43 protein-coding genes, 1 tRNA gene and 1 other RNA gene (2 of these 45 running past the window's edge) are annotated in these 57,671 nt (G+C 60.2%); 12 read left to right on the plus strand and 33 right to left on the minus strand.

Features of this window, described 5'->3' with window-relative positions:
• Nucleotides 1-126, plus strand: the 3' end of a protein-coding gene (locus DXA43_RS10400) for a MurT ligase domain-containing protein (RefSeq protein WP_233539980.1). The gene continues 2,052 nt to the left of window position 1, outside the view; the window shows 126 of its 2,178 coding nt (coding positions 2,053-2,178); the start codon falls outside the window, past its left edge; the stop codon is at nucleotides 124-126.
• Between the two features lie 101 nt (nucleotides 127-227).
• Nucleotides 228-304 (plus strand) — tRNA-Glu (locus DXA43_RS00525).
• Between the two features lie 448 nt (nucleotides 305-752).
• Here the strand turns inward: DXA43_RS00525 and DXA43_RS00530 are convergent.
• Nucleotides 753-2,840: a glutamine synthetase III gene (locus DXA43_RS00530; RefSeq protein ID WP_117757412.1), complete on the minus strand. Its 2,088-nt coding sequence runs from the start codon at nucleotides 2,838-2,840 to the stop codon at nucleotides 753-755.
• A gap of 423 nt (nucleotides 2,841-3,263) precedes the next feature.
• Here DXA43_RS00530 and DXA43_RS00535 point away from each other — a divergent pair, with 423 nt between their 5' ends.
• The 6 genes from DXA43_RS00535 (at nucleotide 3,264) to DXA43_RS00565 (ending at nucleotide 10,632) form a co-directional block, all read left to right on the plus strand.
• A complete protein-coding gene (locus DXA43_RS00535) occupies nucleotides 3,264-4,136 on the plus strand; it encodes a methylenetetrahydrofolate reductase (RefSeq protein WP_117805959.1) in 873 nt (290 codons plus the stop codon).
• Nucleotides 4,136-4,924: a hypothetical protein gene (locus DXA43_RS00540; RefSeq protein WP_117805960.1), complete on the plus strand. Its 789-nt coding sequence runs from the start codon at nucleotides 4,136-4,138 to the stop codon at nucleotides 4,922-4,924. Before DXA43_RS00535 ends, DXA43_RS00540 begins: the two co-directional genes overlap by 1 nt.
• Nucleotides 4,925-4,933: 9 nt before the next feature.
• Nucleotides 4,934-7,492: a homocysteine S-methyltransferase family protein gene (locus tag DXA43_RS00545; protein WP_199580499.1), complete on the plus strand. Its 2,559-nt coding sequence runs from the start codon at nucleotides 4,934-4,936 to the stop codon at nucleotides 7,490-7,492.
• A 108-nt stretch (nucleotides 7,493-7,600) separates the two neighbouring features.
• On the plus strand, nucleotides 7,601-8,965 hold the full coding sequence (locus tag DXA43_RS00550; protein WP_035136908.1) for a PFL family protein: 1,365 nt from the start codon (nucleotides 7,601-7,603) through the stop codon (nucleotides 8,963-8,965).
• Between the two features lie 321 nt (nucleotides 8,966-9,286).
• Nucleotides 9,287-10,174 carry a methyltransferase domain-containing protein gene (locus DXA43_RS00560; protein ID WP_233539981.1) on the plus strand — a complete coding sequence of 296 codons (888 nt, stop codon included), beginning with the start codon at nucleotides 9,287-9,289 and terminating at the stop codon, nucleotides 10,172-10,174.
• Nucleotides 10,175-10,332: 158 nt separating this feature from the next.
• A complete protein-coding gene (locus DXA43_RS00565) occupies nucleotides 10,333-10,632 on the plus strand; it encodes a YhbY family RNA-binding protein (RefSeq protein WP_117805962.1) in 300 nt (99 codons plus the stop codon).
• 69 nt (nucleotides 10,633-10,701) lie between these two features.
• Here the strand turns inward: DXA43_RS00565 and DXA43_RS00570 are convergent, their stop codons facing one another.
• The 8 genes from DXA43_RS00570 to ssrA form a co-directional block, all read right to left on the minus strand.
• Nucleotides 10,702-13,701, minus strand: coding sequence for a BTAD domain-containing putative transcriptional regulator (locus DXA43_RS00570; protein WP_117805963.1), 3,000 nt, complete (start codon nucleotides 13,699-13,701; stop codon nucleotides 10,702-10,704).
• A 448-nt stretch (nucleotides 13,702-14,149) separates the two neighbouring features.
• Nucleotides 14,150-14,878: a glucosamine-6-phosphate deaminase gene (nagB, locus tag DXA43_RS00575; RefSeq protein ID WP_055251013.1), complete on the minus strand. Its 729-nt coding sequence runs from the start codon at nucleotides 14,876-14,878 to the stop codon at nucleotides 14,150-14,152.
• Nucleotides 14,879-15,150: 272 nt separating this feature from the next.
• A complete protein-coding gene (locus tag DXA43_RS00580) occupies nucleotides 15,151-15,648 on the minus strand; it encodes a PTS glucose transporter subunit IIA (protein ID WP_117805964.1) in 498 nt (165 codons plus the stop codon).
• Between the two features lie 71 nt (nucleotides 15,649-15,719).
• Nucleotides 15,720-17,057: a phosphoglucosamine mutase gene (gene glmM, locus DXA43_RS00585; protein ID WP_117805965.1), complete on the minus strand. Its 1,338-nt coding sequence runs from the start codon at nucleotides 17,055-17,057 to the stop codon at nucleotides 15,720-15,722.
• A 123-nt stretch (nucleotides 17,058-17,180) separates the two neighbouring features.
• Nucleotides 17,181-17,576: a 30S ribosomal protein S9 gene (gene rpsI / locus DXA43_RS00590; RefSeq protein ID WP_022094634.1), complete on the minus strand. Its 396-nt coding sequence runs from the start codon at nucleotides 17,574-17,576 to the stop codon at nucleotides 17,181-17,183.
• Nucleotides 17,577-17,578: 2 nt separating this feature from the next.
• A complete protein-coding gene (gene rplM / locus DXA43_RS00595; protein WP_022094635.1) occupies nucleotides 17,579-18,022 on the minus strand; it encodes a 50S ribosomal protein L13 in 444 nt (147 codons plus the stop codon).
• Nucleotides 18,023-18,216: 194 nt separating this feature from the next.
• Nucleotides 18,217-19,095, minus strand: coding sequence for a patatin family protein (locus tag DXA43_RS00600; RefSeq protein WP_117805966.1), 879 nt, complete (start codon nucleotides 19,093-19,095; stop codon nucleotides 18,217-18,219).
• 678 nt (nucleotides 19,096-19,773) lie between these two features.
• Nucleotides 19,774-20,137: a transfer-messenger RNA gene (gene ssrA, locus DXA43_RS00605) on the minus strand.
• A gap of 237 nt (nucleotides 20,138-20,374) precedes the next feature.
• Between ssrA and DXA43_RS00610 the strand changes: the two genes are divergently transcribed.
• Nucleotides 20,375-20,809, plus strand: a complete 435-nt coding sequence (locus DXA43_RS00610; RefSeq protein WP_117805967.1) for a hypothetical protein — start codon at nucleotides 20,375-20,377, stop codon at nucleotides 20,807-20,809.
• Between the two features lie 58 nt (nucleotides 20,810-20,867).
• Here DXA43_RS00610 and DXA43_RS00615 read toward each other — a convergent pair whose 3' ends face one another.
• From DXA43_RS00615 to DXA43_RS00635, 6 genes are all read right to left on the minus strand, one after another.
• Complete coding sequence (locus DXA43_RS00615) at nucleotides 20,868-21,383, minus strand: PIN domain-containing protein (RefSeq protein ID WP_158564912.1); 516 nt, start codon at nucleotides 21,381-21,383, stop codon at nucleotides 20,868-20,870.
• Complete coding sequence (locus DXA43_RS10235; RefSeq protein WP_158559646.1) at nucleotides 21,380-21,733, minus strand: hypothetical protein; 354 nt, start codon at nucleotides 21,731-21,733, stop codon at nucleotides 21,380-21,382. Before DXA43_RS10235 ends, DXA43_RS00615 begins: the two co-directional genes overlap by 4 nt.
• Nucleotides 21,734-21,876: 143 nt before the next feature.
• Nucleotides 21,877-23,892 (minus strand): heavy metal translocating P-type ATPase, encoded by a 2,016-nt coding sequence (locus tag DXA43_RS00620; protein ID WP_233539982.1) that lies wholly within the window; start codon nucleotides 23,890-23,892, stop codon nucleotides 21,877-21,879.
• Between the two features lie 78 nt (nucleotides 23,893-23,970).
• Nucleotides 23,971-24,216, minus strand: a complete 246-nt coding sequence (locus tag DXA43_RS00625) for a DUF6110 family protein (RefSeq protein WP_055250999.1) — start codon at nucleotides 24,214-24,216, stop codon at nucleotides 23,971-23,973.
• A 195-nt stretch (nucleotides 24,217-24,411) separates the two neighbouring features.
• Nucleotides 24,412-26,169, minus strand: a complete 1,758-nt coding sequence (locus DXA43_RS00630; protein ID WP_117637898.1) for an ABC transporter ATP-binding protein — start codon at nucleotides 26,167-26,169, stop codon at nucleotides 24,412-24,414.
• Nucleotides 26,170-27,993 carry an ABC transporter ATP-binding protein gene (locus tag DXA43_RS00635; protein WP_199580500.1) on the minus strand — a complete coding sequence of 608 codons (1,824 nt, stop codon included), beginning with the start codon at nucleotides 27,991-27,993 and terminating at the stop codon, nucleotides 26,170-26,172.
• A gap of 120 nt (nucleotides 27,994-28,113) precedes the next feature.
• Here DXA43_RS00635 and DXA43_RS00640 point away from each other — a divergent pair, with 120 nt between their 5' ends.
• Nucleotides 28,114-29,112, plus strand: a complete 999-nt coding sequence (locus tag DXA43_RS00640) for an AraC family transcriptional regulator (protein WP_233539990.1) — start codon at nucleotides 28,114-28,116, stop codon at nucleotides 29,110-29,112.
• Nucleotides 29,113-29,335: 223 nt separating this feature from the next.
• Here the strand turns inward: DXA43_RS00640 and gatB are convergent, their stop codons facing one another.
• The 17 genes from gatB to DXA43_RS00725 all read right to left on the minus strand — a co-directional run bounded on the left by gatB (nucleotide 29,336) and on the right by DXA43_RS00725 (nucleotide 54,625).
• The gene (gene gatB, locus DXA43_RS00645) at nucleotides 29,336-31,012 is read right to left on the minus strand and encodes an Asp-tRNA(Asn)/Glu-tRNA(Gln) amidotransferase subunit GatB (RefSeq protein WP_089573180.1); all 1,677 of its coding nucleotides are present in this window, start codon (nucleotides 31,010-31,012) and stop codon (nucleotides 29,336-29,338) included.
• A complete protein-coding gene (gatA, locus tag DXA43_RS00650; protein WP_117805971.1) occupies nucleotides 31,012-32,526 on the minus strand; it encodes an Asp-tRNA(Asn)/Glu-tRNA(Gln) amidotransferase subunit GatA in 1,515 nt (504 codons plus the stop codon). The genes gatB and gatA overlap by 1 nt, the downstream gene beginning before the upstream one ends.
• A complete protein-coding gene (gene gatC, locus DXA43_RS00655; protein WP_117805972.1) occupies nucleotides 32,526-32,837 on the minus strand; it encodes an Asp-tRNA(Asn)/Glu-tRNA(Gln) amidotransferase subunit GatC in 312 nt (103 codons plus the stop codon). The genes gatA and gatC overlap by 1 nt, the downstream gene beginning before the upstream one ends.
• 270 nt (nucleotides 32,838-33,107) lie before the next feature.
• The gene (locus DXA43_RS00660; RefSeq protein ID WP_158564914.1) at nucleotides 33,108-34,025 is read right to left on the minus strand and encodes a class C sortase; all 918 of its coding nucleotides are present in this window, start codon (nucleotides 34,023-34,025) and stop codon (nucleotides 33,108-33,110) included.
• Nucleotides 34,026-34,156: 131 nt separating this feature from the next.
• Nucleotides 34,157-34,930: a hypothetical protein gene (locus DXA43_RS00665; RefSeq protein WP_117805974.1), complete on the minus strand. Its 774-nt coding sequence runs from the start codon at nucleotides 34,928-34,930 to the stop codon at nucleotides 34,157-34,159.
• Complete coding sequence (locus tag DXA43_RS00670) at nucleotides 34,912-35,880, minus strand: MarR family transcriptional regulator (RefSeq protein ID WP_117805975.1); 969 nt, start codon at nucleotides 35,878-35,880, stop codon at nucleotides 34,912-34,914. The genes DXA43_RS00665 and DXA43_RS00670 overlap by 19 nt, the downstream gene beginning before the upstream one ends.
• A gap of 230 nt (nucleotides 35,881-36,110) precedes the next feature.
• Entirely contained in the window at nucleotides 36,111-36,260 is a 150-nt protein-coding gene (locus tag DXA43_RS10340) for a hypothetical protein (RefSeq protein ID WP_199580501.1), read from the minus strand.
• Between the two features lie 611 nt (nucleotides 36,261-36,871).
• Nucleotides 36,872-38,698: an isopeptide-forming domain-containing fimbrial protein gene (locus DXA43_RS00675; RefSeq protein ID WP_158564915.1), complete on the minus strand. Its 1,827-nt coding sequence runs from the start codon at nucleotides 38,696-38,698 to the stop codon at nucleotides 36,872-36,874.
• A gap of 114 nt (nucleotides 38,699-38,812) precedes the next feature.
• Nucleotides 38,813-40,483: an isopeptide-forming domain-containing fimbrial protein gene (locus DXA43_RS00680; RefSeq protein WP_117805977.1), complete on the minus strand. Its 1,671-nt coding sequence runs from the start codon at nucleotides 40,481-40,483 to the stop codon at nucleotides 38,813-38,815.
• Complete coding sequence (locus DXA43_RS00685) at nucleotides 40,476-43,898, minus strand: Spy0128 family protein (RefSeq protein WP_147344705.1); 3,423 nt, start codon at nucleotides 43,896-43,898, stop codon at nucleotides 40,476-40,478. Before DXA43_RS00685 ends, DXA43_RS00680 begins: the two co-directional genes overlap by 8 nt.
• Before the next feature lie 573 nt (nucleotides 43,899-44,471).
• The gene (locus tag DXA43_RS00695; protein WP_117758193.1) at nucleotides 44,472-45,293 is read right to left on the minus strand and encodes an HAD family hydrolase; all 822 of its coding nucleotides are present in this window, start codon (nucleotides 45,291-45,293) and stop codon (nucleotides 44,472-44,474) included.
• 211 nt (nucleotides 45,294-45,504) lie between these two features.
• The gene (locus tag DXA43_RS00700) at nucleotides 45,505-46,785 is read right to left on the minus strand and encodes an MFS transporter (RefSeq protein WP_158564916.1); all 1,281 of its coding nucleotides are present in this window, start codon (nucleotides 46,783-46,785) and stop codon (nucleotides 45,505-45,507) included.
• Between the two features lie 265 nt (nucleotides 46,786-47,050).
• Nucleotides 47,051-48,355, minus strand: a complete 1,305-nt coding sequence (gene mobB, locus DXA43_RS10565) for a molybdopterin-guanine dinucleotide biosynthesis protein B (RefSeq protein ID WP_117758195.1) — start codon at nucleotides 48,353-48,355, stop codon at nucleotides 47,051-47,053.
• 4 nt (nucleotides 48,356-48,359) lie between these two features.
• A complete protein-coding gene (gene moaA / locus DXA43_RS00710) occupies nucleotides 48,360-49,415 on the minus strand; it encodes a GTP 3',8-cyclase MoaA (protein ID WP_233508830.1) in 1,056 nt (351 codons plus the stop codon).
• 235 nt (nucleotides 49,416-49,650) lie between these two features.
• Nucleotides 49,651-50,688, minus strand: a complete 1,038-nt coding sequence (locus DXA43_RS00715) for a hypothetical protein (protein ID WP_117758196.1) — start codon at nucleotides 50,686-50,688, stop codon at nucleotides 49,651-49,653.
• A 216-nt stretch (nucleotides 50,689-50,904) separates the two neighbouring features.
• Entirely contained in the window at nucleotides 50,905-52,803 is a 1,899-nt protein-coding gene (locus tag DXA43_RS00720; protein WP_117758197.1) for an ABC transporter ATP-binding protein, read from the minus strand.
• Nucleotides 52,796-54,625, minus strand: coding sequence for an ABC transporter ATP-binding protein (locus tag DXA43_RS00725; RefSeq protein ID WP_117758198.1), 1,830 nt, complete (start codon nucleotides 54,623-54,625; stop codon nucleotides 52,796-52,798). The genes DXA43_RS00720 and DXA43_RS00725 overlap by 8 nt, the downstream gene beginning before the upstream one ends.
• A gap of 260 nt (nucleotides 54,626-54,885) precedes the next feature.
• Here DXA43_RS00725 and DXA43_RS00730 point away from each other — a divergent pair, with 260 nt between their 5' ends.
• Together DXA43_RS00730 and DXA43_RS00735 are read left to right on the plus strand one after the other, a co-directional pair.
• Nucleotides 54,886-56,232, plus strand: a complete 1,347-nt coding sequence (locus DXA43_RS00730) for an MATE family efflux transporter (protein WP_117805981.1) — start codon at nucleotides 54,886-54,888, stop codon at nucleotides 56,230-56,232.
• A gap of 64 nt (nucleotides 56,233-56,296) precedes the next feature.
• Nucleotides 56,297-57,133 (plus strand): MerR family transcriptional regulator, encoded by an 837-nt coding sequence (locus tag DXA43_RS00735; protein WP_233539991.1) that lies wholly within the window; start codon nucleotides 56,297-56,299, stop codon nucleotides 57,131-57,133.
• Nucleotides 57,134-57,303: 170 nt separating this feature from the next.
• Here the strand turns inward: DXA43_RS00735 and ligA are convergent, their stop codons facing one another.
• On the minus strand, nucleotides 57,304-57,671 hold the 3' portion of the coding sequence (ligA, locus tag DXA43_RS00740; RefSeq protein ID WP_117805983.1) for an NAD-dependent DNA ligase LigA. It continues 1,861 nt past the right edge of the window; 368 of the gene's 2,229 nt are visible here — the last part of the coding sequence; the start codon falls outside the window, past its right edge — the gene reads right to left on this strand; its stop codon occupies nucleotides 57,304-57,306.

A 57,671-nucleotide genomic window follows, 5' to 3' on the forward strand; every position in this document is an offset into this window, starting at 1 on the left:
TGGCTGATCGCGCACGCCCTCGAGCGCCGCGGCGATGCGCAGGCCACAGCCCTGCTGCCGCTCAAACCCCTCGACGACACCTACGAGTACGCCGCCCACGACGCCGCCATGAAGCTCCTCCCCTAACGCCCCAACCACCAAAAAGGGGACAGGCACCTTTGTGGTGGTTTTTCAGTTTGCCAACGATATGTGAACGGCTAAAAAAGTCTGCTATACTCTTTCCCGCTGTCCCCATCGTCTAGCGGCCAAGGACGCCACCCTTTCAAGGTGGATATCGCGGGTTCGAATCCCGCTGGGGGCACCACTGAATCTGAGAAGCCCGTTGCCCTCGCGGCGGCGGGCTTTTTGCTACCCATGCGCCGGGATTCGAACCCCGAAGGCATAAAATCACACTGTCATCCAAGGGCCCGTGGACAAAAAATAGCAAATATGAGTACTGTTACCAATTTAGTAACAGCGATTTCATGCCATCAGAAGGCGATTTGGACACAAGGCGTCCTACGGCGGAGGAATTGCAGGCGTTTATCAGCTAAGTACTTGGACATATGTTGCGTAACACTGCATATTTTGCAAAAAGATAATGCTACAGGGCTTGTGACAGTACTCATATTTGACGTTTTTTGCCCACGGCCCCTTATTGCGTGGGCGAATCAGTTGCAAAGCGGGATCCAAAGCGTCCTTCGCAAACAAAAAGCCGGGGCCCACGCGATGCGGACCCCGGCTCAATACCGTGACGATATGTCGGTTACGTTCTACACGTAGAACAGAATGTCGTCGTAGGTCGGGACCGGCCAGTAGTCGGCGGCCACGATCTCCTCCATGGCGTCCACGGCAGCACGCAGCGTATCCATAGCGGGAACGACCTCGTGCGCGTACACGTTGGCCTGCTCCTGGCCATCGAGAGCCTCGGCCTTCTGATGCACGGCGTCGAGCGCCTTGATGGAGTCGTTGATGGCGGTGATACCGTTGCAGAGCTTGTTGAGCGTGTTCTGCTCGCACTGCATGGCAGCCTCAGCACCGGCGGCACGAATAGTCTCAAGGCCCTTAGCGACCTTGGTGGCATAGGCGGTAATGACCGGGCGATAGGTACGACGCGCCTCGCGAACCATCGTGGTGGCCTCGATGTTCATGAGCTTGTTGTACTTCTCGAGCTTGCAGTCATAGCGGCACTGGGCCTCGGCCTTGGTCAGGACGCCCGTCTCCTCAAAGAGCGCAATGGCCTTATCGGAAACAAAGGCGGGAAGAGCGTCGGCCGTGGTCTTGTTGTTGGCAAGGCCGCGCTTCTCGGCCTCGATGGGCCACTCGTCGGAGTAACCGTCGCCGGAGAACAGGATGCGCTGGTGATCGGTCAGCACCTTCTTGCAGTACTCGAGCGCGGCGTCCTGGAACTTATCCTCGGGCGTACCCTCGAGTGCGTCGGCGAAGGACTTGAGCGACTTGGCCACGGCGGCATCGAGCACCAGGTTGGAGTCGGAGACGTTCTGCTCGGAGCCGCAGGCACGGAACTCGAACTTGTTGCCGGTGAAGGCGAACGGGGAGGTGCGGTTGCGGTCGGTGTTGTCCTGCATCAGTTTGGGCAGGGTATCGGCGCCCAAGTCGAGCACGCCGCGCGTGGCATGGACGGAAGCCTTGCCATCGATGATCTTCTCGACAACCTCAGTGAGCTGGTCGCCCAGGAAGATGGACATAATCGCCGGAGGAGCCTCGTTGGCGCCCAGACGATGATCGTTGCCCGCCGAGGCAACGGAGGCACGCAGGAGCTCCTGGTAGTTATCGACGGCCTCGATCACCGCGGTGAGGAAGACGATGAACTGCAGGTTGTCGAGCGGGGTGTCGCCCGGGTCGAGCAGGTTCTCGGACTCGGTGCCAAGCGACCAGTTATTGTGCTTGCCCGAACCGTTGATGCCCTCGAAGGGCTTCTCGTGCAGCAGGCAGACCAAGTCGTGGCGGGAGGCGATGAGCTTCATCTTCTCCATCATGACCAGATTCTGGTCGATGGCCTCGTTGACCTCGCCGTAGACAGGGGCGAGCTCATGCTGGCAGGGAGCGACCTCGTTGTGCTTGGTCTTGGCAGGAATGCCAAGCGCCCACAGTTCATCGTCCAGGTCCTTCATATAGGACGAGACGGTGGGGCGGATAGCGCCAAAGTAGTGCTCCTCGAGCTCCTGGCCCTTGCAGGGAGCAGCGCCAAAGAGGGTGCGACCGGTGATGACCAGGTCCCTGCGCTTGCGGTAAGCGTCCTTCTTGATCAGGAAGTACTCCTGCTCATCGCCCACGGAAGGAACGACCTTCTTGGGGGTCTTACCAAACAGCGCCAAAACGCGCTTGGACTCACGCGAGAGCGCGGTCATGGAACGCAGCAGCGGGGTCTTCTTGTCCAGGGCCTCGCCCGTGTAGGAGCAGAAAGCTGTGGGGATGCACAGGACATCGTCCTTGATAAAGGCGGGGCTGGTGGGATCCCAAGCGGTGTAGCCACGGGCCTCGAAGGTGGCACGCAGGCCGCCGTTGGGGAAGCTGGAGGCGTCCGGCTCGCCCTGGATGAGGTTCTTGCCCGTAAACTTGGTAATGGCGGTGCCGTCGTGGTTGGGCTCGAGGAAGCTATCGTGCTTCTCGGAAGTAATGCCCGAAAGCGGCTGGAACCAGTGCGCGTAGTGCGTAGCACCCTTGGAGATGGCCCAAACCTTCATGGCGTGAGCGACGGCGTTGGCCACATCCAGGTCGAGCGGCTCACCCTCCTCGAGGGTTGCGGCAAGGCGCTTCCAAATGTCCTTGGGGAGGTAGTCCTTCATGACTTCCTCAGAGAACACCATGGTCCCGAAGCGGTCAGTAAGATCGGCCATACGGAACTCCCTTCGTATCGGCACCGCGTGAGAAGCGGTGTTGATTACTAACGAACGAGTCATAGCTTAGGCTCGCCGTGTTTCCGCGACATTACCGTTGTGTTGCTGTCGCGAAACCAATCAATGAGGTTACCGCATCGCGGCAGTATTGCCACCCTTAACAGCCAATGAACTGTATAAATTGCAGACCTCCCCGCATGGTTTAAGGGTAGTCAATTTAGGACGGGGCTAAATTGACTGGTATTTCGCATCAGATACCAGTCTTTATAACCCCGCACCCAATGAGCTGCGTTGTTATAGGGAATGCCGATAGCAAGGCATCTTTGATTGGTATCCCTAAATAGCGAGTAAAACTCCACCGTGACACAGTGGTGCTGTAGAATCCTTACAATACATCGCACTAAATATCTAAAGGAGCACGATATGCGCGTCGACGAGGTTTTTAAGCAGGCAGCATCCCAGGGCACTGCACCCGTTTCGTTTGAGATGTTCCCGCCCAAGGGCGAGCTTACCCTCGACACGGCTCGCGAAGTGGCAGGCAATCTGTGCAAGCTTTCGCCGAGCTTTGTCTCGGTCACCTGCTCGGCTGGCGGCTCGGGCAACGGCGCCACCACCGCCCCCATCGCGCATATGATTACGAGCGAATTCGATACGCCCTCGGTGGCGCACCTCACCTGTGTGGGCCGTACCCACGCCGATATCGCCGCCAAGATCGATGAGTACCGCACCGCCGGCGTGGAAAACATCCTGGCCCTGCGTGGCGATCTCCCTGCCGGCGCGACCGAGGACGACAAGCCCGCCTCCGACTACGCCTACGCCCGCGACCTCATCCCCGAGCTCGTCGACGCCGGCTTTTGCGTGGGTGCCGCAGCCTACCCCGAGGGCCACATTGCCTGCGAGGATCTCAACCTCTCGGTCGAACACCTCAAGCAAAAACAGGACGCCGGCGCGAGCTTCTTTGTGACGCAGCTCTTCTTTGATAACGAGTGCTTCTATCGTTTTCGCGAGCTTGCCGACAAGGCCGGCATCACCGTGCCCATTACCGCAGGTATCATGCCGTTTATGGGCAAGTCGCAGATCAGCCGCATGGTCTTTATGTGCGGCGCGTCACTGCCCTCCCCCGTCATCAAGATTCTCGCCAAGTACGAGAACGACCCCGAGAGCCTGCAGGCAGCCGGTGTAGATTATGCCGCCCGTCAGCTTTGCGACCTTAAGGAGCACGGTGCCGCCGGTCTGCACCTGTACACTATGAACCGTCCTGCAATCGCCGCGACCATTATGGAGCGCTTGGGGTAATGGAAAAACCGCACATCGATACAACCGCTGTCGAAGTGCCGGCCGACCTTGCGTCGCCGGCGCTTTATCGTATCGATGATGCCCACCATCCCCGCGTCGATCGTGCCGAGATGCTGCGCTATCTGGGCTACGGCGGTCAGCAGATTGAGCCCGAGCTGTCGCAGCGTATTGAGCTTGTCGTTGAGCGTCTGGAACTGGACATTGAGCCCCGTGGCGTGCGCCGCGCATTTGCCATCGATGCCATGGGCGTGGACGAGCAGGGAGAGCCTTGCATTCGCTTGGTCGGCACCAACGTTGAGCTGCGCGGTCGCGACATCTATCGACATCTCAAAGACGCCCGCTTTGCCGCGCTCATGGCATGCACACTCGGCATGGACGCCGAGCGTCGTCTGCGCACCACGGGAGCCCAGCAGCCCCTGGAGGGAGCCGTGCTCGACGCCGCATGCTCTGCCTATGTAGAAGCCGCCGTCGAGCAGATGGACCAGCAGGTCAAGGCTGCGGCCGCCGCACACGGACTCGCCGGTAACTGGCGCTTCAGTCCCGGCTATGGCGACTGCCCGCTTACGGCCCAGCGCTCAATCGTGAATGCGCTCAACGCCACGCGGCTCATCGGGCTTACCGTCACGCCGACCAGCCTGCTCATGCCCACCAAGAGCGTGACCGCGGTGATTGGTCTGTTTGACGGCGAAGTCCACGACGCCCAGAGCCGCCCCACCTGCAATATCTGCCGCATGCGTGAGCACTGCCGCTTCCGCGCCGCCCACACCACCTGCTATTCCAGCCATTAGGAGCCATCGATGTTTACTCCGCTTATCACTCATGATCTGGACGGTGCCGCGCTGGCGGCGCCTGTTGATGCTGCGCGCCGCAACGGGGCTGCATACAAGACGCGCACGATCGACGACCTTCGCATTAAGGACGATCGTCTGCGCGCCGCCATCAAGGGCACCGGGCACCTGCTGTTTGACGGCGGCATGGGCACCATGTTGCAGGCCGCTGGCATGAAGGCGGGCGCCCTGCCCGAGCTGCTCAACTTTGAGGAGCCCCAGGTCATTACCGACATTCAGCGACAGTACGTCGAGGCCGGCTGCGACGTGATCACCGCCAACACCTTTGGTGCCAACGCCCACAAGCTCGACGGTACCGCCACCGTGGCAGATGTCTTTGCCGCCGCTGTCGCCTGCGCCCGCGCAGCCGGTGCCCACTACGTCGCCGGCGATATCGGCCCCATCGGCGCGCTGCTGCGCCCCCTGGGTACCCTGAGCTTCGACGAGGCCTACGACCTCTTTGCCGAGGAAGTGCGCGCCGGCGTCGCCGCGGGTGTGGACCTCTTTATTATCGAGACCATGACCGACCTTGCCGAGATCAAGGCGGCCGTCCTCGCCTGCCGCGAGAACTCCGACCTGTCCGTCTTTGCCACCATGACCTTTGAGGAAGACGGTCGCACGTTCCTGGGCACGAGTCCCGAGGTGGCCGCCATCACGCTCGACGCCATCGGCGCCGACGTTTTGGGCATCAACTGCAGCCAGGGACCGGCCGAGCTCCGAGGGCTCGCCGCACGTATGCTCACCGTTACGGACAAACCCGTTATGGTGCAGGCCAATGCGGGACTGCCCCACGTGGACGACGACGGTAATACCGTCTTTGACATCCAGGCCCCCGAATACGCCAAAGCCGTCGCCGGCATGATTGAGGACGGCGTGAGCGTCGTGGGCGGCTGCTGCGGCACCACGCCGGCGCACATGGCCGCCTTGCGCACGCTTATCGATAACCACACGCCCAGTCCGCGCCACCGCAAGCCCAGCATGTCGGTCACAAGTGCCCAGACTGTGGTGGACCTTCCCTGCGACGGCCACAAGATTGCCGTCATCGGCGAGCGCATCAATCCCACCGGCAAAAAGCGCCTGCAGCAGGCCCTGCGCGACGGCGACCTGGACTACGTCGTGAGCCAGGGCATCAGCCAGCAAGAACAGGGCGCCGACATCCTGGACGTCAACGTGGGCCTGCCCGAGATCGACGAGGTCAAGGTCATCCAGCAAGCGACCGAGCAGCTCCAAGGCTCCACGCTGCTGCCGCTGCAGATCGACTCCACCGACCCCGCCGCCGTCGAGGCCGCCGTACGCCGCTACGCCGGCAAGCCCATCATCAACTCGGTCAATGGCAAGCAGCAGATCATGGATGAGATCTTTCCGCTGGTCGCCCACTATGGAACCAACGTCGTCGGCCTTACGCTCGACGAAGGCGGCATCCCCGATACCGCCGAGGCCCGCTTTGCCATCGCCGAACGCATCGTGGCCGAGGCCGCCCGCTACGGCATCGGCCCGGACCGTATCCTCATCGACTGCCTGGTCATGACCGCCTCGACCAATCAACGCCAGGCCGAGCAGATCCTACGCGCCATGTCCCTGTGCAAGGAGCGTCTGGGCGTCAAATGCGCGCTCGGCGTGTCGAACATCAGCTTTGGCCTGCCTGCCCGCCCGCTGCTGGGCTCGGTCTTTTTGGCCGCCGCTTTTGGCGCGGGCCTGGACGCCCCCATCATGAACCCGGGCTCCAAGCGCTTTATGGATACCGTCTACAGCTATCGCGTCCTGAGCGTTGAGGACGAGGGCTCGACCGGATACATCGAGCGCTATGCCGGTTGGACCGATCCGTATAAGATCGCCGCCAACCCGGCAGCAGCTCAGGCCGCATCGAGTGATGCCGCGCCCGCTGCTGGCACCGCCGGCACCGACGGCAACGACGACCCGATTCGTCGCATGGTCGTCTCGGGCCGCAAAGGCGAGATCGCTGCCGAGACCGAGCGTCTGCTGGCAGACCACGACGCCATGGACCTCATCAACAATCACTTTATCCCCGCCCTCGACGAAGTTGGCGTCCTCTTTGACCAGGGCAAGTTCTTCTTGCCGCAGCTTATGGCCTCGGCCGAAGCCGCGCGTGTGGGCTTCGACACCATCAAGCGCCTGATGCCCGCCGGCGAGATTGCCGACAAGGGCAAGATCTGCGTGGCCACCGTTAAGGGCGATATCCACGACATCGGTAAGAACATCGTCAAGATGCTGCTCGACAACTACGGCTACACCGTCTTTGATCTGGGTCGCGACGTCGATCCGCAGGAGGTGCTCAAGACCGTCAAGGAGCGTGACATTAAGCTCGTCGGCCTCTCGGCGCTTATGACTACCACGGTCGTCGCCATGGAAGAGACCATCAAGCTGCTTCATGCCGAGGTGCCGGGCGTCAAGATCATCGTGGGCGGCGCCGTGCTCACCCCCGAATACGCCAAGCAGATCGGCGCGGACTACTACGCCAAGGATGCCGCCGAAAGCGCGCGCATCGCCGAAGAGGTCTTTGGGCAGTAACACAACGGAAACAACCGAGCACCAAAACGTGCCGCATGCGCCACTTGGCACGTGCGGCACGTTAGAATAGATAAGATTATGCTCGTTTTGGCAGATAGGAGCGCAAGGATGGCGATCACGCCCGCAGAAATCGCGGAAACCCGCGGCATGGTTGAGGAGCAGAACCTCGACATCAGGACCATCACCATGGGTGTTTCGCTCATGGGTTGCGGCGACGAGAACCTCGACCGCATGTGCACGAAGATCTACGACCACGTGACGCACACGGCTGAGCATCTGGTCGAGACCGCCGAGAACCTCGAGCGCGAGTACGGTATCCCCATCGTCAACAAGCGCGTTTCCGTCACCCCGGTGGCGCAGATCGCCGCGTGCTGCAAGGATGAGGACCTCACCCCCATCGCGCACGCCCTCGACCGCGCGGCCGAGACACTCGGCATCGATTACCTGGGCGGCTTCTCCGCACTCGTCCAGAAGGGCATCGGCGACGCCGATCGCCGCGTTATCCAGTCCATCCCCCAGGCACTCGCCACCACGAGCCGCGTCTGCTCCAGCGTCAACGTCGCCAGCCTGCGCGCCGGTATCAACATGGATGCCGTGCTCATGGCCGCCCAGACCATCATCGATGCCGCTAAACTCACGGCCGACCAGGATTCCGTCGGCGCTTCCAAGTTTGTCTGCTTTGCCAACATGGTCGAGGACTCCCCGTTTATGGCGGGCGCCGTCCACGGCGGTGGCGAGGCCGACGCCGTCATCAACGTAGGCGTCTCGGGTCCCGGCGTTATGGCCGCAGCCCTGGAGACGCTGCCCGATTCCGCCTCGATGATGGAAGTCGCCGAAAAGATTAAGCAGACCGCCTTTAAGATCACCCGTGCCGGCGAGCTCATGAGCCGCGAGGCCGCCCATCGTCTGGGTGTCGAGAAGGGCATTGTCGACCTGTCGCTGGCTCCCACGCCTGCCATCGGCGACTCCGTCGCGCGCATCCTCGAGATCATCGGCGTGGGCACCTGCGGTGGCCCGGGCACGACCTGCGCGCTCGCCATGCTCAACGATGCCGTCAAGAAGGGCGGCGTCATGGCCAGCTCCAGCGTGGGCGGTCTTTCCGGCGCCTTTATCCCCGTGTCCGAGGACGCCGGCATGATCGCCGCCGTCGAAGCCGGTGCGCTTTCGCTCGAGAAGCTCGAGGCCATGACCTGCGTGTGCTCCGTTGGCCTGGACATGATCGCCATCCCCGGCGACACCCCGGTCGAGACCATCGCCGGCATCATCGCCGACGAGATGGCCATCGGCGTCATCAACAACAAGACCACGGCCGTCCGCGTGATTCCTGCCATCGGCAAGGGCGTGGGTGACTGCGTCGAGTACGGCGGCCTGTTCGGCCGTGCGCCCATCATGCCGGTGAACCCCAACGCCGGCACCGTGCTTGCCCATCGCGGTGGACGCTTCCCGGCACCGCTGAACTCGCTCAAGAACTAGCTGAGGGGTGCTGGCGAGGAGCCCCGGGGAGGGCAAATATATAAGGTCGCCTGCTCGGACAGTCCTGACTCGCACGGAGAGCACATTAAGTGCTCTCCGGCTCGTGCGGAACTCGCGATCGACCTTATATATTTGTCCTCCCCGGGGCTCCCGCACAACGGGACCTCAGTTGGGTTCTATCCCGGTTGCAGTTGCTTCGCTCCTGCACCACTTGGCTGGTGCGGCGTTTTGGCGTTGGAACGGTTCTTTTTCTGATATATGCTTGTTGCGGCTCTTCTTTTGGGAGGGGCCGCTTTTTTTGTTGTGTGAGGAGGTTGGCCCGTGGTTGATGGGGAGATTCGTTCTGATCTGCTTTCTGCGGATTGGAATGGCGAATGGATGCGTCTGCAAGCTGATCGGCGGCGGGCTGATGATTCTTTTGAATGGGATAAGCGGGCTCGGCATTTTCGGCCGTTGGAGACTGCCCCGTATGCCCGGGACTTTATGAAGCTGTTGGCGTTAAAGCCTGGTGAATCGGTGCTTGATATGGGGTGTGGGGCTGGGTCGATTGCTATTCCGCTTGCTCAGGCTGGGCATCCTGTGATTGCAGCCGACTTCTCCCCCGCTATGTTGGGCACCCTTGATGCCGGCATTGAGTATTACGGGCTCGAGGGGCGCATAACGCCGCTTGAGCTTGCTTGGGATGATGATTGGGATTTGGTTGGACCGGTCGCGAAAGCGGTGGATGTTGCCTTTGCCAGTCGGTCGGTTACGACGACCAATCTAAAAGATGCGCTTGCCAAGCTTAATCGAACGGCTCGTCGGCGTTGTGCTGTCACGATGGTCGCCAACTCCAGCCCGCGCTATGATCTGCACTTGATGAACGCCATCGGCGCCTCGGTTACCTGCAGCAATGGCTTTGTGTACGCCTTTAACATTCTCATTCAGATGGGTGCCCTGCCGCAGGTCACGTACTTTGAATCGCCTCGTCGCGATACCTTCGATAGCCTTGAGGCAGGCGTGGCGGACTTTTCCCGCATGCTTGAGCATGGCAACGAGGATAAGGTCGACCGTCTGCGCGACTACATCGCCCAACACATGATCGAGAATCCCCACGCCGGTGAGCCGGGCTCCAAGGGCGTGCCGCAGGGGTGCTATATGCTCGACCATATCCGTAAGGTTCGCTGGGCGTTTATTGCATGGGAACCGGTCTCTGAATCCCGCTCGTAGCCCGTTCACAGCCCGAGCTGCCCATCACCTCGGCATCCGCATTCTTTGCGAACTGGGCAAACGCGCCCCACACCGCGCCGTTCCTGCGCTATCGTGGGACAGCTCACGTAGATTAAGGCCCCGTCGCGGGGCGCCCCATACATAGAAAGCGAGAACCCATGGCACTGACAGGAGCCCAGGTCAAGCAGCTTCGCAGCATGGCCCATCACCTCAACCCCGCCATCATCATCGGTAAGTCCGATGTCAACGAGGGCACCATCGAGCAGACGGTCGCCTACCTGGAGAAGCACGAGCTCGTTAAGTGCTCCGTGCTCGATGGCTCCAGTCTTTCCGCCCGCGAGGCCGCCGAAGAGCTCGCTGAGCGCTGCCACGCCGAGGTCGTCCAGGTCATCGGCCGCAAGTTCTCGCTGTATCGCGAGTCCTCGCGCAAGGACATCGAGAAGATCAAGCTCGTCTAAGAGCCAATGATCCGGCGAGCCAACACATAGCAAGCTTACGGGTGCCCAAGTACTTCGGGCGCCCGTTTTTTATCGCTCGACCAGCACGCGATTGAGCCGTCCCTCCACCAAGCGCTCGTATAGACGCCGCGTCTCGGGCTCGGGCACGCCATTGACCTGCTCCCTCAGATGGTGCATATGCCCGCTGTACAGCTCGACGATATCGCGCCGCCGCCCCGCCGCACTGTAGACGCGCATGGCGCAGCGCACCATATCCTCACGCGCCGTTTCCTGCCGAAGCCCCGACTCCGCCAGCCAAATCGCCGACTGCAGGTCGTTTTCTTCTAGAGCGGCATTTGCCCCCTTAATCATGCAATCGATGTACTTTGACTGCATAATGCGCCGCATGCGCAAAAAGTAGGTTGGATTACAGCCATTGGGAACATACAGCGGTCCGGCATAAAGCTGCTCAATCTTAAGGCACAGCTCAACTAAATGGGGCCCGCGCGCACCCGTGCGATTTCCCAAAACCTCGCGGCTTATCTGGTCAAACAGCCGTACATCGGTCTTGACGTAGTCGCCGTTGAGTCCGATGCATTCATTTTGGATGAGCACACACGACTTGCCATCCGGCGTCGGTCCCAAAGCCGACCGCAAGCGCGATATCGTCGAGTACAGGTTGTTGCGGGCGCTATTGAACTCGGCATGGGGCCACAACTCCATTGCCAGCGTCTCGCGGTCGACGAGCGCATCCATGCCCAGTGCAAGCCGCTCGGCAAGCGTCGCCGCCTTCTTGCGGCGCCACATTTTGTCCGTGATGGGAAACCCGTCGCGCTCGGCGCGGAACGCACCAAACATGCGAATCTCGATATGGTCGATGGTATCAACGGCTTCAACCTCGCCAGCCTGGAACAGGCGCTCGCCCTCCCCTTCCAAATCGTCGCGCAGCGAGTACCGCGACAGCTCGCGCACGGGAAGCTTCTTGCGAATCCTGGTCGCCGGCTCGCCCAGACAATGCATGGCAAGGCGCGCAAAGAGCCGATACGATGGTTCCAGAATCCCCGCGCGATTCATGGACATCCAGGCCGCAAGATCGCTATCTCGCCCCGCGCAAGCCAAATGCAGCGCCACCATCCAGGCTTCTGCACCACCAACCTGCGTCTGGCTTATATCGAGCAACTCCGCTTCCTCGCGTACCGAAACCATCGAGGTGTTACGCAGATACGCCGCGCGCTCCAGCAGCAATGCGTTATCGCGCATGTACGCAATCGACTCCTCGGCAAGTTTGAGCACTTGGACCGCACGGAACTTTGCATTAACCGGCCGTCCCTCTGCCAGCGACTGCCAGCCTTCTAGCAACAGGCCAAACAGCTGAATCTGGTTGTCGCGCATGCGCACGGCAAAACGATCGAGCTCGTTGAACGCCGCGTCGTCGGTTACCGGCAGGCCGGAAAGGAGCCGCCGTGCCGCCAACACCATGCGCACCCAGATAGCCATCGCCTTAAGCCCACGCACGTCGAGCGCCTCCCGCACCACCGTCATCTCGTCGTCGCGCTCGTCGGTTCCCGTAAACGACCCGTCAAAGAGCTCCACCAGCATGCTATCGGCCCGTATAACAATCCCCGCGATGTCGAGCTCACAGTCGTAGGCCTTGCTCGTTTTGAGCTGCTGTAGAACGCCGCCGTCATCTCCCCGTTCGGTCAGGCATCGCTTGACCTCGATATGCGCGGACAGCATGTCGAGTGCGGTGTGGGACGTCTCTATTTCTGGCACGGCCAGGTTCGTAGGAAGCCCAAGCCCGTTGTCCCCATAGCAAACAGCCGTCAGTGTCTGGGCCACCCTCCATGAAACAGGGTCTATTTCGCAGGCCGCCCGTTCGCCCCCGCGCTCGATGACCGATGCCATATAGCGAGCGAGCTTTGTATTGGACACGCTGACCGCCGCCAGATATACGCCGAGCGCCTCAGCAGGCGTTGGCTCTGGAGCCGGATCGTCGGCATCGATCGTGCCCAGCGCTGCCCGGCAGATATCGGCCCCGTGCCCCGTCAGAGCCAGATCGACCCCATACTGCCCAGCAAGTTCAAGGACCGCTTCACGGTCCAAAAAGGCGTCCGCCAGGCCCATCGCCGCATCGCATCTACCCGCCTTAAGCAAAATCCGGGCCGCCCTCGGAACAAGCTCGGGGCGAACCTCGGCCACCAACTTGCGCAAGCGCAAGCGTCCGTTATCCTCCGTGCCCAGACACGTAAAACTCCGCTCGGCGGGATCCAAGCCAAAGATCGGGTAGTCGCGTACAAAGTAGGACTGGTCGACCATCGACAACCTCACCCCACAAGCCTCGAGTTCTGCGATATTGCCCTCGCCCATCAAAACCATGAGACATGCCACGCAAAACAGCGCATTATTGTCGAGCGAAGCCAGATCGACAAGTGCCGCGCCATATACGTTGACAATCTCGTTTTCGAGCAGACCGGCTACGTCGCCTTGGCCATACAGACCCGTCTGCAATGCCGAGACGAGCTCGGGCACGCCCTGCGTAAGCTGATAAAAGTCGAGCGATGTGCTGATCGAAAACGCCGATGCCCACGCCGAATACTCATAGGCATGCACCTTGAGCATCTGCGCATTGATCTTAACCGAATCGCCCAGCCCATGAATCAGCTGACGATTTGAAGGACGGCAGGAGATAAAGACCCCTATCCCCATAGCGCGCAGGCCGCGAATCCTGTCGATGAGGTCTTCGGTATCGTGCTGATCGAGGTTTGGCACATTATCAATCGCGATAAGGGAGTGCGGTTTGTCTTTGAGTTCTTCGGTAACCACCTCGAGCTGCATAAACACCTCGCGCCCAATGGCGCGATCGGCCTCGATAATCCGCACGGGGCCTCGCGTCGGGTCGCATTTAACCTCATGGGTGTACTGCAGCAGCACCGAGGTCTTCCCAAACCCGTCGGGCGCATAAAGAACCACGATGCCGGCTTTTCGGCCCTTGGCGATAAGCTCATTCATCAAGCGTTCGCGTCGCACCATATAGCCTCCGCCCAGCGGCATCAGCTCGAGGTCGTCTATACCGCTCAAATCGTTTACCATGCCCGCTCCTCAACTCGACCGTATGGACACTGTAACCGCAAGACCATACAAGCCGCGCTATGAATAGAGCGACCTTGCGTTTTAGGTTGTCTTTTGGTACGCAAGCGGCAAGTTTTTGTACAGCGAGGGCCGATTGTTATTAATCCCCCGACTAATCGGTCTTTAAGCAGGTAAATGAGCTTGTCAGCTTGTCCCATCTAAGCGGCAGTGTAACGCAAATGAACAAGGTTCAGCTATGTCATTCAACTCGCCTAGCACCCGCTACCGTCTACGACCTTTTGGTGGCATTTTTGCATAGAATCTGGTATGGAATGAATCAAACTGTTGGGCATCCGGCATTCGTCAAGCTTGCGGCAAGATTTTGGTCAAGCGGGCGGAGAGGGATAACAAAAAGGCCCCCGCAAAGCGGAGGCCTTAGGCAAGGCTATGTCGAGATGCAGGATTCGCGCTACTCGCAGAGCGAAAGGGCGGCCTCGTCGGCAACGACAACGCAGTTGGTGTGCAGCTGCAGGATCGAAGCCGGGCACGCGGGCGTAACCGGACCATAGCACATGTCATGCACGGCCTGAGCCTTGGCCTCGCCGTTGGCGACGACTAGGATCATGCGGGCATACATGATGGTCTGGGTACCCATGGTGTAGGCCTGACGGGGAACATCGTCGATGCTGTCGAACAGGCGGCTGTTGGCCTGAATGGTGCTCTCGGTGAGGTCGACGCAGTGCGTGCCCTTGGAAAAGTGGTCATCGGGCTCGTTGAAACCGATGTGGCCGTTGTTGCCAATGCCGAGCAGCTGCAGATCCGGGTAACCGGCGGCGGCGACGATCTTGTCGTACTCAGAGCAGGCAGCGGCGGCGTCGGGGTTGGAACCGTCGGGCACATGCGTGTTGTTCAGGTCGATGTTGATGTGATCGAAGAAGTTCTCACGCATGAAGTAGTGATAGCTCTGGGGATCGTCGTGCGAAAGGCCGCGATACTCGTCCAGGTTGTAGGTGCTGACCTCGGCAAAGTCGACGTCGCCCTTCTCGTACCAAGCAGCGAGCTGCTTGTAGGCACCGATCGGGGTGGAGCCGGTGGCAAGACCCAGCACGCAATCGGGCTTGAGGATAACCTGCGCCGAGATGATATTGGCGGCCTTGCGGCTCATATCCTCGTAGTCTTTAGCTTTAATGATCTTCATTACGCGTCCTTTCTCGTACAAGAGAGGCAAGGCTCCCCTTACAAGCACTTGCCCGCGGCCCGCGTCGGCCGCAACCAACGTGTGCGGCCACCAGGGCGAGGTCGCGTAATGTATGTGTCTCGTGTCTAGCCGCGTCGAGGCCCCTGCCCGTCCACGGTGACCCGAAGCCTTTTAGCTTCGGACAAATCCCATCTTGCCACGGAGGGCGTCCTCTTTCAAGGGCGCCCTCCGTAAACGTGTTTGAATTGTAGGCTAATGGCCACGTGCACTTGCTAGCGCTCGCGAGCAACGATGAGCTGGTCCATCTCTTCGACATGCGCACCAACGGAGCCCTTGATACTCGAGAACTCAACGGAGTTGCACACCAAGATGGGAACCGTCACATCATAGCCCTCGGCAGCAATTGCCTCACGATCGAACTCAATGAGTACATCGCCCTTGTGGACGATGTCACCCACTTGCGCATGTACGGTAAAGTGCTTGCCCTCGAGCTGAACAGTGTCCAAGCCAACGTGGATGAGCACGTCCAAGCCATCGACCGTGTTAAGCGCAACGGCGTGTCCCGTGGGAAAAATAGCCTCGACCTTGGCGTCTGCTGGCGCAATCACGCGCGTACCCGTAGGCTGAATCGCCACGCCCTGGCCCAACAGGCCGGTGGCAAATGTCTGGTCATTGACCTCGGACAACGAAATGACGTCGCCCGAGATGGGAGCATCCAGCGTAAGGACTCGACCACGCATACCAAAAGACCTTAGGACTTTAGTGAACATGCTCCCCCTCGGACATACCAATCGACCAAAATAGCCTTAACAGTTTACCACTTGGCACTCGTTTTTGACCATTAGGGAAGTTCGCGCTTGACAACCTCGACGATGTCGTCGACAACGCGCTGGGTCAGCTCGTGCGTCTCGGCCTCGGCCATAACGCGGACCAGCGGCTCGGTACCGCTCGGACGCACCAGAATGCGGCCGCGACCATTGAGCTCCTTCTCGGCGGCAGCGACGGCATCCCAGATAGGCTGGCAATCGTCCAGACCAGCCTTGTTGTCGGAATGCACGTTGACGAGTACCTGCGGGTACTTCTTCATGATGCCGGCAAGATCGGTGAGGGTACGACCGGTGCGCTTGAGCACGGCCAATAGCTGCAGTGCCGTCACCAGACCGTCGCCGGTGGTGTTGTGCTCCAGGAAGATGATGTGGCCGGACTGCTCGCCGCCGATGACGGCGCCATCCGCGAGCATACGCTCCAGAACGTAGCGGTCGCCCACGGCGGTCTGAACCATCTCGAAGCCCTGCTCCTTCATAGCGATGGAGAAGCCCAGGTTGCACATGACGGTCGAGACGATCTCGGAGTTGGCGAGCTTGCCGCGAGCGGCCAGATCGGAGCCGCAGATAGCCAGGATGTAGTCGCCGTCGATCTCGTTGCCCTCACTGTCCACGAACAGTACGCGGTCGGCGTCGCCGTCGTGGGCCAGACCGATGTCAGCATGGGTGCGCAGCACGAGCTCGCGCAGAGGCTCGAGGTGCGTAGAGCCGCACTCGACATTGATGTCGGTGCCGCAGTAATCGGTGTTGATGGCATGGACCGTGGCACCCAGGCGCTGCAGCGCGGCGGGCGTAGTCTGGCAGGAAGCACCGTGACCGCAGTCGACGGCAACAACCAGGCCATCGAGCTTAAGGCCGTCGAGCGTGCTGATGGCATGATCGACATAGGCCTTGCGGGCGTCTTTCATCTTGATGATGTGACCCACACCGGCGCCGGTCGGCAGCGTGTCGGCAGCCATGGCCTCCTCGGACATGACCCAGGCGCTGATCTCTTCCTCGACAGCATCGGGAAGCTTCATGCCCTTGCGGCTAAAGAACTTGATGCCGTTGAACTCCGGCGGATTATGCGAAGCGGAGATGACGATGCCGCCGTCGAGCTCGTTTTGGACGGTGAGCAGCGCCACGGCCGGCGTAGGGATAACGCCGCAGCAATGCGGACGGCCGCCCTCTGCCATAATGCCAGCGGTCAGAGCACTCTCGAGCATGGTACCCGAAAGACGCGTGTCGCGGCCGATGCAGATGTCCGGGCCAAGGAACTTGGTCGCCGCGCGGCCCAGGCGAAACGCGAGGTCGCACGAGAGGTCGGCATTGGCGACGCCACGGACGCCGTCGGTACCGAAGATGTTCTGGGGCATAGGATCGCTCCTTCCCTAGCAGGCGATATACAACCGCCCACCCTAGTCGAAAAAGAAAAGCGGGACCCGCCGAGGAATCGGCAGGCCCCGCTTGTACATTGTATCTCGAAAGGAGATAAAACCTTAGCGCTTGGAGAACTGGGGAGCGCGGCGGGCCTTCTTGAGGCCGTACTTCTTGCGCTCGACCACGCGAGCATCGCGCGTAAGGAAACCGGCCTTCTTGAGGTCAGCACGGTAGTCGCCAGCGTTCAGAAGAGCGCGAGCGATGCCCAGACGCAGAGCGCCGGACTGACCGGAGATGCCGCCGCCATCGCACAGAGCGATAACGTCGAACTGACCGGCGGTGTCGGTCACCTTGAAGGGAGCAAGGGCGTTCTCAACGAGCTGATGACGGCCGAAATACTGCTCGGCGTCACGCTTGTTGATGGTCACCTTGCCGGTGCCGGGGACGAGACGGACGCGGGCGACGGCGTTCTTACGACGGCCGGTACCCTGGTAGACAACGGTGTTCTCAGCCATCTTTAAGCCTCCAGCTCAATCTTCGTGGGGTTCTGGGCAGCATGCGGATGCTCGGCACCAGCGTAGACCTTAAGCTTGGTCATCTGGGCACGGCCGAGGGTGGTCTTGGGCAGCATACCGCGAACGGCGCGCTCGATGACCTTCTCCGGGTGCTTCTCCATAGCCTGGCGGAAGCTCTCAGCCTTGAGGCCGCCGTTGTAGCCGCTGTGGCGATAATAGGTCTTCGTGTCGGCCTTGTTACCGGTAAGCTGGACCTTATCGGCGTTGATGACGACAACGAAGTCGCCGCAGTCGCTGTTGGGCGTGAACTGGGGCTTGTTCTTACCGCGCAGGATCATTGCGATCTGGGTGGCAAGACGGCCCAGGACAGCACCATCGGCGTCGACGAGAACCCAGTTGCGCTGGACCTCGCCCTGCTTGGCGTAGTGAGTCGATTTCGAAATCACTTAGACTCCTCCATGTACAGTACGTGTTGTTACAGAGATTCACGGGGCTCTGCAAGTAACCCGTCCATATTACCCCGCTCGCCGTACGAGTCAACAGGTATTTTGGCTCCGACCAGAGTTTCTGCACATGTCATCCACGAGCCGTGATTTTTCCAACTCTTTAGCTGTTGTCATTTTTTGAGGGTTCGCCGTCGCTAGCGCTCAACGAACTCTTGGATTTCCGCGAGCAGGCGCTTTGCCTCCTGACGGCCCTGGATATACAGGTCCAAAAGCTTTGCCGGATCGTGCTCGACATGGCCGACCTCGACCGGCTTTTGCGGAGCGACGACCAACGCACGGCCCTCGCGCTCATACTTCCACAGGTGCATGCGCTGTATGTTGTAACGGTCGTGGCGCGTCTCGATAGCCTCGAGCAGGTAGGGGTAGTCGGCATAGCGGGCGCGCGCGGCAGGCATAAACTCGTAGGGCTTTTTCTCGTACGAGCGGTCCTGCGTGACAATAACAACCGCGCGCTCGAAGCCGGCCTCCTCGAGCACATGCTCGATAGGAACCGAATCGGCCACGCCGCCGTCGACGTATTTGTGCCCGTCAATCTCGACCGGCGGCGTCACCAGCGGCAGCGAGGTCGAGGCGCGCACGGCGTCGAGATCGAGCACGGCGCTTTTGACCGGGAGGTACGTGGCGGTTCCAAAGAGCATGTCCGTCGCGACGGCGTACATCTCAATGGGGCTCGCGTCGAAGGTCTCGTTGTCAAAGGGATCCAGGCGGTCCTGGACATCGTTGAAGATAAAGTCGTAACCCACAATGGAGCCCGTGGACGCAAACGATGCGGCGCCCATGAAGCGGTTGTCGTTGCAGAAAGCCAGGTTGATGCGGTTGGCACGGCCGATCTGGTGCGACTTGTAGTTCACGCCGTTGAGGGCGCCGGCCGATACGCCATATACCGCCGGAATCTCGACGCCGGCCTCCATGAGAACGTCGAGCACGCCGGCGGTAAACTGCCCACGAAAACTGCCACCCTCCAAGACGAGCGCGACCTTGCCGGCGTTCTTTGCCTTATCTTCTGCAGTCATATTGACCTCCTGCGATTGCGTTTTGGCTTTCTTCTACCCAGTTTTGGAATGGAGGGCGCGCAGGTTTTTCGAGGCGGCAGGTGCAGCGGAAAGTGCGTCCCAGTTTGAGGCGGGATTACGGGATGCGCTTTCCGCTTGGACCGCCGTTGGGAAAGCGCGACCCGTTCTGAGCGCGGATTCCGGGATATACTTTCCGCTAGCCATTCATTTGGAAATTGCATCCCATTCCGAATGAAGATTCCGGGATGCAGTTTCCGCTTGAGGCGTCATCCGGAAACTACGTCCCAGTCTGAGCGCGGATTCCGGGATGGGCTTTCCGCCTGGGCTGCCATTGGGAAAGCGCGTCCCACTCTGCGTCACTGAGGCGTTTTCTTTACGCCCGCGCCCTGCATAGAGTTCGATTCTCCGCGGGTGGGGGAATCCGTTGGTGCTGGGCATGGCTAGCTGAAATACCATCGGCAGCACATCTGTTTTGGGTTGGGGCTTTGCGCGGAGAATCCGCGTGTTTGCTTCGCGAACACGCACCGGCTTCGGCCGCCTGCCGGCGTCCTCGCCCGCGGGCCAAAAACGCTTACGCGTTTTCTTTACGCTCGCGCCCTGCACAGAGTTCGATTCTCCGCGGTACGGGCTAGAAATGAAAAGGCAGGTAGATACGAATATCTACCTGCCTGTAACTATTGGTGGAGGCGCGGAGAATCGAACTCCGGTCCACGAAAGCCCCCTGATTGGCATCTCCAAGCTCAGTCGCTGGTTTAGTCTCGGACGCTTTGCGCGCAGCGACACGCTCGTGACGTCCTAACCGGTTCGGTCTTAGCCCACGCCATACCGATTACGTGCGCAGGAGCATTCCCCTAAGATGACGTCGCGCCGGTGTCGGGGAAATCACCGGGTTGACGCGCCGCTATAAACTAAGCAGCGAGAGCCATAGGCTCAAAAGAAGAGTTGTTGTCAATTCAATTTGACGGTACCCCTGTTTAACGAGGCGAGGAGACCTCGGCTTGCTTCCTCTCTCAGAGCTATCGTGTCGAAACCAGTCGCCCCCGAATGTCGGGAAAGTCTGGATGGCATTGGGTACGAGCACCCAACGCCCGTCGACTTTTCAAGGAACATGCGGGGCGAGCCCCGCTTGTGGAGTGTTATCTTACCACGTTCTGAAAGCGGACAGCTGTTCTATGCACGAGCTGTGAAGACCCCAATGTGCGCCGCACTTCGCACTTTTGTTACCGATCGCGTCACGTATATTTTCGCCAAGCAAAATTGACCCGTCGAAAGGACCGTTATGGATACCAAGCAGCAACTCGTCGATGCCCTCGCAGGCCTGGGCTCAACCATTACCGAAGCTATGGATGTCATCGAGGGTTTTGTCCCCTGCGGACATCCCGCCCTCACGGTATCGAACGCACTCGTCGCGCTGGACGTTGACGATGATGCAGCTCTCGCCCAGCAGCTTGAGACCGTCGAGGGCTTTATCGACCACGTGAGTGAGAACCGCGGCGTGGCCGCCTACCACGGTATCGAGGTCGAGCTCGCGGGTCCCAAGGCCGATCTGTTCGCAGCAATCCGCGAGGTAGGCGCCCTTATGCAGACCGCAGGCGTCAAGAACACCCAGGTCAACGAGTGGGTCTACCGCAGTCTGGCAGCACTCGACAGCTCCGACGAAAAGGCAGCCGAGCAGCTCGCAGAAAGTCCCGCCATCAAGGCCGAGCTTTTGTAAATAGCAGACGCGGGCCCCTTGGCGCATCGTCGTCCAAGAGGCCCGCAAACAGTTCGCGTCAACCGATTGCCGCGCCGCCGCATTCGGCCAAGGCAAGAATCGGCATCATTTGACGAGGTGTCTTTGCTGCAAGATCGGCATGTTCGAGCAGTTTTCGATCGTTGGTCACCAAGTAATCGACCTGGGCGCGTTTGCATGCGGCGAGTACCAAGTTGTCCTCGTAATCGCGATGGAGCGCTAAGTATTTGTCGGCCAGCCAAAGGTCCGACGCATCTGCACCCACGGCCGTGGCGTTTTCGGTCATGTTCCGAACAAACGCCAGCGCCGCATCGCCAATCGCGCGGGCAGAAGCCTCGCCGAGCGCTCCCCCGCCGGCAAGAACGCTGCGCTTCAGTTCGTGCTGTACAACATACAGTACGTCCTTGGCGATATGCACCGGAAAGAACAGCAATGCCCCCGCCTCCGTCGCCTGCCCAATAAACGCACGCGCGGCAAGCGACTCGGCATGGTCGACGCAAAACGAATCAACCCATACGTTGGCATCCACCATTATTTTGAGGGGAGCCCCGCTCACAGGATCATCCCCTTTTGGCGATAGCGCTCGTCCATGGCTTCGGAATAGATTGTGTCCCAATCGCGATTGTCGGATACGGGCGACGTAGCGATGCCCAGGTCCGCGTAAAGCTGATCCGCCGCCGCCCATGATGCGGCGAACGGAGTATCGTGCGCGACGGTCTGCCGCCGGTCGTCGACGGCCGCAAGCACTTCCTCGCACTGCCCGCCACCCTGCGCGACCTTGGCCACCACCTTTTTGATGAGCTCGGGCAGTGACCCGCCCGAAAGCCGCAACGCTTCCTCCGCATGGTCCTTGACCTGGCGATCCACGCGAACGTTCACCTGCGCCATGCCGCTAACAGCACCCATGTCGATCTCGCTCCCTTCAATTGCTAGCCTTGCTAGCAACACTATATAGAGAAGCTAGCAAATGTTCAAACGCAAAAGGCCTGCGCCCGGACGACACCGATGCCGTCTGGGCGCAGGCCAGATAACGTGGGCAAACACGTCTGCTAACGCAGGTACGCTTTTGAGTTGCCCAAGCTATAGGCGATTGTCGAGCCGTTGTGCAGCAGTGACGACGTCTGCGGAGTGATCATGCCGGTAATGCCCAGCGCCAACAGCGCCGAGTTGGTGAGCATCACCTTGGAATACGAACTCGTCAGACGGTCGATAAGCCCCTGGCTCATGCGACGCAGGCGCACGATTGCGGCCAGATCCGTATCGGTCAGGATGATATCGGCGACCTCCTTGGCGATATCGCTTCCGCCACCCATCGCCAGGCCCACGTCGGCCAAACCGAGCGCCGGTGAATCGTTGACGCCGTCGCCCACCATGGCAACGTGGCGCCCCTCGCGCTTAATCCGCTCCACATAAGCGTACTTGTCCTCGGGCAGCAGCTCGGCCTTAAACTCGTCGACCCCTGCCTCTCGCGCAATGCGCTCGGCCGTGCGCTCGGAATCGCCCGTGAGCATGACCACGTGCTTGACGCCCAACGCATGCAGGTCGGCGATGGCCTCACGGACCCCGGGCTTAAGCGGATCCTCGATTCCGAGCACGCCCACAACGGTGCCGTCGACCGCCAGATACAGCGGCGACAGGCCCTGCATCTGGGACTCAATGCGCTCCTTAATGTCGGAATCGAGCTGCGCGCCCTCATCCTCAAACACAAAGTGTGCCGAGCCGATAATCGCGCGACGCCCTTCGATGGAGGAAGCGATGCCGTGCGCCACGATGTACTCGACGGCGGCATGGCGCTCGCGGTGCTCGAGCCCACGCTCGCGAGCAGCGTTGACGACGGCGCGTGCCACCGGATGCGGGAAATGCTCCTCCAAGCAAGCAGAAAGGCGCAGGACCTCGTCCTCGCTCCAGCCGTCGGTGGTGAGCACGCAAGCTAGACGCGGCTGTGCCTCGGTGAGCGTGCCGGTCTTATCAAACACAATGGTGTCGGCCTTGGCAAACGACTCAAAGTACTTCGCGCCCTTGACCATGACGCCCATCTTGGCAGCATCGCTCATGGCAGTCATGACGGCGACGGAACCCGTGAGCTTGAGTGCGCACGAGTAGTCGACCATCAGCGCCGCCGAGGTCTTAATGAGGCTGCGCGTGGTAAGCGCGACAAGGCACGCGAGCAGGAAGTTCCACGGGACGATCTTGTTGGCGAGGTCTTCCATGTGCGACTGGCCCTCGGACTTGAGCGAGTCGGCCGTCTGCACGAGCGAGACGATCGAGCGCAGTTTGGTTTGCGCCGTATTGGCGCGCACGCGCACCAAGATGCTGCCGTCTTCCACGACGGTTCCGGCGAACACGTCGTCGCCCACGCTGCGTTCGACGGCCAGCGGCTCGCCGGTCAGGGTCGCCTGGTTGACCATAGCGCTCCCCTGCTCGACAACACCGTCGATGCAAATGGACATGCCAGTACGCACGGCCACCAAGTCGCCGGGCTCGAGCTCGGCGGCGGCAACGCTTACCTCGATGTCGCCGACGACCTTTTGCGCCTTATCGGGCACATCGAGCAGCGAGTTGATGAGCTCGTTTTCGCTCATGGCGCGGGTGTAGTCCTCGAGCAGCTCGCCCACGTTGAGCAGGAACATCGTCTGGCCTGCGGTGTCGACATCACGTTTGACGAACGAAATGCCGATGGCCGAAGCGTCGAGCACGGGAACGGTCAGGCGCGGCTGCGCCAGCTCATGAAGGGCAGCGCGCAAAAAGGTCATGTAACCGGCTACGACAAACACCGCACGCAGGGGCGTGGGCAAAAACCAGCGACGCGCGTAATGGGCACCGACGAGTGTCGCTAGGTCCATAACGAGTTTGTGCTTGCGCGGCTCAAGCTGCATCACGTAACCCGTCTTTGCGTCGGCAATGGCCTGAGCGTCGAGCGCACCGACGGCGGCCAGCACGCTCGCGCGGCGCGGCTCATCGTATTCGAGCGCCATCTGGCCGATGCGGCCGTAGACGCGCACCTTGTGCACGCCGTCGATGTCGCCGCCAAGCTTAAGAAGTGCATCGAGATCGCTCTCTGGCACAGGACCCGCCAATTGAAGACGGGTCCTGCCGGGGATCTCGCTAATAATCGAGAATCTCATAGTTTGTGCCTGGGAGCGTTACTCGGCTGCCTCGTCAGCAGCGGCCTCGCTCTGGGTGATGTAAGCAGCCTCGGCAACCATGTCGTCGACATTAGCCTTGGCCTGCTCGACCATGTCCTGGTAGCCGTTCTTGATGCGCATGCCGCACGCGATACCCTGCACGCAAGCATTCTTTACCGGAGCGCTGGTGAGCAGCTTGATGCCGGCCGTACCGAGCAGAAAACCGCCACCGACAAGCAGGGTGTTAAACGTCGACTTCTTCATGTTGCTTCTCCCTTTTGCCGCATTGGACGCGGCATGGTGCCTCAGCACCCGAGTAAACAAGTTTGCTCGAGCACGCTTTTGAAATATCTCAATTTTATCTAACTATCTAGGTCAGCCATGGCTAACCTTTTGAAAATTAACGATGCGGAGTAACCGATTGTCAATGTGACAAAGGGACTGTCCCTTTGCCCCTTCTTACAACTGCCAGGTAGCTGCTTCCTTTTGCAGCGCCACCATGCGGGCGAATTCTCCACCTGCCGCCTTGAGCTGCGCCGGAGTGCCCTGCTCGGCAACCACACCATCCTTGAGTACAACGATTTTGTCGGCATTTTCCACCGTACGCATACGGTGGGCAATAACGATAACTGTCTTGCCTGCGAGGAGGCGGGAGAGCGCCTGCTGCACCACGGTCTCGTTCTCCACATCCAAACTCGCCGTCGCCTCGTCCAACAGCACGATAGGCGCGTCTTTGAGCAGCGCACGGGCGATAGAGATGCGCTGGCGCTCACCGCCGGACAGCTTGGAGCCGTTCTCGCCGATCATGGTGTCATAGCCCTGCGGCATGCGGCTCACAAACTCGTCGCAGTTGGCGGCACGCGCGGCAGCAAGCACTTCCTCATCGGTGGCATCGCGACGACCAAGACGGATGTTTCCCATCACCGTGTCGTCAAAGAGCAGCACGTCTTGGAACACAATGGCGTAGTCGCGCAGCAGCACCTCGGGATCCACGCTCGCAACATCCACGCCGCCCACGGTGACCGTGCCTTCGGTGGCGTCCCAAAAGCGCGCGGCCAGGCGGCTCACCGTGGACTTACCGGAGCCCGAAGGACCGACCAGTGCCGTGACCTCGCCTTCCTTGGCGGTAAAGCTCACATCGGTAAGAACTTTCTCGCCGGCGCGGCCGTCCTCGCCCGCACCATAGCCAAATGCCACGTGATCGAACACCACATCGTGGCCTACGGGCTCAAACTGCTCGCTGCCCCGCGCCACGGGCTCTTCCATGATGGAACGCATGCGCTTGGCCGACGACTCGGCGGCAAACAGCTCGGACATCAGCATCAGCGCCTGATCAAAGGGCGCATAGATGCGGCTCACCATAAGCAGGAAGGCAAACATCATCAAAAAGTCGACCTGGCCGGAGGCGACCATCGCAGCGCCCGTGACCAACGTGGTGGCAATCCCCAGGCGCAGGATGGCAAAGGCGGAGTTGACCAAAAGCCCATTGGCGAGCTCGCCTCTGGTGGTCTCGCGCTCCTCGGCATCGATCACGGCGTTGAGCCCCTCAAGATAATGAGCCTCCTGGTTGGTGGCGCGGATCTCGCGCACGCAGTCGAGCGTCTCCTGGATCGCCTCGGTAACCTTGACCTTCTCGGCGCGCACATGGTCGAACACCGGGGTCATGGGGCCGCGTGTCAGATACAGCACGGCAAAGGCCACGGGCACGCTCCAAAACGCCGCGATCGCCAGCTGCCAGCAAAAGAACAGCGACGCCACGAACACAATGGCGCTTGCGATGATGGCACCCCAAAGCTCTCCCAGCACGTGGCTGTAGGCGTGCTCCATGGCCTGGACGTCGCCCATGATGGTCTCGGTTAAATCGGCCAGATCACGACGGCCAAAAAACGACAGCGGCAGCTTGCGCAAGCGCTCGGCAATCTCCATACGCTGCTTGCCGCACTCCTCGTAAAAGATGCAGTAGGTGTAGTAATACTGCTGCCAGTTAGAGGCAAAGAGCAACACGAAAAAGACCAGGAGGCCGCCCACAATCGGCAGGGCATCCGGCAGGTCGGCACCGGTGGCGAGATGTTCGACAAAACCGGCCATGACCAGGAACAATAAGCCCATGCCGGCCATGGTAATGAGATTGGTGAGCGCGGTCCAGAAAATGCCGCGTTTTACGCCGGCGACGCCTTTATCGGATAGGAAATACTTCTTTTGGAATGAGGCGAACATTTAGGCCTCGCCTCCCTTCGTGACGGCGGCATCCGCGGCAGCAGTGATCTTCCAGCTCGCGGCCTGTTCGTATTCGGCCCACATCTTGGCGTATAGACCGTTTTGGGACAGCAGCTCGGCATGGGCGCCAGTCTCCTGCACGCTACCTTGGTTGAACACCACGATCTTGTCGGCCCCCACCACGGTCGAAAGCCGGTGCGCGATCATAATGACTGTGCGACCCGCCGCCAGTTTGCTAAAGGCACGCTGGATGAGTGCCTCGTTCTCGGGATCCGCAAACGCCGTGGCCTCATCGAGCACCACGATAGGTGCGTCTTTAAGGATCGCGCGGGCGAGTGCCACGCGCTGTACCTCGCCGCCCGAAAGATATGCCCCTCCAGCACCGAGCATGGTGTTAATACCCTGCGGGAGCTTGGCCACAATGTCGTCGCACTGAGCTGCGGAGAGGGCCGCACGCACTTCGTCGTCAGTGGCCGTAGGCTTGGAGGCGCGCACGTTATCGGCAAGTGTTTGCCGGAACAGCTGGTTGGTCTGAAACACAAAGGCGACCTGGTCCATGAGCTCGTGCGGATCCATGTCACGAACGTCTACGCCGCCCACAAGCACGCGACCCGAGGAAACATCCCAAAAACGCGGGATCAGGCTTGCGCAGGTTGACTTACCGCCGCCCGAGGGACCAACCAACGCAAGGGTGCTACCTGCGGGAACGCTAAAGCTCACATGATCGACGGCAGGCGCTTCGGCACCCTCGTAGGTAAAGCTTACATCCTCAAAGCGCACATCGCTGCCGATAGGGTGCTTGGGCTGGGCAGGCACGGAGAGCTGCTTGGAATCCATAACGCTTCGGATGCGCGCCAGCGAATCGGCACTCATCTGAGACGCCTCGCCCACAAACATGAGCTTGGTCATGGCCGTCGGCACCACGGCCGAAAAGATCGCGTAAAACGTGAAGTTGACCATAAAGTGCGCGAAGTCCGTCTCGCCCGGCGCCAACAGCAACGCCACGGGCAAAAGAAATGCCACGAGGCCATTGAGCGCGGTAAGGTTGAGCACCTGCGGGCCTCGGCAGAACGTGCCCGCATAGCTTTGCGCCATGTCGGCGTATTCGGCGATCGCATCGTGAAACGCCTTAAAGGAGTAGACCGTCTGCTGGAAGACCTTGACCACGGGGATGCCGCGTACGTATTCGGTGCCGGTCTTGTTCATCTTGACCAGCGCGCCCATGTAAGCCTTCATAAACTCGGCGCCCTTGCCGCTCATCATGGTGGCCATGGCGCAAAACGAAACGACGACCGAGATTAGGCATGCCGCACCCAAACGCCAATCGAGGGCGAAAAGCAGCACGAGCAGGCCCACGACCATGGCGGTGGCGCCGGCGATATCGGGCAGCATGTGTGCGAGCAGCGTCTCGGTGGAGGCAGCGCATCCGTCTACGATACGGCGCAGCTCACCGGTGGCGTGCGTGTCAAAGTAGCCGAGCGGCAACTTGAGCAGATGCTCACTCGTGGTCTTGCGGATATTGGATGCGCAGCGAAACGCGGACAGGTGCGTGCACATGAGTCCCACAAAATAGACCACAATGCTCGCCAGGGCAAAGCCCACAGCCCACCAACCATACATCGCGATATTGGCGGCCTCGCTCCAGTTGGGCGCCACGGCGATAAGATCTCGCGCAACAAGCCAGATGCACACGTACGGGCCAAAGCTCAGCAGCTGCGAGAGCGCCGAGAGGGCCATGCCCAAATACGTTAGGAATTTACGTTCACCGGCATATGCAAGCAACTCGCCGATGCCGCCACCTTCCTTTTTTGATCCCTTTGCCATGAGATTCCTTTCTAACGGCTTGAGAGTTAACCGTAAGAAACTTATCATGGGCGTGTTAGCCAAGGCACACAATTGGGCCAGGCGTGGACGTTTTCGCAAATGAAGGGGACGCTTTTGAAAATGCGGCGGGCGGCAACCGATATAACCGAGCTCTACGCACCGCAGTTTGAGCAGTTTGGCTTGGAGTTCTCCGGCAAGGGCGCCGTCTTTACCGGTGAGGTGGCAAACGATCGGGCGCACGGACGCGCATGGATCATGCCCCTTTCCCCCGCCTGCATCGTCATGGAGCATTTCATTACCCCGATGCACAACATGCACCTAGCCGAATACACGCCCGAACCGTACGCGTGCGTGAGCGAGGTCAGCGCGCCCACGCTCATGTGCATGCCCGAAGCCGGCATAACGCCTGCGAACCTCAAGCCGCTGCGTGGGCCGTGGCCGAGCAGCGCAGTCTGCAGCTTTATCCAAGACAGCTGCGGCGAGGAGCTAAGCCCGCTGTTTGCAGGGCAACTCTATCACTCACGCTCGGTGCTCTTTTTGCCTGGATATTTTGACGAGTTGGAGCATCGCTATCCCGCCGAGTTCGCGGGAGTCTTTGAGGCGTTTGCCGAGTCGTGGCACGAGGAGGCAGTATCTGCCATCTGCCACACACTACGCCGAATCAACGAGGACCGCGCTCGCGCCGTAGGCGGACACGTCTATATGCAAGGCATCGTGGAGACCATGGTCGCGGAGCTCGCCTGTTCGCGCGCGGCCCACAAGCAGGCGCGGCAGGCGGCAGACACACGCGCCAGCATGACCATTGCCGAGGAAGCGACGAGCCTTGTAGAACGCTCGCTCGACAAGGGCAAACATGTGGGTATCAACGAGGTGGCCGAGAGGCTCTACACAAGCCGCTCCAAGCTATGCGCCACCTTTAAGGCCCAAACTGGCGAGTCCCTGGGCGCCTACATCCGCAGACGCCGCATGGAGCGAGCACAGGACCTTTTGGCCGATAGCTCGCTCACGATAGCGCAGGTAGCAGAGCGGCTCGATTATCCCCAACAGGCCGCCTTCGCCCAAGCCTTCAAACAATACACCGGCACCACCCCCACCGCTTGGCGCTCCCAACATATATAAAGAATGAAGGCGCCAACGGCACCCTCATTCACCAAATTCCATTCAGCCCCGCCTGACCCGAACGGCCGAGTCGTTGCAGGACCCGGGAGCCCCGGCAGGGCGGGTGCTTGCTCAAAATGAGTTCCGCACGCAAAGAAGGCCACTTAATGTGGCCTTCGTCTTGCGCAGGACTGTTTGAAATTTTGAGGAAGCACCCGCCCTGCCGGGGCTCCCGGGTTCCCGCTTACGAGAGCGACGTTCTCAGCAACTCGTTGAAGAGCTTCGGGTTGCCCTTGCCGCGGCTCGCCTTCATGCACTGGCCCACCAAAAAGCCGATAACCTTCTGGTTGCCGTCACGATACTGCTGCGCCTGATCGGCACAGTTAGCCAGCACCTCGTCCACGATCGGCTGCAACGCACCGGCATCGCTCACCTGACGCATACCACGCTCGTCGACGATCTTGTTGGGGTCGTCACCGGTCTGGGCCATGGCCTCAAAGACCTCGTGCGCCTGGTTGGAGCTGATGGCATCGGTCACCAGCAGCTTGGCCAGCGCTGCTACCTGAGCCGGCGCGATGCCGGACTCGGCGAGCGACACGCCTGCGCTCTTAAGGTAGGCGATCATCTCGTTGACCAGCAGGTTTGCGACCGTCTGGGCCTCCTTGCCAGCCATACCGGCAGCGGCAGCCTCAAAGAACTCGGCAAACTCGGGGTCGCCCGCGATCTGCTCGGCATCGGCCGCCTTAATACCAAAGTCGGTCTCAAAACGGGCGCGCTTGGCATCGGGCAGCTCGGGAATCTCGCCACGGCAGCGGTCGATGAACTCGTCGTCCAGATCGAACGGCGCCAGATCGGGATCGGGGAACAGGCGATAGTCGTCGGCCGTCTCCTTCACACGCATAACCACGGTGCGCTTACGGCTGGGCTCCCAGTGGCGGGTCTCCTGATAGATGATTCCGCCCTCCTCGAGCACCTCGGCCTGACGGCAAATCTCGTAGGCAAGGCCGTCGTGCAGGCTCTTAAACGAGTTGAGGTTCTTGAGCTCGGTCTTGGTGCCCAGCTTGGTCTCGCCGCGGCGGCGCAGCGACACGTTGCCGTCGCAGCGCATGGAACCCTTCTCCATGGAGCAGTCCGAAATGCCCAGCGTCACAAAGATGCGACGGAGCTTCTCCATAAACAGGCGCGCTTCCTCGGGCGTGCGCAGATCGGGCTCGGTGACGAGCTCAATCAGCGGCGTGCCGCAGCGGTTGTAGTCGACGAGCGACTCGGCAGCGGCGGTAATGCGACCCTCGGCACCGCCCACGTGCACCATCTTGGCGGCGTCCTCCTCCATGTGGATGCGCAGGATGCGGATGGGCACCGTGTAGGAACCGTCCTCGCGACGCTCGGGCATCTGCAGGTTGGACGCGTCATAGCTGGCCAGGTGGCCGGCGCGCTGATTGCCTTCGCGCATGGTCGACGTCATGGACGTGGACAGGCCCTCGGCATTGGCCGAGGCGCTCGCCAGGCTCTGGGCCTCGGCCTCGCCAAACGCGCAGTCGGGGCGCTCGGCGGCACCGCGACCGGTCACGTCCAGGTCCAGGTGACCGTACATGGCAAAGGCGACCGGGCCCTGCGTGGTCTGGAAGTTCTTGGCCATATCGGGATAGAAGTAGTGCTTGCGGTAGAACATCGAGTGGCGCTGGATCTCGCAGTTGGTGGCGAGACCGGCCTTGACGATGCTCTCGATGGCGCGCTTGTTGGGCACCGGCAGCGCACCGGGCAGGCCCAGGCATACCGGGCACACGTTGGCGTTGGGTTCGTCATCGTGGCTGAGCTTGCAGTTGCAGAACATCTTGGTATCGAGTGCGGTGAGCTCGGTATGGATTTCCAGGCCGATCACGGCCTCCCAATCCTGCAGGACCTCGGATAGCTCCTTCATTACAGCTCGCCTCCCTTCCCGGCAAAATCGGGCGCGACGGAAAGCGCGGGCGCGCCCGTGGCGGCATCGGCAAAGCCGCGCTCCAGGGCGCGGGCAAATGTGAGCAGCTGACGGTCCTTAAAGGCGGGCCCCACCAGCTGGGCAGAAACGGGCAGCTTGCTGTCCTCGCCCAGGCCCAGTGGCACCGAGATGCCACCGTTGCCGCAGATGTTGAGCGAAATGGTGTACAGGTCGGAGAGGTACATCTGCGTGGGGTCGCTGATCTCGCCAAACTTAAAGGCCGTGCGCGGCGAGGCGGGCATCAGGATGGTGTCCACCTTGGCATACGCGGCGTCGTAGTCCTGCGTGATGAGCGTGCGGGCCTTTTGCGCAGCATAGTAATACTTGTCGTACACGCCCGAGCTCAGCAGGTAGGCGCCGAGCATCTGACGGCGCTTGGCCTCGGCGCCAAAGCCGTGGGCGCGCGACAGCGAGCTCTGATCGGACAGGTTGGCGCAGCCCTCCTCCTGATAGCCGTAGCGAATGCCGTCGAAGCGGGCCAGGTTGGAAAACGCCTCGGCCGGGCCGATGACGTAATAGGCGGCGATGGCGGCATCCAGGTGCGGCAGGTCGACCTCGACCAGCTCGGCGCCCTGGTTCTGCAGCTCCTGGGCGGCGCGCTGAACAGCGGCCTTGACCTCGGGCGTCAGACCCTCGGCCTCCATAAATGCAGGGATAATGCCCACGCGCTTGCCCTCGATGCTGTCGTTGAGATGCTCGGTAAAGTCGACAGCGCAATCCTGGCTGGTGCAATCGTACGGATCGTGGCCCGCACCGGTAAGCGCGTTCATGGCCAACGCAACATCCTCGACCGTGCGGCCGAAGGGTCCCACCTGATCGAGCGACGAGCCAAAGGCAACCACGCCGTAACGGCTCACGGCGCCGTACGTGGGCTTAAAGCCCACCACGCCGCACAGGCTCGCCGGCTGGCGAATGGAACCGCCGGTGTCCGAGCCCAGCGAGAGCGCGACCTCGCCCGCGGCGACGGCGGCAGCGGAGCCGCCCGAGGAGCCACCGGGCACGCGCTCGGTATCCCAGGGGTTGTTAGTGCGATGGAAGGCCGAGGACTCGGTGGAGCTGCCAAAGGCAAACTCGTCCATGTTGGCCTTGCCCATGGGCAGGCAGCCGGCGTCGAGCATGCGCTGGACGCAGGTGGCGGTGTAGACGCTCTGGTATTCCTCGAGCATACGGGAAGCGCAGGTGGTGCGCGTACCCACAAGGTTCATGTTGTCCTTGATGGCCAGCGGCACGCCCGCGAGCGGGGGCAGAGCCTCGCCAGCGGCGCGGCGGGCGTCGATTTTGGCAGCAGCCTCAAGCGCGAGCTCGGGCGCCACCTGCAGAAATGCCTGGACCCCGCCCTCGCGCGCCTCGATGGCCTCGAGCGAGGCCTGCGCGACCTCGGTAGCAGAGAAATCGCCGGCGGCAACGTGCTCGGCCAGCTGCGCGGCCGTGAATCGATCGAGATTGAGCTTCATTACTCGCTCTCCCCCTCTCCCAAAATGGACGGCACGCGGAAGTAGCGGTCGCGCGCGCTGCCGGCGTTTTCGAGCGCCACGTCGAGCGGCAGGTCGCGCTCGGGCTCGCGCAGGTCATCGCCCATCACATTGGAAAGGCTTCCGATGGGATGGAACGTGGGCTCCACGTCGGGCAAGTCATATTGCAAGACGGGCTCGAGCATCTGGACGGCATCGTTCAGGTAGGACGTCATCTGGGCGAGCTCGTCATCGGTCAGTGCGATCTTTGCGTACTCGGCAATGCCGCGCACGTCTTTCTCGCTGAGTGCCATAGGCGCTCCCTTCCGCATAACAGTTAAACCGTTCCAGTATACAAGGCAAGGCCGCTTGGAGCAGGTGCTTTACCCAAATGCAGCGAAAACGTAACGAGGGCGGCGGGCACGGCCCGGCGGTTCTGCAGCAAAACCGTCCCAACATTCGGCGTTTTTCAGCAAAATCGCGATTTTCATTGAATGTTGGGACGGTTTGGATACCTCGATTGCCCAGCTGGAGCCAACCACCACAAAGGGGACAGGCACCTACGTGGTGGTTTTGGGCGAGCCTTATGCCGAGGCCTTGGCCTTGCGGCGCTTGCGGACCGCGTGGATCACGATGTCCAGCAGCAACAGCACAATGGCCACGACCACGATGAGCATGGCAAACTCGCGCTTGCCCCAGTGGCGGCCGGCCAGCGACTTTTGCTTGTCGACATCCTTCTTGCTGTACTTGGTGCGCACGCAATGCACCAGCAGGCGATGGTCGTTCACGCCGTAGGGCGTACAGGTGACGAGCGTCACCTTGTCGGCGCCGGGCTCGATGGTCAGCGACTCCATCTCCTCGGGAAGCACCACCTCGGAGTCCGCCATCTTGTAGGCGAGCGTCTTGTTCATGGTGTGCAGCAGCACCAGGTCGCCCGGCTCCAGCGAGTGGATGTCGTCGAACATGCTCAGGTTGCGCATGCCCGAGTGCGCGGTAAGCACGCAATGCGTCGAGGTACCGCCCACCGGCAGGCTCGTGCCCTCCAGGTGGCCGACGCCCGCCATAAGGACCTCCTCGCTCGTGCCGTGGTAGATGGGCATGCTCACGTCGATGGAGGGGATCTCGACCCAGCTCATCATGGGGTCGCGGTCAAAGATGAGCTGCTGGGCGTAGGGCTCGATCTGGTCGGCGGGAAGCTCGGTGGCTTCGCCCGCCAGTTGCTCGTTATAGGAGCGCGCCTGTAGCAGGATGCGCTCGCGCTCCTCTTCCGAAAGCGCGTCCACGGTGCTGGACACCGTGCTGATCTGGTTGAACACGCCCGAGGCCTCGAGCCGGTCCAGGATCCACGGCCAGGTCATGAGACCCACGCCAATAAGGATGATGACGATGGTGATGAGCCGGTCGGCCCAACGCGGCAGCCGCTTGCGGCGGCGCTTGGGCTTTGGTTGAGGTTTGGGCTGAGGGCTTGAGCCGCCGTTGTCCGCGGCGTTATTGCTCTTCATATGTTTGGCGCCCTGCACCATCGCCGGTCACTCCTTACAGCTCAGGTTGTCTAAACAAATAATAGCCGATTAGCGAGCTTCCGCGCCAGACAACGCCGCTAGACTGCACCGTTCGGGCCACGTAACCCCACTCAACCAATCAAGCCATATGTTGCTTTCATCGTCTCGAGCAACTGCGCCATCGTTACGCCCGCAACCCCGATCTGTTTCAGATTGACGTCGCCCACCTCGCAATCTTTAACAAACGCAAGCATATCGTCCTTCAGTTCTTCGCCCAGGTCTACACCTTCCGACTCGCCAAGCAACTGAGCAAGCCTCAGCGCATCGCGTTTATGCTTTTTTACCTTCTTCGAATCAACGTTCTCCCCCGCTTCCCTTCTGGCTTTTAGGTCGAGATACGCCTTCGCTTTGAACGGGACAATGTATTCCGTACCCAGGACCGAAACGCCGTCTACGGTCCGAATTCCCTGAAGGAACAAGCTGTAGTAAGCATCGTCCAACAAAATTGCCGAAAGACTGCTTATGTTTTCACCAACGTGAATTGGCGCCACATCAATCCCCTCACGACCCTTTAGAAAGTCGGGGCACTTCGCGAAGAGTTCGATCATATGGGGGTAACCCGGCCTCTTGGGCTCTGTAAACCGATAAAAACATGAGCCTTTGCCTTCGCCCCAGCCGCAGCGGTAACCGCCATCACGCACCAAAGTCCATATAGCTTCTGCCGTCTGAGGCAACCGGTCATCGGCGACGATTACCACATCAAAATCGTGAGTCATCCTAAACGGAAGTCCCGCCTCCGCGAGCAAAATGTCGCATGCCGTGCCGCCGATAAGAGCATACGATCCTGCAGCTTCTTGCATATGCTGCTGAAATTCTTGGAGACCCTCTACAGCGCTTCTTGCCATGGATATTCCTTTCCAAACATGCGATCGACTTCGAGCTGAATTCGCTCATCGTCGATTGCCGCCAAAGATAGCGCAAGCGAAATGTCGTCGACACGGGAGGAGCCGGCAAACACGGGTGCATAGCGCCACACTTGAATCATCGCCGTTTCGTTATCCGGCAACTCCCCGTCTGCGACTTCGAGGTCGCTCAGTTGACGCCATGCACTTCTTAAGACGGCCTTTTGTTCCATGCCCGGTGCAGCGAGCATCGAACGCGCGGCGAGCGCCGTCTCCCCGGCGTCAACAAGATAGTCGATCTGCGGCGTCTTCCTTGCAAAAAAGACCTTCGAGACAGGCGAGGAGAGCTCTGCCATGTGCTCGCTGAGCAAAAGATCAACGGCAACAGGGAACACGACGACACGTCGCTCGCAACGCTCGCGCCTCGCGAGTCCCCTGTCAACAAGCTCGGTTATGGCCTCACTCGCGCGGCTTGCCGAGATCCCAAGCGCACGACAAAGGTCATGGGGGCGATATGGCTCCTGGGCTGCTCCCCAGATTGCGGCAGCCTGTGCGTTGGGTGACATCTTGGTCGCGTGATTGCGAAACCGGGCACCGCCCCTCTCCGTGCAGGCCGTGCCCATAAATGGAAGAAAAGCCTGTCTGCCGGGGCAAACAAACGGAATCCCTTGTGCGACCAATGCTTTGCGCTGACGTGCATCGGCATCAGGAAACGAAACGACAACAGGAGTCTCCGCACGCAAGGCTAGCTGACTATAGACCCTCTTAGCCTCGGGAAGCCCGACGCCAGTAGGCAAACTTGCAAGCAAAAACGAAAAACCGTTTGCGTCAACAGCGCGGACTTCAATCGCCCGCAGATGCAGCGGCAAGCGTGCGGATCCAGGCCAAGTTTTGGTCTTGGCGGAGAGGCCTAGTGCTTCTTGTAAGTAGATTAACGCTTCGTTCATTTCCATTGTTTTCGTTCGATTCCAGTTTGTATTGGAATTATACATAATTTTCGGAATTAAAGAGATACCGTTCGTGCCTAAGCCTACATTTGAGTTTTCAAAATGTCCCGGATCGGCGGGGCGATTCGGGATACAATGTCAATAGGAAACGACGCACCCCGCGTAAGTGTACGAGAGCGCGGGCGACCTAGTTTTCAGTTTTTGTTAAATGCCCGGGATCCGACCCCCGGGCATTCTTATTTGCGCTTGCGGCGCAAATGCCGTCCACCGTCCGCACCGCGCGTGCGCCTACGGACCTTAAACCGAACCTCATACGAGTCAAGAAACGCGATGACGAACGAGCCCACCGCCGCGAGGGCGGCGAGCGCGTTAAGGAATTTCAGCATATGGTGACCTCCGATCGAGTCGTCGGCCGCCCGCGCACGGGATGCGTCGCAAGGATATTTTACTGCGAGTGCATGCACCCACAGCTGCTAAACGCAATAATTGCAAACATTTGTTCGATAGTTACACACACGGTTTCTCGTCCGGCGGAGCTTGGCCGCATTGTCCGGGTTTGCCCGACGTGTTTACGTTTTCAGAATAGCCCGGATCGGCGGGGCGATTCGGGATACAATAGCTACAGGAAACGACGCACCCCGCGTAAGTACTTAGGAGCGCGGGCGACCAGTTTCCGACGTTGTTAAATGCCCGGGATCCGACCCCCGGGCATTCTTATTTGCGCTTGTTGCGGCGCAAATGCCTTCTACCGTCCGCACCGCGCGTGCGCCTACGGACCTTAATCCGAACCTCATACGAGTCAAGAAACGCGATGACGAACGTACCCGCATCGGACGGTGGAGGCTGGCTGCGTTATCCCAAAAAAACGGGGCTGACTCCAGTGCGGAGTCTGCCCCGAAAAGAGAATGGCAAAGCAAGAACGTGGATGGACGAGAAAAGTGTCCGCAAGTCTCATGGCCATCACATCCCACCTGCCAAAGGGATGGGTGAGCGAGCGTTACTCCTGCTCGGACTCCTCAGCCTGCTTACGGCTGCGGATGAGGTGCGCCACACCGATGCACAGCACCGCGCCACCAGCGATCCAAGTGAAGGTCACACCGTTAAGACCGGTCAGCGGGAGGCCCACGGACTTGGTGTTGCCGATGTTGATGGTGACCTCGCCGGCAGCGGCGTTGGTGCCGGTGCCATCTTGACCATGAAGAACATTGTCGCCGGCCTTGCCGTCAAGCGTGCCGAAGGCGATGTCGGTGCGGACCTTGTCGGCCGCGGAAACCTCCGCCTTAAGATCCTTCACCTTCATGGTCGCATCGTCATACGTCGGGGTAATGGTGAAGGTGAAGGGGTTGGCCTTGGTGTAGGGGCCGTCGGGGGTCTGGACCTCAGTCACCCTGTAGGAGCCGGCATCGAGGCCGGAGACGGGGATCTTGCCGTCTTTGTCGGACGTGAACTTCACGTAGCCAGGCAGGTCGTTGTCGTCGGCAACGGTCACGAGCTGGCCCGCGACGACGCCCGCGGTGGGGTCGTCCTTCGAGGCGATATACTGGTCTTGAGTGTTCGCATCAGCGGACTGGATGGTGAAGACGGCGCCCGCAAGGCCCTTCTCGGTGCCCTGATCGACCTTGTTGAGGTTGAGCTTGAAGGCGAAGTCGGCGACGGTGTCCTCGATCGTCTCGCCTGTGTCATTGCCATACGGGTTGTTAGAGTACTCAAGCTTAACGGTGTTGGGGTTGCCACCCACGGTGTGCTCTGTGGTGTTGTTGCCGATAACAGCGTTCTTGTTAAGCTTGGCTTTGTAGAAGACAACGATCTCGGTGTTCTCATCAATGCTGAGGGTGCCAGTACCGTCAGCAATGGCAGACTTCAAACCCTTGTTACCGTTGTTGTCAACAGGAAAGTCAACGGTAAGTTTCTGATTCTGGAAGCTAACCGAATAGGAAGTCGAGCTAATCTTAGTGTAGGTGTTGTTGTTCAGGGCGTACACCTCGACTGAGTTATCGACATAATCCAGACCCGTCGAAAGATTATCGGTGAATTTGTAAGCATACGCGTCAAAGGTGGCGTAGTTGCTGGCAATCTTGCCGGTGAGCTTGTAGTTCACCTCCTGGCCGATCTGGGAGTCAGCAACGTCTTTCCATGCTTGTGAGCTCTTGATATCCGTCGCCTTCGCAGCGTCAGCATCATCGAGGATCTTCTTCTCGACCGTGGGGACGCTCTTCTTAGGCTTAATGGTTGTTGCGCTGGTGCCGTCAATCACAGCATACACAGGAGCCGTAAATGCGTCGGTAGACTTTCCGTCAGGCTCACCAGACGTATTGGTGAGGAACAGCCAGTAACCAGCAGAGAGATCAGTAAGCTGGGCACTGTTTTCCGACGTTTTCTTCCAAGTAAGCGTAGTGTTCTTTTCAAGATTGGCAGCAATCAGACTCAGTACATTATCGTTTTTGACTTGCTCGGACGTCCCCGAGACGTGGGCATTTGCACTCAGATAGTCGGCTGCATCCTGAGCGTTCGTGCTGCTGTAATCGCTTTTTATAGTTCGAATTGCATTAACAACAGCCTGCTGGATCGCTTGCTGCTCAGTCGTATCGGCGCCGGCCCACTCGATGCCGCTCACCGTCGTGGTTCCGTTAGTCGTAGTCACCTTAGCCTTGAAGATCTGAATGCCCTTGTAGGTAGACGACTTGGCGTAATCGGAATCACTGAACGTCACAGTTGAGCCGCCCTCAGCAGCAAACGCCATGGTCACCGGGGCCATGACTCCGCCGAAGCTCAGCGCTGCTGTGAGGCCGGCGGTTACTGCCAGGCGTGCGATGTTCTTGCTCATGCTCATCTTCTTTTCCTCTGCTTTCTGCTTGATTCCCATTTGATCGGTCATCATCTGTCTGTGTCTTAGCATCTACTTCGCTACGTCTCGCCCCGCTCTCTGTGGGGCTGCCAGCTACTCTTTATGACTGCCACCTCCCCGCTTGACCAGGAGCGCGACCACGATGAGCGCGGCTCCCGCGACCGCTGCGGCGGCCGCGGCGTACATTGCCATATCGCCAGTCGAGGGCATAAAGCCTCCGGTGGTAATGCTAGGGGGTGTGACGGTGGGCGTGTTGATGAGCGACGCCTCCAGGCTGCCCGTCGACCCGTCCGCGCTGTCGGCGCGCAGGGGCGACTCGGCCGTGATGGTGAGTTTGGGCTTGGCGGCGGCCACCTGGTCGACGTCCAGGCCCTCGGCCTTGACCGTCACGCAGCGCGTGCCCTCAAAGGCGGTGTAGCCCTTGGGCGCCTTGAGCTCGCGGACCTCCAGCTTGCCCGAGTCCACGCCCGAGACGGTCACGCGGCCGTCCTCGCCCGTGGTGACGGTGACCTTGCCTTGCGCATCCCACGTGCCGTCGGCCGCAAGCGTGCGACCGCGGTCGTCGGCGATGCTCAGGACCGCCCCGGGCAGTGGCTTGTCGCCGTCGCTGCCGCGCTTGGTGAGTGCGAGATCCCAGGTGTAGGCGCACGCGTCGTCGCTCGGCGTGCGGGTGAAGCCGGCGTCGCCGGACTGGTCGGCAAGAGGAGAGCGCGGGTAGCGCAGGTAAACCTCGTTGGGGTTGCCCTTCGCGATGCCGTGGTTGCACGCGCTGTTGAGCGGCGCGTTGTACACGGCGATCACGCGGGCGCCCGCGGTAAAGGCGTCGGCCCCGCCGAGCGCGGCGACCAGGTCGCCGGTGCGCACGGTGAAGGTCTTGCCGTCGGCCGCTACCTTGGTGGCGCACTGGGCCGTGATGTCGGTCCAGCCCTTCGCGGGCTCGGTGCCGACGCGGCCGTCCTTACCGGTCGAGACGGCGTCGAAGCCGCCGTCCGCGCCCGCCGCCACGTATACGCGCATGCTCGCGGCCACCTTGGAGGGGTCGAGCCCCGCGCTCATGGTGTCGACGAACTGCACCGCGTAGGTGTCGTAGGCGGCAAGACCCGCGGGAATCGTGGCCGAGAGGCGCCAGTACAGGTCGTCGCCGACCGTGGCGTCGGCGGCCTTGCCCCAGGCGGCGGTGCTGTCCTCCAGCACATGCTTGGCCACCTTGGGAGTGGCGGCCTTGGGCTTGACGGTGACGGCGCTGCCGCCGACCAGAACCATGACCGGCGCGGTGCCGGCCTCGTTCTGGGAGATGGCGTCGTCGTCGGCGACGATGAGCCAGTAGCCACAGGGCAGCTCGGCCGCCGTGCCCGCGTTGAGGGCCACGGACACGGCGCCAGAGCTCCGGAGGGAACGAGCGAGCTGTGCGCTCAGCGCGCTCGTAAGGTGGGAATCGGTGTTGAGCCGCTCGGCAGCTTCCTGCGCGGTGGTCTGGGAATTGGGCATACCAGCGCTATGCAGCACAGGCAGCACGGCGTCGCGCACGGCGTCGCTTGCCCAGACAAGGTCGGTGGCGATTTTGGCATCGTTGTCGTCATCGATGACGTTGGCGCTAAAGATCTGGTAGGCGTTGTAGCTGCGCGCCACGGTACCGCCCACCGTGATGGATCCGGTCGTACTCGGCGCGGCCTGCGCGGATGCGGGGAACACAACCGCGCAGATGCCGATCAGGAGGGCAAGCAGCGCAAACAAGATCGGGAAGGAGCAAACTTTCTTATTCACGACGCTCACCTCCCTTCGCGCTCGCCTTGCGACGAACGTGCATCCAGGCCGCAGCGACGCAAAGCATCGCCGCGGCGGCAAGGTACGTCAGAGTGACGCCCGACATACCAGAAAGGGGCAAAGAGGTGGAGTAGGTGTTGATGAAGGTGGGGATGGAGGTCGGCTTAGAAGTATCGGATCCGTCGTTGTATTTCACCGGAGTTTGAACGGCTTCGTCGATGGGGTTGCCGTCAGCGTCCTTGGTCTGGGTGTAGGTCACATTCGTGGCAGCGATCGTGCCATCTTTCTGATCCGTCATCGTTACGTCAAGCTTATAGACCGACTGATCGAACTTGTAATGCGAGAAAATCGAACTTTCATTCTTCTCGCACACGTAGTACGTAAAGGTCTTGGAAGCGCCACGGCCCGTAGGATCACCGGCAGTGAAGGGATTCTTCGTGATATCAGAGAGCGAGTACTTAATCCCCTCACCAGACGCATTTAAGAACGAAAGCGTCTGGGACTTGTCGCCATCGACCCAAGTCTTAACCGTCTGAGCGTTGTTGAAGTCCGGGTTATTCGCAAACTCGAGCGTAAACTCCTTCATCTCGCCACCCTTAACGACCTTAGTCGCCTTAGGAGTCCAGGAGCCGCTGGAGGTGTACGGAGTGTACTTGTTGGTGAAGGTCTTTTCCGCGTTGGAGTCGATAATCGAATAATAGCCTTCGCCGTCTCTTTCCATAATGCCCAGCGCTTTTGTTGAACCTCCGGAGCGCCTGGTCGCACTCACGCTTGTAATCGTATAGTTATGGACGTAAAGCGGAACGTTCTGACTTGAATCATCCTTCTTCGGCACATTCATGAGCAAAGTTTCGTTGTCCGTGAGCTGCACCTCGATCTCGTACACAGTGTGGTCGTACTCAATGTCAGAGTCTCCACCGGTCTGTTCGACCAAGTAGTATGTAATCTTGTTAGCCACAACAGTCTTATCTACGAACTGTTCACCAAGGTCAAACGTGATGTTACCTTCAGCGTCATTCTTGGCAGACCCGACTAAGGTGCAGTCACCATCGCTGAAAGAGTCATTTTTCCAAGAAGGCGCCGTCGCAGTATCCGAATCCTTGCGATAAACCGCGAAAGAAAACTGATCTTTTGTGAGCATTTCTTCTTTTTCGGTTTGCTTATTTTTCAGCGCCTTTGACGCCTTTAGCTTAAGGCTTGGGTAGACGTACGTATCCGCAGGCACGCCTAGGTACAGGTCGCCGTTCGACATGATGCCGCCGCCATGGTCCCAGGAATAGTTGCCCGTGATGAAGGTTGTAGCAGCCGCCTGTGCATTATTTGCTTCAGCGTCGCCAACATGAACATCCGAAGTCAATCCGATACTCCGATAAATCTGCACGCCGCCATCGGCAGGAATTTTTATAGCTTCTTTGAGCTCTTTGCTTCCCGAATACTTGGCGTCTCCGCCGCCGAGCATCTTGCCGATTATTGCCGCAAGCGGTTCCTTATGGCCATCCTTTGCCGCAAGGAAGAAATCGGCATGGCCGTTCTCGCGGAACTTCTCCGAGTTGTATGCATCTTGATCTTGATTCTTTTCGCTACCGCCACTTGAAAGATGGGGCTTGCCTTCATTACCACTGTTAGTTGCCGGATCGTAACCGTTGGCATTGTGCTCATCGCCAGCAGCATTGTGCTCAACGCCAGCAGATATATTGCCAAAGATTGCAGTGCCGTCAGTGTTCGTCACCAGCGTCTTGCCCGTCGGGCAGACTGCAACGCCACCACCATAGCCACCGGCGGTATTGCTGCTAATGTACGAGTTGTATACAAATAATCTACCAGCAGTATATTCCTTACCCGCATTCGAGTTTCCCTGGACAAAGATGCCGCCGCCGCCCCAGTCAAAGCGAGACATGCAATGGTTATTCGTAATGTAGACCTTGCTGCTCGTAGTTCCGTTAATCATCGCGTCAACCATCTGGCCCACACGAATGCCGGCACCCTCGGATCGGTTGCTCACATTAGAGGCAATAATTCCTCCCGTGATATTCAGCCACGCCATTCCAGAACGAGAAGACTCCTCATTTCGATCCACATCGGTAACGTAAACGCCGCCACCGGCTTCCTCGGAATAGTTGCCAGTAATCTGGCCGCCGGAAATGGTGACATGGGCGCCGTTATTGGCAGCAAGCCCAGCACCGCCATGGTCACCCCAGCCATCGTGGCCGCAGAACTTAGCCATTCTATTATTCGTGATATAGCCATCAGAAACGGTCACGATGCCGCCCTCGGCCATAATGCCGCCACCGAGTCCCGCGCCGAGTGTGCTATTACCGGAGATTATGCCATTAGTTATGGCAACCTCGGAATAACGGGCATACACACCACCGCCCCTATTAGCGCTGTTGCCGGCAATGACGCCGCCAGTCAGTTTAAGGGTCGAGACGTCGCCTTTCTCGTTGGATACCATAATGCCCGCGCCGTCACCCGAGCCGGAAGCGCCGCAAACGTATCCGCCGCTCATATTGACGGCAGAGCCGTTCTCGGCATAGATGAGGTTGCCGACGTTGCAGTCCTTTTTCTGCGTAATAGCGCCACTTTCGAGGTTAAACGTGCCATGTTGGTAAACGTTAATGAGCCTCATCTTGGAGTTCTTGGTGACTCCAACAATTGCACCCTTAATAGTCGCCTTGTACTCTTTGATCTTCTCAGTGGTACCTACACCACTTGCAGCCGATTCGGTTACGTAATAGGTAAGATCTTCCGGAACTTCATTACCGTCATAAGACATTATTGCCGTCTTGCCATAATTTTCAGGTGTCAGGTGCTCGTCCTTATCTTGCAGCTGCTGGCCGTCGGCAACTTTCTCCGGTACTTTCCCGGAATCCATGACCGTAAGCGTCGCATAATCTGCAACATCGAACAACGGACTGGCACTACTATCGTGCTTAATCTTGAAGCCATTTAAGTCCAAGGTGATCTTGGTGTTTGCCCCTTCAAGCCGAATCTCATCGTCGCACTCAATATCGGCAGTTAGCTTAAAAGTAGCAGCACCGTTTCCATCGCGTAGATCCTTGTTAAGGAGCTTTGACTTCAGATCTGTCCCGCTGCTAATTTCATGAGTCGGTTCATTCTCTGCAGCAAGTGAGATTGCGCCCTCGCCGTTAGCACCGTCATCCGCACCCTTGGCTTCCGCACCATCAGCAGCCGAGTCTGCGTCGACGGTATCCTCGCTCGCGTCATCCTCGGCATCATCACTATTCTGGTTTTCGGCATCCCCGTTAGTAGTGTTTTCTACATCAGTAGACTCACTTGAAGAACCCCCCCCATCACAGTTTCCTCGGTAGGAGCTGCCTGGGCATCGTTGGCAATGGCCTGCGAGATCGGGGGCATGACGAGCGACAGTACCAGGCTCAAAACGGAGGCTCCGCACAAAACGCCTGCCAGTACACGGCGCGTCGCTTTTTTACTCTGCTTAGATTTGTCTGAATTCGCTTTCATCGATGTCTCCTCCCCAAGAGACCGCGATCTTGCTCTTTCCCTATCAAACGTATCTGCGCAATCTGTAATTGCGCTCGCTAAGTGATGCAATTATAACGATTGTTTAAACATCTGAGCAGCAAAACCGACATTTTTGTGCAAGTTCTTAATTCTCTTGACATTTACTCAGATTTACCTTCGTTTATTCGCTATCTATTTTTTGTTTCTACCGGTAATTAAGTTAGTTATCAGTTTTTTAATAGCATTTTATTTATTTGCACAACCTTTTGCTCAAGAGCAAACATCCTGTGAACGGTCGAAAATCGACCGTGAGCGGTAGGTCATTAACCGGAAGGAATATCCTACCAAACTGATGAGAATATCTTTAACCCACCGGTGGTTAGAAGCATGATGTTCAGACAACTATATTTGAATTTTCGTGCAGATTCTAGGTAGCAATTCGCCCAAATCGCCTGAGGCCACCACAAAGATGCCTGCCACCTATTGTGGTGGTTCTTCCCCGGTGCTACAGCAGGTGCTCCTGGATAAAGATCGCGATGCCGTCTTCGTCGTTGCTCGCGGTTACAAAATCGGCGGCGGAGCGAGTGGCATCGCTGCCATTTGCCATGGCCACACCCACGCCGGCGTCAGCCACCATGCAGGTGTCGTTATCGGCATCGCCAAACACGCAGATGTTCTGGAGCTCCATGCCGTTGAGCTCTGCCACGCGCACCAGGCCGCGCGTCTTGGACACGCGCGGATCCATGAACTCGTAGAGCCGCTGCGTGGTCTGCAGAGCCGCCGCCTTAACGGTGTTATCGGCAAACGTCGACGCCCGCTCAATCACCCGCGGCATTACCTCAGGCGCCATGGTAAACATCACCTTGGGCTGTGGCTCGCGCAAAAACTCGGCAAAATCGACCACCTGGTAGGGCACGCCGTCGACGCGCGACAGGTGCTCGACGCACGCGTTGCTCTCGGGCACGTAGAACACGCCGTCTCGGGGGCAGACGGGCGTTGCCGGAAGGTCCGCCATGTGCTTGCAGATGCGCGCGATGGTCTCGCCCGACAGCGGATAGCTCAGCTCGTTGATGTCGTGCGCGCGGTCGATGACCTCGGCACCACCGCAGCCCACGAGCACGTCCACCAAGCCTTCGATGCCCCAGAGCTCGTACATGGCCTCGGTCGCGTGGGCGTCGCGCCCGGTGCACAGGCCAAAGAGCACGCCGCACTCGCGCAGGGCGCGGATCGCCGCCACGGTGCGCGGGGACACCGTGTGCCGGCTCGTGAGCAGCGTACCGTCGATATCGCAGAACACGGCTTTGATGTGGCTGAAGGTGGCGTCCATGGGGGCCTTTCTGAGTTGTGCGGCGGTGTGGGGTGTATTCGCAAACGGCGTACATGGTATACCAAGGCACAGGCGCGGCCCGTCAAAGCAAAAACCACCACAAAGGTGCCTGGCCCCCTTTGTGGGGGAAGTGGCGTTTGTGGGCCAAACCATCACAACATTCGATGTTTTTCGGCAAAATCGCGATTTTCATCGAATGTTGTGATGGTCTTTACTGCCTTGCGGCACGATCAAAATGCCGGCGCCCAAACAGCAGCAACGCCGCGGGGACTGCCGTCACGACCATGCCTGCTCCGATGAGCGTCTGCTGCACGCCAAACGTCGCCGCCAGCCACGGAGCAATCGCCAGCGGGGCCACGCCAGCGAACATATTGCCAAAGCCCATGACCGAATTGACGCGACCAAGCTGCTCGAGCGGCGCCGTCGTTTGCACGATGGTGTTGTGGAACGGGTTGACGACACCCCAAGCTATGCCCAGGGCGACCTGACCGACAAGGGCCACACCCACGTACGGCGTCCCCACATAGAGCAGGCTTCCCAGGCCCACGGACATAAGTGCCACGAGCAGCGTTTTTAGGTTGACCAAGTGCGGCGGCAAGCGGAGCGCGAGCACGGCACCCAGCACCGCGCCCACGCCCGAGGCCGACGAGAGCCAGCCCATCCACTCAACGCCGACGCGTAGGACATCGCGATAGAAAAACGACTCGAGCGGATCGAAGGCTCCGTAGCCAAAGTTCGAAAGAAAAATGATGCAGAAAAGTAGCGCGAGGACACTGTTGGTGAAGACTGTCTTGATGCTGGCTGCGAAGGTGGCGCGGGTGGATGTGCTGGGGTTGGAGCTTTGTCCCGCACGCTCCCCTTCCTCCGCCGAATCGGCATCCGCATCCCCGACGACATGGCTGGTCTGCGGCCTAAAGCCCCAACCGGCGATGAGCGCCAGCACGGTAAAGAGCATCATGAGAACAAACACCGCGCGCGACGACGCAGCAGCCGCGACAAAGCCACCCAGCGTGGGGCCAACGATGATACTCACGTTTGAAAACATGGCGATGGCGGAGTTGATGTCTTTGAGCTCGACAGGATCGTCGGTGAGGTAGGCCGGATAGGACGTGGCGATGGGCTGGGCGAATCCCATCACAAAGCCCAGAAACACCGCGCCGAGCAGGACGACGCCGGTCGCGCTACCAAAGGCGATGATTGCCGTGCCAGTTGCAAGAGCACCGACGATGCTCAGCAAGAAATGGCGGCGCGGACCCCATGCATCGAGCGCAGCACCGCCCGCAAAGGATCCCAGGATCACGAAAACGTTCATGAACAGGACGGCCAGCGATGTCGCGACGACCGAAGCGCCGTCCGCATAGGTGAGCGTTCCGATGACGCCGATAAAGTAGCTGGTCTGAAAACCGGTGTAGATGAGAAAGCGCATCGCCACCAGGCGCTTGGCCTGCGCGGACAGCGATGATTGAGGCTTTGAGAAAAGGGAGGCGAGCATGGAGACTCCTTGTTTCATACGAATGCGGACGGCGGGCATTCGCCACCGTCTGTCAAATCAATCAATCCGCATGAAACATTAAGGACGCATCAAGCCCCTTTTCTCCGTTTTTCGCCCGTCATGAACTACTTGGTAGATTGTAAGGCATGTCCCACACATCTACCAAAGCAAAAACCACCACAAAGGTGCCTGGCCCCTTTGTGGTGGAAGTGACGTCTGCCCAGATAAAACCTGCCAAAACAAACCTGTCCCTTTTTGGCAGGTTTTAGGCCAGATGATCTTGGATGAGGTCGCAGATGGCTCGGGCGTCGTTGATGTTGATGGCTCGGGTCGCAAAGCCGGCGTCGAAGGCCTGACGCGCCAGGGCCTCGTTGCAGGCAAGGGCCAGCGTGTGACCGTCGACCAGATCGAGCGAGCTCTTGCCGCGCAGACGGTCGACACCGGAGCGCGCCACCACGATGTTGTCGAAGCCCTCGGTCTTGTAGCCCTCGATGATCACCACGTCAACATCGTTGTAGCGCGACAGCAGCTCGCGCGCGAGCATCTCGTCCTCCTCGCGCGTATCGGCGTACTCCGCCCAGCGCGTGGCGCAGATGAGTCCCACGTGCTTGGATCCGGCCTGGTGATGGCGCCACGTATCCTTAGCGGGCACATCGATATCAAAGCCATGATGCCCATGATGCTTGAGCGAACCTACGCGCAGGCCGCGGCGTGTGAGCTCGGCGATGACCTTCTCGACGAGTGTGGTCTTGCCCGAGTTTTGGTAGCCGATAAACGCGATCGCGGGAACGGCCGGTGCCGGAGCTGCGGGCGCAACGGCGACGGGTGTGCCCGCGGGTGCATTGCCCGCGGCTCCCACGGCCTCAACAGTAGCGGCCTGGCGTTCGGCACGATCCCACACGCCCGAGCGACCGCCCTCCTTGTGCAGCAGGCGCACGTCGACGATCTCCATGCCGCGATCGACGGCCTTGCACATGTCATAGATGGTCAGACACGCGGCACTCGCGCCGGTCAGGGCCTCCATCTCGATGCCGGTCTTGCCCGTCACACCAGCTGTAACCAGTACGTGAAAGCCAACCTGCCCGTCCACGCGCGCCGGCGCCCAGCCCTCGGGCACGTCCTCGGCCGGCGTCCCCGCCGGAGCGATGGGCGCAATGTCGCACTTGCTCTTGGTAATGAGCAGCGGATGGCACATGGGGATGATGTCGCTCGTGCGCTTGATGGCCATGATGCCCGCCACGCGCGCACAAGCAAGCACATCGCCCTTTTTAGCGCGGTCCTGCAGCACCATGGCCTGCGTCTCGGGGTGCATGAGGATGGTGCCCTCGGCGATGGCAATGCGATGGGTCTCGGCCTTGTCGGACACGTCCACCATACGCACCTCGCCCTTGGCGTCCACGTGCGTGAGCTCGTCGCGACGGGCGTCACGGGCGGGCTCGGTGGCAGCACCGGCAGTCGGCTGCGCGGACGCGTCGGCGTTGCCAGCATTCGCCGCAGCCGTGACTTTGTGGGCAGACATCGCGGCCCTGCGAGCGGCCTTGGTGGCATCGGCGTACCTGCTCTTGGCCATATGATCATCCTCCGATTTGGGACATAAATCGTTGCGTGCCCTCAATTATCGCGTGTTCCTGCGGTTTGTGGGCCACAGCATCGCGCCAAATCGAAAGTACCTGCATATCATCACCACGGCGCAGCGCCTCACGCACCGAATACTCGGCATCGCTGAACAGGCACGGACGCACGTTGCCATCGGCCGTCAGGCGCAGACGGTTGCAGTTCGCACAAAAATGATTGGACATGGCGCTGATGAAGCCGACCGTTCCCGCCGCACCCGGAAAGCGCCAGTAGCGCGCAGGGCCCGCGCCGGCAGGAGCGTCGTTGATGTCGAGCGGCTCGAGGTCGCCCAGTCCCACCGCGGCGGCCCCGGCATTGATGCGCGCCCGCAGCTCGTCGCTCGGCACGGTATCGCTCGCGTCCCACAGCTCGGGATTGAGCGCGGGCGCATGCGGGTCCACAGCGCAATGCGAGCTCGTGCGCTCGTCGCCAATGGGCATGTATTCGATAAAGCGCAGGTGGATGGGGCGGTCGAGCGTGAGCCGCGCAAGGGCCGCCACATCCTGGTTGAGTCGGCGCACCACAACGCAGTTGACCTTAACGGGCTCAAAGCCCCAAGCCAGCGCCGCGTCGATGCCGGCCATGGTCTGCTCGAGCCGACCCAGGCGCGTGATCTTTCCAAACAGCAAGGGGTCGAGCGTGTCGAGCGAGATGTTGACGCGGTTAAGCCCCGCGTCTTTGAGCTGCGGCGCCAGCTTGGGCAGCAAGGCGCCGTTGGTGGTAAGCGAGATGTCCTCGATCTGCGGAATCGCGCGGATGTCGCGAATAAGCGGAATGATACGGCGGCTGACCAGCGGCTCGCCGCCCGTCAGGCGCACGCGGCGAATGCCCTCCCCCGCTACCAAGCGCACAAAGCGGGCGATTTCCTCGGCGCTGAGCAGCTCGTCGTGCGCGCGGGGCGCCACGCCATCGGCCGGCATGCAGTAAATGCAGCGGAAATTGCACTTGTCGGTAACGGCAATACGCAGGTAGTTGATATCGCGGCCAAAGCCGTCATGTTGCACGTGTCCGTCCACGCAGGCCTCCCCTCACGCGGCGTTTTATTCTTCGGAAAACATAATACCCCACGGGAGAATCACGCCGACACCCGTACGACAGGACAGGTCGCTTCGAGCAAAACGAACTTCCCAAGCCCATCCTCAGCACACAAACCATCACAACATTCGATGCTTTTCCCGATTTTGGCAAAAAACGTCGAATGTTGTGATGGTTTGCCTGCCCACGGCACCCCGTAGAAGGACCAAAACGCCCCTAGAGGCCGCCGTCCCAGTGCCGAATCACGAATTCTCGCAGGTCGTTCTGACGTTTCTGGAACGCTTCGCTTCGGTCGCACTTAAGGCCTATCGCAAGCGCGATGGCGTTCATCGCCCGGTGCAATTGCAGCTGATGGGCAAACTGAGTCCCGGTGAGGACGATCATCCTAAAGCCCAGCGCGCTCAGCACGGTCATGCGCTCCGCATCCGACGCGCTGCGCTGTTTATCAAGATGGTCCGAGCCGTTATATTCAATCCCCGTACCGCTCGCAGGTGCATATACGTCGATCTCGAAATACCCGGCCTTTGCGAGATACTTGAACTCGCTGGGAACATCAACCCGATGGTTGAGCTCGATCTTGGCGTATCCCAGCCCTCCCTGGGAACGTTTTGCTACGACCATGATTGCGGTGGCCGTCTCCATGGGCGATCGCGCGCCATCGTGCACGCGCCTGAGCACGGCGGCCGCGCGTATAGCCCCCTGACGAGATCGGTTCTCATTGCAATAGGCAATCAAGTCGGCAACGGTATACCTCTGCCCCATCTCGACATAATCGTCCGTCGACAGATGATTCAAATGGTATCGGGCGCAGATTTCGTAGCCATATTCCAGCTGCTCGGGCTCGCTCATCCACGAACCCGCTTGAACAAAGCACATGGCCTCATCAACCACTAGAAGGCCCTCTGCCACCTCGATAAGATGGCCTGGAGGTACCGGCGCCCCAAACACGTGGCACCTAAATCCAGCCGGCGTCGAGCGCTCAAAATCGAAGTTGACGAGCGTGTCGATATGATCGAGCTCTTCTCGTGGAATACCAAGCGAAACCAGATAGTCGGTAACGATCCCAACTGCCGTTGAAGCCCTCAGTCCCTTGGCATCGAGTCCCAATTTGGGCAGGCTCGCAGTCGGCTCCGCCTCGCTAGCAAGCGAGTCCTCATCGTATAGGCTGCTTGCTCGCGAGAGCGGCTCGGACGGGCGCGCCACGTTGTGGTACAGCCAGGCAGTCTTATGGGACAAGACGATCGGCAGGTCCATGAGCCCTCCAATGGAGTCGGATAACCAACCTTATTCCCCTGCCCACGGGTCCGCACACCTTCGTGCACAAGAAAGCGATTCCACCCGGCCGAGTGGCAGAAAAACCATCACAACATTCGATGCTTTTCTCGATTTTGGCGAAAAACGTCGAATGTTGTGATGGTTTGAGGCTAGGTGAGGGGGCACGGAGGGCTCAAAGCATCGTGCTCGAACGGGTTAATCCAGCTCTTTTAAGCCATGCGCGAGCTGCCAGTATTCGCCGTGCTGAGCGAGCAGCTCTTCGTGCGTGCCGCGCTCGATGATGCGGCCGTGTTCAAGGACCATGATGGCATCGGCGTCGCGGACGGTGGACAGGCGGTGCGCGATCATAAACGTGGTGCGTCCGCGCATGATGCGGTCCATACCGCGCTCGATGAGCTTTTCGGTACGCGTGTCGATGGAGCTCGTGGCCTCGTCCAAGATGAGCACCGGCGGGTCGGCAACGGCCACGCGCGCGATGGCGAGCAGTTGGCGCTGGCCCTGCGACAGGTTGGCGCCGTCGGCCGTGACCGGCGTGTCGTACCCTCTAGGCAGGCGGCGGATAAACGAATCCGCGCAGGCTGCCTCGGCAGCGGCGCGCACTTCCTCGTCGGTCGCGTCGAGCTTGCCAAAGCGGATGTTCTGCGCAATGGTGCCGCTAAACAGGTGCGTGTCCTGCAGCACAATGCCGAGCGACCCACGCAGACTGGCCTTGGCAATGTGCTTGACATCGATGCCGTCGTACGTGATCTCGCCGTCATCGACCTCGTAAAAGCGGTTGATGAGGTTGGTGATGGTCGTCTTTCCGGCGCCCGTCGAGCCCACAAACGCGATTTTTTGCCCCGGCTTGGCAAACAGGTTGAGGTCCGTGAGCACACGGGTGCCCGACACGTAGGAAAAGTCCACGGCATGGAAGCGCACGTCGCCGGCAAGCGGGACCAAGCCGCACGTGAGCTCGGTACCGTCGGCAGCCACCGCACGGCCCGACTCATCAACGGCAGCCACATCATGCAAGTGCCCGTACGCGCCCACGCCCTGGCCCTCGGGAATCTTCCACGCCCACGAGGCGTCGCCCGTCTGCACCAGCTCCACGCAGCCCTCGTCCACCTCAGGCTTAAGGTCCATAGCCGCAAACAGGCGCTCGGCACCGGCCAGCGCATTGAGCAAGAAGTTGCCCAGCTGCGTAAACTGGTTGATGGGCATGGCGGCCTGGCGTACGAAGACCAGATAGCTCGCAAGCGCACCTACGTCGGCGAGTCCCTTGATGCAGAGCATGCCGCCCGCCACGGCGACGACGGCGTAGTTGGCATAGCCGATCACCACGGTCATGGGCACCATCGAGTTGGCGTAGGCTTGCGCGGCGCCACCGGTGCGGCGCAGTTCTTGGTTGCGCACGTCAAAACCAGCCACGTTGGCCTGTTCGTGATTAAAGACCTTGATGACCTTTTGGCCCGAGACCATCTCTTCGATATATCCGTCCAAATCGCCCAGCGACGCCTGCTGAGCGGCAAAAAAGCGCTTGGAACGCATGCCCGAGTAGCGCGCGTACAGCACAATGGCCGCGTCGCACACGAGCGTGATAATCGTGAGCTGCCAGTTGAGGATGATGAGCATAGCCGTGGTGCCGACCATTTGGATGCTCGCCTGAATCACGTTGGCAAAGCTGTTGTTGAGCGCCTCGGAGACGGTGTCGACGTCGTTGGTAAAGAAGCTCATGATGTCGCCCGAGCGCGTGCTGTCAAAATAACTGAGCGGCAGCGTCTGGATGTGCGCGAACAGGTCGCGGCGGATATCGGATACCACGCGCTGGGCCGCACGCACCATAATTTGCGAGTAGCCCAGAGCGGAGAGTACGCCCACGGCGTAGATGATCGCCGTCAGGATGACCTGCTTGGCGAGCAGTTCCTCCCCGCCCGTGGCCAAACCGTTAACGATGGGGCGCACCATGTAGGTGCCGGCGAGGCTCGCGATGGCGGCGACGGAGGCGAGCACGCCCACCGCGAGCAACGAGAACTTGGCATGCCCCATGTAGGAGAGCAAGCGACGCACAGTGCGCTTGAGGTCGGCAGGGCGTGCTTGGGCTGCGGTCTTAGGCATGGCGCTCACCCCCTTCCAAGGGCGATTCGCTGGGGACGGAGGAAAACTGATCGTTCGCGCAGCGATCGTCGCAGCCGTCGCCGGTGTCTGCGTTCCCAGCGAACTCCATCTGCGAGGCATAAATCTCCTGGTAGATGTTGTCGCCCGCCAGCAGCTCCTCATGCGTGCCCACGCCGTGGACACGGCCGTCGTCCAACACAATAATGCGGGCGGCATCCATGACGCTCGCAATGCGCTGCGCAATGACAATCACCGTCGTGTTGGGAATCTGAGCGATATGCTCGCGGATCTTGGCGTCGGTCGCCATATCGACCGCGCTGGTCGAATCGTCAAAGATGAGCACACGCGGATGCTTGAGCAATGTACGCGCGATGCACAGGCGCTGCTTCTGCCCGCCCGAGACACCGGCACCGCCCGGGCCCAGATAGCCGTCAAGGCCGCCGATGCGATCCAGGAACTCGTCCACGCATGCCGCCCGGCAGGCACGCAGGAGCTCCTCGTCGGTGGCATCGGGCGCGCCCCACTGCAGGTTCTCGCGCACGGTACCCGTAAACAGCACGTTCTTTTGCAGCACAATGCCCACCGCGTCGCGCAGGGCAACCAGGTCGTAATCGCGCACATCGCGCCCGCCCACGAGTACGGCGCCTTCGGTGGCGTCGTACAGGCGCGCGATCAGCTGCACAAGCGAACTCTTGCCCGAGCCCGTGCCGCCGAGCACGCCCACCGTGGAGCCTGCCTCAATGCAAAGGTCAATATGCTCGAGCACATCCTCGGCAGCATCCGCGCGGTACTTAAACGACACGTCGCGAAACTCGATGCTTCCGTCGGCCACCCCGTGCACGGCAGCGGCAGCGTCGGGCGCTTGGATAAGCGAACGCTCGTCGAGCACCCGTGAGATGCGCTCCACGCTGGCAAGTGCGCGGGTGAGCAGCAAAAACACGTTGGAAATCATCATGAGCGAGTTCATGATCAGCAGCACATAGCTCATAAAGCCCGTGAGCGAGCCCACGCCGAGCTCGCCGGCAAGAATCATGCGCCCGCCGATCCACAGAATGGAAAGCGCTGCCACGTACATCGACAGCTGAAACACCGGCAGGTTGAGCACGGCGTTGCCAAAGGTCTTCGTCGCGGTGCGCGCAAGCTCGGTATTGACGGCATCGAACTTGGCCTCCTCGTGCTCGGCACGCACGTACGCCTTGACGGCGCGCACGGCGGTGAGGTCCTCCTGCACCACACCGTTGAGATGGTCCATCGAGGTCTGCAGCTGGCGGTAGAGCGGGCTCACGCGCACGGTAATGATACCGAGCACGATGGCGAGCATCGGCAGAATGACGGCAAAGACCGCCGCGAGCTCGCGCGAGAGCGCGAAAGCGTAGACGAGGCCCATGACCAGATTTACCGGCCCGCGCACCATGGGGCGGAAACCGTTACCTACGGCGTTTTGAATCACGGTGATGTCGGTGGTCATGCGAGTGACAAGCGAGCTGGCGTCGTAGTTGTCCAGATTGCCAAAAGCGAGCGTCTGGATCTTGCGATACTCGGCCTCGCGCAGGTTAGCGCCCAGCCCCGAGGCGACGCGAGCAGACGTGCGTGCATAGCCCAAGCCAAGTACCAGCGAACATGCGGCGCATACCAGCATATACGCGCCCTGCAACAGCATGTAGTTGATGTCGCCCGCGGGCACGCCCACGTCGATGATATTTGCCATGATGACCGGGATAAACAGCTCGAGCGCCGTCTCGGCCGTCACAAAGAACACGCCGAGAATGGCATCGCGGCGGTATGCCCCCAGATAGGAAAACAGAATCTTGAGATTGCGCACGCAGGTTCATCCCCCATCAAACGTTGTTCGCAAACCCACGTATTATGGCGCGCCATGCGGCGGTGTCAAGTGTTCCGAAATCGATTTCTGCAAGGCTAGTGCAGGCGCTAAGCTCGCAAGGTGCATCTCTGTATTCAATTGGAAATGAACGCGAGCGCGACTTTTTTCGCCCCGCTGCCAACATAAACCTTGACTCTACAATCGTTGCAGGGTTTTCACTACACTGGTAGCAAAACGAACCCAGCCAGAAAGCCCCGCCCATGGAACACGACCTCACACGCGGCAACGTCCTCAAGACCATCGCGGTCTTTGCCCTGCCTTATATGCTCTCGTACTTTTTGCAGATGCTCTACGGCATGGCCGACCTGTACATGATGGGGCAGTTTAGCGGCGCCGCCGGCATCACCGCCGTGGGCAATGGCGCGCAGACGCTCTATATCATCACTGTGACGCTCGTGGGTCTGGCCATGGGAACGACGGTCATCGTCGGCCACGCCGTGGGCTCGCGCCGCTTCGACCGCGCCGAGGCCGCCATCGGCAACACCATCACGCTCTTTATGGGTGTCTCGGTGGTGCTGGCCGCTGTCTTGCTCGCACTGTGCCCGCAGATCGTGGCGCTCATTGGCACGCCGGCCGAGGCGGTCGAAGGCACCGCCGCCTACCTGCGCATTTGCTTTATCGGCATTCCCTTTATCGCCGCGTACAACATCCTCTCGGCCATCTTTCGCGGGCTGGGCGATTCGCGCTCGCCCATGTACGTGATCGGCGTGGCGTGCATCATCAACATCGCGCTTGATTTTCTGTTTATCGGCCACATGGGGCTCGGCCCCGTGGGCGCCGCACTCGGCACGGTCATCGCACAGACGGCCAGCGTTGCCCTCGCGCTCGTGTGGCTCAAAAGCCGTCGCACGAACATCCACGTTAAGCGCAGCGACCTGCGCCCCCAGCCCGAGGTGCTCGGTAGCATTCTTAAGATCGGCGTGCCCGTGGCCGTGCAGGACGGCTGCATCCAGGTGGCGTTTATGTTCATCACCGTCATCGCCAACCACCGCGGCCTGGTCGACGCCGCCGCCGTGGGCCTAGTCGAGAAGATGATCAGCTTTTTGTTCATTGTGCCGAGTTCCATGGGCGCTACCGTCAGCGCGCTCACGGCGCAAAACGCCGGTGCGGGCAAGGGCGACCGCGCGCGTCAGGTGCTCAAGGACGCCATGACCATCTCGGTGGTGTACGGCTGCCTGGTCACGGTGCTCATGTGGCTGGTGGCACCAGCGTTTATCGGCTTTTTTGCCAAAGACGCCGCGGTGGTCGCCGCCGGTACTGGCTATATGCACAGTTATATTCTCGACGCGATTTTTGCCGGCATCCACATTTGCTTTAGCGGCTTTTTCGCTGCATATGGCAAGAGCTACATCGGCTTTGCGCACAACGTGCTGGCTGTGGTACTCATTCGCGTACCCGGTGCATGGCTGCTGTCGAACGCCTATTCCGACACGTTGTTTCCCATGGGCATCGCCTCGCCGTGCGGATCGATTTTGTCGGCGGTCATTTGCGTTGTCGCGTTTACCGTGCTCAACCGCCGCGGAACTTTTGACAAGCTGGTGGCGTAGCGGGGCAACGCGAGCCTGGCGCTCCTCCCCTGTTTTTACCGAAAGGAGCGGTCCTGTGACCGACATGCCAAGCGAACACACCGAGGGCCTGCTCTGCATTGGCGAGGTGGCGCGCCTGCTCAATTTGAGCGTGGGCACACTGCGCCATTACGAACAGATGGGGCTATTGGAGCCGGCATATGTCAATCCGGCGAGTGGGTACCGCTACTACGGATCGCGGCAGCTCTCCACCCTCAACACCATCGGCAACCTGCGCGTTCTCGACCTGCCGCTGACCCAGATTCGCGAGTTTGTCACTACGCGCGATATGGATTTGATGCAACGGCAACTGACCAAGCAACAGGAGTTAATTGAGCACAGGCGGCGTGAGCTGGAGCGCATGTCGCGCAAGATTGACCAGCGACTTGCCTTGCTTCATGGCGCTTTGAATGCTGATCTCGACACCATTAGCGAAATCGAGGAACCCGAACTTCGCTGCGCCACGCTGCACGAGCGCGTCAATCCCACCGACGCCTATTCGCTGGGATGGCATATCCGCCAGCTTCAGCAGGGGCAGCACGAAACCTTTGCCTATCTGGGCAATCTGGGTGTGGGCATCGCGCCCGAACGCCTCGCCGCCGGCGATTTTGATGGCTACGACGAGGTCTTTCTGCTGCTCGATGACACCGATGATTACTTGGGCGATGTTGAGACGCGACCTGCCGCGCGCTGCCTGACCATAAGCTTCCGCGGCACGCACGGGCAAGCAGCCCCACGCTACGAGCAGCCGCTCGGCTATATGCGCGAGCACGGCCTGACACCCGCCGGTCCCTCACGCGAGATCGCCCTCATCGACGACATCATCAGCGACGACCCAGCAACCTACGTGACGCAGATCACGGTGCCGGTCTCTCTAGGCTAGACCGAGCCTCGCCTCTAACTCGGTCAACGCCTCAAAGGCATCGCGAGATGCACCCGCCGCGCGCTCGCGCTCGGCAACGCAAATTCGCATCATTAAGCGCTCTTTTGCCTGCACTTGGGAATGCCTCGCGCGCCCTTCCGCCTGCGAGCAATTGCGATTCTCGATATCCATTACGCCTCCGGCACCTCGCCAGTAGCCAAGATCTGCTCGAGTGTGTCCTCATCCAACACGGGCACACCCAGCTGCTCGGCCTTGGTGAGCTTGGAGCCTGCTTTGGGGCCGGCGATCAGATAGCTCGTCTTCTTTGAAACACTGCCCGAAACCTTGGCGCCGAGCACCTTGAGCGCCGCGCCCGCCTCGTCGCGGGTGCGGTTGACGAGCGTGCCGGTGAGCACGAAGGTCAGACCCGCGAGCGGTTGTGCATCGGCGAGCTCGCCCGCCACGCCCGCGTCGGCTGCGGCTTGTGCATGCGCGGCGCCCAAGTCGACCTCGAGCGACAGGCCCGCCTGGCGCAGGCGCTCCAGCACGGCAAGGTTTT

Source organism: Collinsella sp. OF02-10 (assembly GCF_003463445.1).
Lineage (GTDB): Bacteria > Actinomycetota > Coriobacteriia > Coriobacteriales > Coriobacteriaceae > Collinsella.

Bases quoted from the DNA above. Each gene is read 5' to 3' on its own strand.
- DXA43_RS00670 (WP_117805975.1), bottom strand. From the start codon at position 35,880: ATGGAAATGAACGAAGCGTTAATCTACTTACAAGAAGCACTAGGCCTC.
- DXA43_RS00610 (WP_117805967.1), top strand. From the start codon at position 20,375: ATGGATACCAAGCAGCAACTCGTCGATGCCCTCGCAGGCCTGGGCTCA.
- rpsI (WP_022094634.1), bottom strand. From the start codon at position 17,576: ATGGCTGAGAACACCGTTGTCTACCAGGGTACCGGCCGTCGTAAGAAC.
- DXA43_RS10235 (WP_158559646.1), bottom strand. From the start codon at position 21,733: ATGGGTGCTGTTAGCGGCATGGCGCAGGTGAACGTTCGCGTGGATCGC.
- DXA43_RS00675 (WP_158564915.1), bottom strand. From the start codon at position 38,698: ATGAGCAAGAACATCGCACGCCTGGCAGTAACCGCCGGCCTCACAGCA.
- DXA43_RS00535 (WP_117805959.1), top strand. From the start codon at position 3,264: ATGCGCGTCGACGAGGTTTTTAAGCAGGCAGCATCCCAGGGCACTGCA.
- glmM (WP_117805965.1), bottom strand. From the start codon at position 17,057: ATGCCCCAGAACATCTTCGGTACCGACGGCGTCCGTGGCGTCGCCAAT.
- DXA43_RS00600 (WP_117805966.1), bottom strand. From the start codon at position 19,095: ATGACTGCAGAAGATAAGGCAAAGAACGCCGGCAAGGTCGCGCTCGTC.
- DXA43_RS00660 (WP_158564914.1), bottom strand. From the start codon at position 34,025: ATGAAGAGCAATAACGCCGCGGACAACGGCGGCTCAAGCCCTCAGCCC.
- DXA43_RS00665 (WP_117805974.1), bottom strand. From the start codon at position 34,930: ATGGCAAGAAGCGCTGTAGAGGGTCTCCAAGAATTTCAGCAGCATATG.
- DXA43_RS00530 (WP_117757412.1), bottom strand. From the start codon at position 2,840: ATGGCCGATCTTACTGACCGCTTCGGGACCATGGTGTTCTCTGAGGAA.
- gatC (WP_117805972.1), bottom strand. From the start codon at position 32,837: ATGGCACTCAGCGAGAAAGACGTGCGCGGCATTGCCGAGTACGCAAAG.
- DXA43_RS00700 (WP_158564916.1), bottom strand. From the start codon at position 46,785: ATGCTCGCCTCCCTTTTCTCAAAGCCTCAATCATCGCTGTCCGCGCAG.
- DXA43_RS00720 (WP_117758197.1), bottom strand. From the start codon at position 52,803: ATGCCTAAGACCGCAGCCCAAGCACGCCCTGCCGACCTCAAGCGCACT.
- DXA43_RS00550 (WP_035136908.1), top strand. From the start codon at position 7,601: ATGGCGATCACGCCCGCAGAAATCGCGGAAACCCGCGGCATGGTTGAG.
- DXA43_RS00640 (WP_233539990.1), top strand. From the start codon at position 28,114: ATGCGGCGGGCGGCAACCGATATAACCGAGCTCTACGCACCGCAGTTT.
- DXA43_RS00735 (WP_233539991.1), top strand. From the start codon at position 56,297: ATGCCAAGCGAACACACCGAGGGCCTGCTCTGCATTGGCGAGGTGGCG.
- DXA43_RS00630 (WP_117637898.1), bottom strand. From the start codon at position 26,169: ATGTTCGCCTCATTCCAAAAGAAGTATTTCCTATCCGATAAAGGCGTC.
- DXA43_RS00580 (WP_117805964.1), bottom strand. From the start codon at position 15,648: ATGTTCACTAAAGTCCTAAGGTCTTTTGGTATGCGTGGTCGAGTCCTT.
- gatB (WP_089573180.1), bottom strand. From the start codon at position 31,012: ATGAAGGAGCTATCCGAGGTCCTGCAGGATTGGGAGGCCGTGATCGGC.
- nagB (WP_055251013.1), bottom strand. From the start codon at position 14,878: ATGAAGATCATTAAAGCTAAAGACTACGAGGATATGAGCCGCAAGGCC.
- DXA43_RS00730 (WP_117805981.1), top strand. From the start codon at position 54,886: ATGGAACACGACCTCACACGCGGCAACGTCCTCAAGACCATCGCGGTC.
- gatA (WP_117805971.1), bottom strand. From the start codon at position 32,526: ATGAAGCTCAATCTCGATCGATTCACGGCCGCGCAGCTGGCCGAGCAC.
- DXA43_RS00540 (WP_117805960.1), top strand. From the start codon at position 4,136: ATGGAAAAACCGCACATCGATACAACCGCTGTCGAAGTGCCGGCCGAC.
- mobB (WP_117758195.1), bottom strand. From the start codon at position 48,355: ATGGCCAAGAGCAGGTACGCCGATGCCACCAAGGCCGCTCGCAGGGCC.
- DXA43_RS00715 (WP_117758196.1), bottom strand. From the start codon at position 50,688: ATGGACCTGCCGATCGTCTTGTCCCATAAGACTGCCTGGCTGTACCAC.
- DXA43_RS00695 (WP_117758193.1), bottom strand. From the start codon at position 45,293: ATGGACGCCACCTTCAGCCACATCAAAGCCGTGTTCTGCGATATCGAC.
- DXA43_RS00565 (WP_117805962.1), top strand. From the start codon at position 10,333: ATGGCACTGACAGGAGCCCAGGTCAAGCAGCTTCGCAGCATGGCCCAT.
- DXA43_RS00570 (WP_117805963.1), bottom strand. From the start codon at position 13,701: ATGGTAAACGATTTGAGCGGTATAGACGACCTCGAGCTGATGCCGCTG.
- DXA43_RS00545 (WP_199580499.1), top strand. From the start codon at position 4,934: ATGTTTACTCCGCTTATCACTCATGATCTGGACGGTGCCGCGCTGGCG.
- DXA43_RS00625 (WP_055250999.1), bottom strand. From the start codon at position 24,216: ATGAAGAAGTCGACGTTTAACACCCTGCTTGTCGGTGGCGGTTTTCTG.
- DXA43_RS10340 (WP_199580501.1), bottom strand. From the start codon at position 36,260: ATGCTGAAATTCCTTAACGCGCTCGCCGCCCTCGCGGCGGTGGGCTCG.
- DXA43_RS00635 (WP_199580500.1), bottom strand. From the start codon at position 27,993: ATGGCAAAGGGATCAAAAAAGGAAGGTGGCGGCATCGGCGAGTTGCTT.